The organism is Actinomadura sp. KC216 (genome assembly GCF_004348535.1).
Lineage (GTDB): Bacteria > Actinomycetota > Actinomycetes > Streptosporangiales > Streptosporangiaceae > Spirillospora.
Genome location: NZ_SMJX01000019.1, coordinates 1 through 49,540, shown reverse-complemented (window position 1 = coordinate 49,540; position 49,540 = coordinate 1). Strand labels below are relative to the sequence as shown.

52 protein-coding genes and 2 pseudogenes are annotated in these 49,540 nt (G+C 72.9%); 28 read left to right on the top strand and 26 right to left on the bottom strand.

Annotated features, from left to right (window positions below; all coding sequences use genetic code 11):
* The 3 genes from E1264_RS43145 to E1264_RS05800 all read left to right on the top strand — a co-directional run.
* Positions 1 to 204: hypothetical protein (locus E1264_RS43145; RefSeq protein WP_165964025.1), on the top strand; the 204-nt coding region annotated here is incomplete at its 5' end.
* A gap of 401 nt (positions 205 to 605) precedes the next feature.
* Positions 606 to 905 (top strand): DUF1905 domain-containing protein, encoded by a 300-nt coding sequence (locus tag E1264_RS05805; protein ID WP_132170314.1) that lies wholly within the window; start codon positions 606 to 608, stop codon positions 903 to 905.
* 21 nt (positions 906 to 926) lie between these two features.
* A complete protein-coding gene (locus E1264_RS05800; protein WP_132170312.1) occupies positions 927 to 1,865 on the top strand; it encodes an aminoglycoside phosphotransferase family protein in 939 nt (312 codons plus the stop codon).
* 4 nt (positions 1,866 to 1,869) lie between these two features.
* Here E1264_RS05800 and E1264_RS05795 read toward each other — a convergent pair whose 3' ends face one another.
* Positions 1,870 to 3,216, bottom strand: a complete 1,347-nt coding sequence (locus E1264_RS05795) for a carotenoid oxygenase family protein (RefSeq protein ID WP_132170310.1) — start codon at positions 3,214 to 3,216, stop codon at positions 1,870 to 1,872.
* Positions 3,217 to 3,223: 7 nt separating this feature from the next.
* Positions 3,224 to 3,868 carry a TetR/AcrR family transcriptional regulator gene (locus E1264_RS05790; protein WP_132170308.1) on the bottom strand — a complete coding sequence of 215 codons (645 nt, stop codon included), beginning with the start codon at positions 3,866 to 3,868 and terminating at the stop codon, positions 3,224 to 3,226.
* A 249-nt stretch (positions 3,869 to 4,117) separates the two neighbouring features.
* Between E1264_RS05790 and hpnC the strand changes: the two genes are divergently transcribed.
* Genes hpnC through hpnH form a run of 6 tightly spaced genes read left to right on the top strand, consistent with a single transcriptional unit; the run spans position 4,118 to position 11,185 of the window.
* Positions 4,118 to 5,038, top strand: a complete 921-nt coding sequence (gene hpnC, locus E1264_RS05785) for a squalene synthase HpnC (protein ID WP_243710772.1) — start codon at positions 4,118 to 4,120, stop codon at positions 5,036 to 5,038.
* Positions 5,035 to 5,952, top strand: a complete 918-nt coding sequence (gene hpnD / locus E1264_RS05780) for a presqualene diphosphate synthase HpnD (protein ID WP_132170306.1) — start codon at positions 5,035 to 5,037, stop codon at positions 5,950 to 5,952. Before hpnC ends, hpnD begins: the two co-directional genes overlap by 4 nt.
* Positions 5,949 to 7,295 (top strand): hydroxysqualene dehydroxylase HpnE, encoded by a 1,347-nt coding sequence (hpnE, locus tag E1264_RS05775; RefSeq protein ID WP_243710771.1) that lies wholly within the window; start codon positions 5,949 to 5,951, stop codon positions 7,293 to 7,295. Before hpnD ends, hpnE begins: the two co-directional genes overlap by 4 nt.
* Complete coding sequence (locus E1264_RS05770) at positions 7,292 to 8,302, top strand: polyprenyl synthetase family protein (protein ID WP_132170304.1); 1,011 nt, start codon at positions 7,292 to 7,294, stop codon at positions 8,300 to 8,302. The genes hpnE and E1264_RS05770 overlap by 4 nt, the downstream gene beginning before the upstream one ends.
* Positions 8,302 to 10,176 (top strand): squalene--hopene cyclase, encoded by a 1,875-nt coding sequence (gene shc, locus E1264_RS05765; RefSeq protein ID WP_132170302.1) that lies wholly within the window; start codon positions 8,302 to 8,304, stop codon positions 10,174 to 10,176. Before E1264_RS05770 ends, shc begins: the two co-directional genes overlap by 1 nt.
* Positions 10,177 to 10,180: 4 nt before the next feature.
* On the top strand, positions 10,181 to 11,185 hold the full coding sequence (hpnH, locus tag E1264_RS05760; protein WP_132170300.1) for an adenosyl-hopene transferase HpnH: 1,005 nt from the start codon (positions 10,181 to 10,183) through the stop codon (positions 11,183 to 11,185).
* On the opposite strand, the gene E1264_RS05755 is transcribed toward hpnH, so the two are convergent.
* Complete coding sequence (locus E1264_RS05755; RefSeq protein ID WP_165964024.1) at positions 11,186 to 13,267, bottom strand: phosphatase PAP2 family protein; 2,082 nt, start codon at positions 13,265 to 13,267, stop codon at positions 11,186 to 11,188.
* A 140-nt stretch (positions 13,268 to 13,407) separates the two neighbouring features.
* Between E1264_RS05755 and E1264_RS05750 the strand changes: the two genes are divergently transcribed.
* Positions 13,408 to 14,061 (top strand): PadR family transcriptional regulator, encoded by a 654-nt coding sequence (locus E1264_RS05750; protein WP_132170296.1) that lies wholly within the window; start codon positions 13,408 to 13,410, stop codon positions 14,059 to 14,061.
* Positions 14,062 to 14,063: 2 nt separating this feature from the next.
* A complete protein-coding gene (locus tag E1264_RS05745; RefSeq protein ID WP_132170294.1) occupies positions 14,064 to 14,540 on the top strand; it encodes a DUF1707 domain-containing protein in 477 nt (158 codons plus the stop codon).
* 11 nt (positions 14,541 to 14,551) lie between these two features.
* Here the strand turns inward: E1264_RS05745 and E1264_RS05740 are convergent, their stop codons facing one another.
* Positions 14,552 to 15,196, bottom strand: a complete 645-nt coding sequence (locus E1264_RS05740; protein WP_132170292.1) for a response regulator transcription factor — start codon at positions 15,194 to 15,196, stop codon at positions 14,552 to 14,554.
* A complete protein-coding gene (locus E1264_RS05735; RefSeq protein ID WP_207935734.1) occupies positions 15,193 to 16,482 on the bottom strand; it encodes a sensor histidine kinase in 1,290 nt (429 codons plus the stop codon). The genes E1264_RS05740 and E1264_RS05735 overlap by 4 nt, the downstream gene beginning before the upstream one ends.
* A 130-nt stretch (positions 16,483 to 16,612) precedes the next feature.
* Between E1264_RS05735 and E1264_RS05730 the strand changes: the two genes are divergently transcribed.
* Positions 16,613 to 19,168 (top strand): ABC transporter permease, encoded by a 2,556-nt coding sequence (locus E1264_RS05730; protein WP_132170288.1) that lies wholly within the window; start codon positions 16,613 to 16,615, stop codon positions 19,166 to 19,168.
* A gap of 4 nt (positions 19,169 to 19,172) precedes the next feature.
* On the opposite strand, the gene E1264_RS05725 is transcribed toward E1264_RS05730, so the two are convergent.
* Positions 19,173 to 20,099 carry a LysR family transcriptional regulator gene (locus E1264_RS05725; protein ID WP_243710770.1) on the bottom strand — a complete coding sequence of 309 codons (927 nt, stop codon included), beginning with the start codon at positions 20,097 to 20,099 and terminating at the stop codon, positions 19,173 to 19,175.
* Positions 20,100 to 20,171: 72 nt separating this feature from the next.
* Between E1264_RS05725 and E1264_RS43140 the strand changes: the two genes are divergently transcribed.
* On the top strand, positions 20,172 to 20,345 hold the full coding sequence (locus tag E1264_RS43140) for a hypothetical protein (protein WP_165964023.1): 174 nt from the start codon (positions 20,172 to 20,174) through the stop codon (positions 20,343 to 20,345).
* Here E1264_RS43140 and E1264_RS05720 read toward each other — a convergent pair.
* The 4 genes from E1264_RS05720 to edd are packed head-to-tail and all read right to left on the bottom strand — an operon-like array spanning position 20,326 to position 24,163.
* Positions 20,326 to 20,715 carry a PPOX class F420-dependent oxidoreductase gene (locus tag E1264_RS05720; RefSeq protein WP_132170286.1) on the bottom strand — a complete coding sequence of 130 codons (390 nt, stop codon included), beginning with the start codon at positions 20,713 to 20,715 and terminating at the stop codon, positions 20,326 to 20,328. The genes E1264_RS43140 and E1264_RS05720 overlap by 20 nt on opposite strands.
* 36 nt (positions 20,716 to 20,751) lie before the next feature.
* Positions 20,752 to 21,378 carry a bifunctional 4-hydroxy-2-oxoglutarate aldolase/2-dehydro-3-deoxy-phosphogluconate aldolase gene (gene eda / locus E1264_RS05715; protein WP_132170284.1) on the bottom strand — a complete coding sequence of 209 codons (627 nt, stop codon included), beginning with the start codon at positions 21,376 to 21,378 and terminating at the stop codon, positions 20,752 to 20,754.
* Positions 21,375 to 22,355, bottom strand: a complete 981-nt coding sequence (glk, locus tag E1264_RS05710) for a glucokinase (protein ID WP_132170282.1) — start codon at positions 22,353 to 22,355, stop codon at positions 21,375 to 21,377. The genes eda and glk overlap by 4 nt, the downstream gene beginning before the upstream one ends.
* Positions 22,352 to 24,163, bottom strand: coding sequence for a phosphogluconate dehydratase (gene edd, locus E1264_RS05705; RefSeq protein ID WP_132170280.1), 1,812 nt, complete (start codon positions 24,161 to 24,163; stop codon positions 22,352 to 22,354). The genes glk and edd overlap by 4 nt, the downstream gene beginning before the upstream one ends.
* 161 nt (positions 24,164 to 24,324) lie before the next feature.
* On the opposite strand from edd, the gene E1264_RS05700 reads away from it, so the two are divergent.
* The gene (locus E1264_RS05700; RefSeq protein ID WP_132170322.1) at positions 24,325 to 25,452 is read left to right on the top strand and encodes an ROK family protein; all 1,128 of its coding nucleotides are present in this window, start codon (positions 24,325 to 24,327) and stop codon (positions 25,450 to 25,452) included.
* Here the strand turns inward: E1264_RS05700 and E1264_RS05695 are convergent.
* The gene (locus E1264_RS05695) at positions 25,449 to 25,952 is read right to left on the bottom strand and encodes a hypothetical protein (RefSeq protein WP_132170278.1); all 504 of its coding nucleotides are present in this window, start codon (positions 25,950 to 25,952) and stop codon (positions 25,449 to 25,451) included. The two genes, E1264_RS05700 and E1264_RS05695, sit on opposite strands and share 4 nt — an antisense overlap.
* A gap of 103 nt (positions 25,953 to 26,055) precedes the next feature.
* Positions 26,056 to 26,730 carry a hypothetical protein gene (locus E1264_RS05690; RefSeq protein ID WP_132170276.1) on the bottom strand — a complete coding sequence of 225 codons (675 nt, stop codon included), beginning with the start codon at positions 26,728 to 26,730 and terminating at the stop codon, positions 26,056 to 26,058.
* Positions 26,731 to 26,798: 68 nt separating this feature from the next.
* Here E1264_RS05690 and E1264_RS05685 point away from each other — a divergent pair, with 68 nt between their 5' ends.
* Positions 26,799 to 27,398 carry a TetR/AcrR family transcriptional regulator gene (locus tag E1264_RS05685; protein ID WP_132170274.1) on the top strand — a complete coding sequence of 200 codons (600 nt, stop codon included), beginning with the start codon at positions 26,799 to 26,801 and terminating at the stop codon, positions 27,396 to 27,398.
* A 53-nt stretch (positions 27,399 to 27,451) separates the two neighbouring features.
* On the opposite strand, the gene E1264_RS05680 is transcribed toward E1264_RS05685, so the two are convergent.
* Both E1264_RS05680 and E1264_RS05675 read right to left on the bottom strand, forming a co-directional pair.
* Entirely contained in the window at positions 27,452 to 28,936 is a 1,485-nt protein-coding gene (locus E1264_RS05680) for a hypothetical protein (RefSeq protein ID WP_243710769.1), read from the bottom strand.
* A 183-nt stretch (positions 28,937 to 29,119) separates the two neighbouring features.
* A complete protein-coding gene (locus tag E1264_RS05675) occupies positions 29,120 to 29,761 on the bottom strand; it encodes a hypothetical protein (protein ID WP_132170270.1) in 642 nt (213 codons plus the stop codon).
* Between the two features lie 179 nt (positions 29,762 to 29,940).
* On the opposite strand from E1264_RS05675, the gene E1264_RS05670 reads away from it, so the two are divergent.
* The 5 genes and pseudogenes from E1264_RS05670 to E1264_RS05655 all read left to right on the top strand — a co-directional run bounded on the left by E1264_RS05670 (position 29,941) and on the right by E1264_RS05655 (position 33,365).
* Positions 29,941 to 30,894: a zinc-binding dehydrogenase gene (locus E1264_RS05670; protein WP_132170268.1), complete on the top strand. Its 954-nt coding sequence runs from the start codon at positions 29,941 to 29,943 to the stop codon at positions 30,892 to 30,894.
* Between the two features lie 229 nt (positions 30,895 to 31,123).
* Positions 31,124 to 31,504 (top strand): annotated as a pseudogene (locus tag E1264_RS45150) (DUF6082 family protein); the annotation flags it as partial.
* An 82-nt stretch (positions 31,505 to 31,586) separates the two neighbouring features.
* On the top strand, positions 31,587 to 31,835 hold the full coding sequence (locus tag E1264_RS45145) for a DUF6082 family protein (protein WP_243710773.1): 249 nt from the start codon (positions 31,587 to 31,589) through the stop codon (positions 31,833 to 31,835).
* Between the two features lie 74 nt (positions 31,836 to 31,909).
* Positions 31,910 to 32,629 (top strand): annotated as a pseudogene (locus E1264_RS45140) (phosphatase PAP2 family protein); the annotation flags it as partial.
* A gap of 49 nt (positions 32,630 to 32,678) precedes the next feature.
* Positions 32,679 to 33,365 carry a creatininase family protein gene (locus E1264_RS05655; protein WP_132170265.1) on the top strand — a complete coding sequence of 229 codons (687 nt, stop codon included), beginning with the start codon at positions 32,679 to 32,681 and terminating at the stop codon, positions 33,363 to 33,365.
* On the opposite strand, the gene E1264_RS05650 is transcribed toward E1264_RS05655, so the two are convergent.
* The 9 genes from E1264_RS05650 to E1264_RS05610 form a co-directional block, all read right to left on the bottom strand.
* On the bottom strand, positions 33,279 to 34,202 hold the full coding sequence (locus E1264_RS05650) for a lysylphosphatidylglycerol synthase transmembrane domain-containing protein (RefSeq protein ID WP_243710768.1): 924 nt from the start codon (positions 34,200 to 34,202) through the stop codon (positions 33,279 to 33,281). The genes E1264_RS05655 and E1264_RS05650 overlap by 87 nt on opposite strands.
* Complete coding sequence (locus E1264_RS05645; RefSeq protein WP_132170261.1) at positions 34,199 to 35,047, bottom strand: class I SAM-dependent methyltransferase; 849 nt, start codon at positions 35,045 to 35,047, stop codon at positions 34,199 to 34,201. Before E1264_RS05645 ends, E1264_RS05650 begins: the two co-directional genes overlap by 4 nt.
* Complete coding sequence (locus tag E1264_RS05640) at positions 35,044 to 36,120, bottom strand: glycosyltransferase family 4 protein (protein WP_132170259.1); 1,077 nt, start codon at positions 36,118 to 36,120, stop codon at positions 35,044 to 35,046. Before E1264_RS05640 ends, E1264_RS05645 begins: the two co-directional genes overlap by 4 nt.
* Positions 36,117 to 36,515, bottom strand: a complete 399-nt coding sequence (locus tag E1264_RS05635; protein ID WP_132170257.1) for a 6-carboxytetrahydropterin synthase — start codon at positions 36,513 to 36,515, stop codon at positions 36,117 to 36,119. The genes E1264_RS05640 and E1264_RS05635 overlap by 4 nt, the downstream gene beginning before the upstream one ends.
* Before the next feature lie 88 nt (positions 36,516 to 36,603).
* Entirely contained in the window at positions 36,604 to 37,578 is a 975-nt protein-coding gene (locus E1264_RS05630; RefSeq protein ID WP_132170255.1) for a zinc-binding alcohol dehydrogenase, read from the bottom strand.
* Positions 37,535 to 38,344: a CDP-alcohol phosphatidyltransferase family protein gene (locus tag E1264_RS05625; protein WP_132170253.1), complete on the bottom strand. Its 810-nt coding sequence runs from the start codon at positions 38,342 to 38,344 to the stop codon at positions 37,535 to 37,537. The genes E1264_RS05630 and E1264_RS05625 overlap by 44 nt, the downstream gene beginning before the upstream one ends.
* Before the next feature lie 8 nt (positions 38,345 to 38,352).
* On the bottom strand, positions 38,353 to 39,018 hold the full coding sequence (gene ribA, locus E1264_RS05620; protein WP_132170251.1) for a GTP cyclohydrolase II: 666 nt from the start codon (positions 39,016 to 39,018) through the stop codon (positions 38,353 to 38,355).
* Between the two features lie 113 nt (positions 39,019 to 39,131).
* On the bottom strand, positions 39,132 to 39,884 hold the full coding sequence (locus E1264_RS05615) for a nucleotidyltransferase domain-containing protein (protein ID WP_243710767.1): 753 nt from the start codon (positions 39,882 to 39,884) through the stop codon (positions 39,132 to 39,134).
* A complete protein-coding gene (locus tag E1264_RS05610; RefSeq protein ID WP_243710766.1) occupies positions 39,881 to 40,585 on the bottom strand; it encodes a nucleotidyltransferase domain-containing protein in 705 nt (234 codons plus the stop codon). Before E1264_RS05610 ends, E1264_RS05615 begins: the two co-directional genes overlap by 4 nt.
* Before the next feature lie 159 nt (positions 40,586 to 40,744).
* Between E1264_RS05610 and E1264_RS05605 the strand changes: the two genes are divergently transcribed.
* The 6 genes from E1264_RS05605 to E1264_RS05580 are packed head-to-tail and all read left to right on the top strand — an operon-like array spanning position 40,745 to position 46,910.
* A complete protein-coding gene (locus tag E1264_RS05605) occupies positions 40,745 to 42,040 on the top strand; it encodes an extracellular solute-binding protein (protein ID WP_243710765.1) in 1,296 nt (431 codons plus the stop codon).
* Between the two features lie 2 nt (positions 42,041 to 42,042).
* Entirely contained in the window at positions 42,043 to 43,029 is a 987-nt protein-coding gene (locus E1264_RS05600; RefSeq protein ID WP_132170247.1) for a sugar ABC transporter permease, read from the top strand.
* Positions 43,026 to 43,928 carry a carbohydrate ABC transporter permease gene (locus E1264_RS05595; protein ID WP_132170245.1) on the top strand — a complete coding sequence of 301 codons (903 nt, stop codon included), beginning with the start codon at positions 43,026 to 43,028 and terminating at the stop codon, positions 43,926 to 43,928. The genes E1264_RS05600 and E1264_RS05595 overlap by 4 nt, the downstream gene beginning before the upstream one ends.
* The gene (locus E1264_RS05590; protein WP_207935733.1) at positions 43,925 to 45,361 is read left to right on the top strand and encodes a GH1 family beta-glucosidase; all 1,437 of its coding nucleotides are present in this window, start codon (positions 43,925 to 43,927) and stop codon (positions 45,359 to 45,361) included. The genes E1264_RS05595 and E1264_RS05590 overlap by 4 nt, the downstream gene beginning before the upstream one ends.
* 37 nt (positions 45,362 to 45,398) lie before the next feature.
* Positions 45,399 to 46,409, top strand: coding sequence for a LacI family DNA-binding transcriptional regulator (locus E1264_RS05585; RefSeq protein WP_132170243.1), 1,011 nt, complete (start codon positions 45,399 to 45,401; stop codon positions 46,407 to 46,409).
* A 12-nt stretch (positions 46,410 to 46,421) separates the two neighbouring features.
* Positions 46,422 to 46,910, top strand: a complete 489-nt coding sequence (locus E1264_RS05580) for a nucleoside deaminase (protein WP_132170241.1) — start codon at positions 46,422 to 46,424, stop codon at positions 46,908 to 46,910.
* Between the two features lie 25 nt (positions 46,911 to 46,935).
* On the opposite strand, the gene E1264_RS05575 is transcribed toward E1264_RS05580, so the two are convergent.
* Both E1264_RS05575 and E1264_RS43135 read right to left on the bottom strand, forming a co-directional pair.
* Entirely contained in the window at positions 46,936 to 47,259 is a 324-nt protein-coding gene (locus E1264_RS05575) for a hypothetical protein (RefSeq protein WP_132170239.1), read from the bottom strand.
* Positions 47,260 to 47,293: 34 nt separating this feature from the next.
* Complete coding sequence (locus E1264_RS43135) at positions 47,294 to 47,683, bottom strand: SSI family serine proteinase inhibitor (RefSeq protein ID WP_165964022.1); 390 nt, start codon at positions 47,681 to 47,683, stop codon at positions 47,294 to 47,296.
* Between the two features lie 190 nt (positions 47,684 to 47,873).
* Between E1264_RS43135 and E1264_RS05565 the strand changes: the two genes are divergently transcribed.
* On the top strand, positions 47,874 to 48,512 hold the full coding sequence (locus E1264_RS05565; protein ID WP_165964021.1) for a hypothetical protein: 639 nt from the start codon (positions 47,874 to 47,876) through the stop codon (positions 48,510 to 48,512).
* 1 nt (position 48,513) lies between these two features.
* Positions 48,514 to 49,125: a hypothetical protein gene (locus tag E1264_RS05560; protein ID WP_132170233.1), complete on the top strand. Its 612-nt coding sequence runs from the start codon at positions 48,514 to 48,516 to the stop codon at positions 49,123 to 49,125.
* Positions 49,126 to 49,141: 16 nt separating this feature from the next.
* Here E1264_RS05560 and E1264_RS05555 read toward each other — a convergent pair.
* The coding region (locus tag E1264_RS05555; RefSeq protein WP_207935732.1) for a cellulose-binding domain-containing protein at positions 49,142 to 49,540 on the bottom strand (399 nt) is incomplete at its 5' end.

Genomic DNA, 49,540 nt, shown 5'->3' with positions numbered 1-49,540 from the left:
CCCTACGACACCCGAACCGTCGATGCCGCGCTTTACGTCGACCTGGCGCGCGAGTGGAACCGCCAGGTGCCCCGAAACCAGAAGGTGTACGTACCCGAGCCCCCGCCCTTCGACGAGTTCCTGGAAGACCCCTCACCGGACGAAACCCTCCAATGGATGGAGACGTCCGCCGCCGAGGGCTACGGTCTCCTCCTCGACTGGTGACCCCACCCACGCCAGGTCATCCTGCGGCTTGATGGCCTCTCGCGGTTTCTCGCGCACCCGCCCGAAGGTCCCGGTGCCGCGTGTAGTAGGGATGGGCGCACAGCAGGAGGAGCGTCATCGGCACGAGCACGATGGGGCCCGGCTTGAAGGCGATGACGGCAAAGGAAAGCCAGGCCACTCCGAGGGCCAGGTTGGCGTCACCGGCCCGATGCGGCCGACTCCCAGCGCCACCGGACCGGCGGCGGCCAGTAGAACGTTCATGTGCACTCCCCTCGGACGGCTGAGCACACGCGGCCCGTCGGCCGCCACGCTATGGAGATCATTCCGCGTGCGGGGTTTCGTGGCGGGCGATGAGTTTTGCGGTTCCGGGCGGTCTCCTTACCCGAGAAGGGAGACATCACATGGCGACGAAGGTCAACAGTAAGCAGTACGAGCTCGACAAGCAGTTCACGGCGTCTCTGCAGAAGAGCCCTGCCAAGGGCGGCTGGACCTATGTGATCTGGCCCGAATCCGCCGAGTTCTTCGGGACGCGCGGGCTGGTCAAGGTCAAGGGGACGGTCGACGGGCACCCGTTCCAAGGCTCGTTCATGGCGCTCGGGGACGGCAATCACAAGCTCGCGGTCAAGGCGGAGCTCCGTGAGGCGCTGGGCAAGGACGTCGGCGATGAGGTCACCGTCCACCTGACCGAGCGCCTCGGGTGAGCTGATGGCAGGGTTGGGGCTATGCCCTCCATCGTGCCTCCGCCCGCGCTCGTCCGGAATGCCGTAGAAGTCTGGGGCGCGGCCGGTCGGCGATGGCTGGACACCCTGCCCGCGATCGTCGACGCCGTGGCCCGCGATTGGCGGCTGCGCGTAGGACGGCCGTTCGAGCTGAGCTACCACTGGGTGGCCGAGGCGACGCGGGAGGACGACGGCTCGGCGGCGGTGCTCAAACTCGGACCACCGCAACCGGGCCATCTCGACATCGAGGCGGCGGCTCTCCGCTTCTACGACGGCCGGGGCGCCGTCCGCCTGCTGGCCCACGACCCGGCGCGCGGCGCGCTCCTGCTGGAACGCGCCACGCCCGGAACCATGGCGCGCTCCCTGGTCCCGGCCGAGGACGAGGAGGCCACGGCCGCCATGATCGCGGTCATGGGGCGGCTGCATCGCACGCCGCCCCCGCCCGACTGCCCGCTGCCGGATCTGTCCACGGAGAGCACCTCGTTCAAGGACCACCTGCGCCGCTTCCCCGGAGACGACCCACTGCCACGCCACCTGGTGGAGCGCGCGGGACGCCTCTTCGACGAACTCTGCTCGGACGGCACCGACCGGGTCGTCCTGCATGGCGATCTCCACCACGACAACGTCCTGCGGGCGACTCGCGAACCGTGGCTGGCGATCGACCCGCACGGCTATGTCGGCGACCGCGGCTACGAAGCGGGGGCACTGCTCTACAACCCCGATCCGGACGACCGCGACGACGACCTGCTCAAGCTGGTCCCGGCGCGCGTCGCACAGCTCGCGGACGGCATGTCCCTCCCCGTCGAACGCGTTCGGGCATGGGGCTTCGTGACGGCCGTCCTCTCCGAGGTCTGGACGGCCGAGGCCTGGACGCCACTCGAGCCGACCGAGCCCACCCGAGCTCTGGACGTGGCCATGCACCTGCTCCCCCGCCTGTCATGACCGGTCAAGCGGCATCCGGAGCCCAGGTCCCGTGGAACCCGAGCGGCACGCGCACCGGCAGGTGGACGGTCGCGACGGGCTCGCCGGTGAAGTCCTGCGAGGCGATGATGACCAGGTCGGTGGCCTGCCGGTCGGGGTCGAAGGCCAGGGCCATCAGGTATCCGTCGTCCTCGGCGGAGGCGGGGCCGGACGGCACGAACACCGCCTCCCCCACGCCGGACCCGGCCGGGAAGAGCCGGGCCTCGGACGACCCGTTCGCGTAGTCGTGCTTCATCAGCGCCTCACCGGCCTGGTTCTGGACGATCGCCTCCGCCGTCACCGTGTACCCGTACCGGTGCGGGCGGGTGATGAGCCGCTCGTCCACCCGGGGGAACTCCTGGGCGCGGTCGTCGATCGTCTCCTGGTGGACGCTGCCCCCGGCGGGATCGATCGTCCACCGGTCCAGGGTGGGCGGCGGGTTGCCGTCCAGCCGTCCGTCGTGCATGAAGCTGGGGAAGGACACGAGGTCCACCACGACGCGGTCGCCGTCGTCGTAGGCGTTGAGCGTGTGGAAGACCCAGCAGGGCGGGATGTCGATCCACCGGACGTCGGCGGTGCCGCCGGAGCGCGGCATGATGCCGACCCGGGCGGGGTGCTCGGGGTTCCACGCGTACGGGAGGGACCGGCCTTCCTCGGCCATCCGCATGGAGAACGTGATGGGCAGGTCGTAGATGACGACGTACTTCTGCGTCAGCGCGAAGTCGTGGACCATCGGGGAGCCGGCGACCGGGATCTCCACCGACCGGACGATCCGCCCGTCCGCGCTCAGGACGGTGTACTCCAGGTGCTCCCAGCCGAAGAAGTACCCGATGGCGTGGAGTTCGCCGGTGTCCGGGTCCTTCTTGGTGTGCGCCGTGTAGCCGCCCTTGAGGGTGCCGTCGAAGTCGCAGGGGCCGAGCGTGCGGAGTTCGTGGTCGAGCCGGTACGGCCTGGCCCCGGCCTCGATGAGCGCGTAGGTCTCCCCGGCGTGCTCGATGACGTGGGTGTTGGGCGAGACGTCGAAGCCCTCGACGGCGGGCCCCGCGGCCCACGGTTCGCCGAGCCGCTCCGCGACGTCCCGTGAGCGGACCCAGCGGTTGCGGTACCACTCGGCGCGGCCGTCGCGGAGCCGGATCCCGTGGACCATGCCCTCGCCGGTGAACAGGTGGTAGGAGGCGCCCTCGTCCGGTCCGAGCGGGTTCGGGCCGATGCGCAGGTAGCGGCCGCGCAGGCCGGCCGGGATGCGTCCGGTGACGGGCAGGTCGTGGGCGGTGACCTCTTCGGTGACGGGCGCGAAGAGGTCCTGCAGGTAGGGATTCCTGGTGTTCGTCATGCTGGCCTCACTTCGGGTCTTGGACGGGTGGCGGTGCGTCGACGAAGAAGCCGGAGGCCGCGCCGCGCATGAAGGCGTCGAGGATGGCCTCCGGGTCGTCCAGGTGGCCGCCGAGTTCGAGGCTGACGAAGCCGTGGATCCCGGCCCAGAACGACGCCGCCACGTGGCCCGGGGCGGCGTCGATGAGCAGGCCGGCGGCGGCGCAGGCGGCCACGGCGTCCTCCAGGACCGCGTAGGCGGAGGCCGCCGTGGCCATCGCCTCCTCGCCGGGCTGGAACCCGGGGACGGTCTCGCCGAACATCAGCCCGTAGTAGTTGCGTTCGGCGAGCGCGTTGGCCCGGTAGGCGCGGCCGAGCTCGCGCACGTAGTCGCGCGGGTCGGGGTGGCGCGGGACGGCGGCGAGGCGCTGGCGGAACCGCTCGAAGCCCTCGATGAAGAGCGCCTCGGTGAGCCCGGCCTTGCCGCCGAACATCCGGTACAGGACGGTGGTCGAGCAGCCGACCTCGGCGGCGATGCGGCGCAGCGCGAGTGCCTGGGATCCCTCGGCGGCCAGCAGGCGGCTGGCGGCGTCGAGGATCGTCGTCCGGATCGCCCGGTCGCCTTGCCGCTGGGCCAGCGCGTACGCGCTGGGAGCTGCGGTTTCCTCGTTCATCGGCCCTCGCAGTAACAACGTTTTTGACCAGTAACACTGTTATCGCACACCCCCGGCGGAAGGTCAACCTTCAGCGGGCCGGTGACTGAATGCCTTTCATCCGGCCGACCGCACCGCCGTGGACCTCGCGGGCCGACCGAGGATGAAAAGTATTCACCGTGGAACGGTTGCGGCGGGACGCGCAACGTTTCAAAGACTCAATACCTTGGCCAGAGTTTCTCTAGTGCCGGTCCGGTCGATCTCATCAAGGTGATCATTGAATCGCCCAGGAGCTCCGGCGACAGGGGCTCCGACGACCGGCAGACCGGCCGCGGCGGCTGGAGTTTCGAGGAGCACGATCGCACGCTGGCCCGGCTCGCCGCGCGGGAGAACTTCCCGGTCGCGGCGCGGCTGCTGCCCGCCCGGCACCGCGCCGGGCTGCTCGCCGTCTACGGATTCGCGCGGCTCGTCGACGATGTCGGCGACGAGGCGCCGCCGGAGCAGCGGGCCAAGCTGCTCGGCCTGGTGGACGACGACCTCGACCGCGTGTTCGCCGGGCGGACGCCGCACCTGCCGCAGCTGCGGCGGCTGGCCCCGGCCGTCCACGCGCACCGGCTGCCGGCGGAGCCGTTCCGCGACCTCGTCCGGGCGAACCGGCAGGACCAGGTCGTCCACCGGTACGAGACGTTCGGCGAGCTGACGGAGTACTGCGCGCTGTCGGCCGCGCCGGTGGGACGGATCGTCCTGGGGCTGTTCCGGGCGCACCGGCCCGGCCTGGTCGCGGCGTCCGACGACGTCTGCACGGCGCTGCAGATCATCGAGCACTGCCAGGACGCCGGCGAGGACTACCGCGCCGGGCGGATCTACCTGCCCGGCGAGGACCTGCGCCGGTTCGGCTGCGCGGAGGACGACCTCGCCCGCCCGGTGACGCCGACGCGGCTGCGCGGCGTCCTCGCGCTGGAGGCCGGCCGCGCCCGCGACCTGCTGGACGGCGGCGCCGCGCCGCTGCTGGCGGGGTTGTCGGGCTGGGCGCGGGTCGCCGTCGCGGGCTACGTCGCCGGTGGACGTGCCGCGCTCACCGCGCTGGAGCGCGGCCGCTACGACGTGCTCGCGCGGCGCCTGCGCCCGCGGCGGCCCACGTTGCTGACCGGATGGGCGCGAGCCCTCGGAACGGAAAGGGGGAGGCGATGACGGTTTCGGAAGCGCGGGTGCGTCCCGGCCAGGTCGTCGAGGCGTACCGGCACTGCGAGCGGGTGGTGCGCGAGGAGGCCCGCAACTTCTCCTACGGGATCCGGCTGATGCCGGTCCCGAAGCGGCGGGCGATGAGCGCGATCTACGCGTTCGCGCGCGGCATCGACGACATCGGCGACGGCCCCGACCCGGCGTGCGTGCGGCTCGACCAGCTCGACCGGTCGCGGCGGCGGCTGGCGACGGTGCAGGACGTGCTCCGCGGCCACGCGGGCGTCCAGGAGCTGGAGGGCCATCCGGTGCTGACCGCGCTGGCGGACGCCGCGGGCCGCTTCCCGATCCCCCTGGACGCGTTCGACGAGCTGATCGACGGCTGCGAGGACGACGTCCGCGGCGCCGACTACAAGACGTTCGACGACCTGCTGCGCTACTGCCAGCGGGTGGCGGGGACGGTCGGCCGGCTGTCGCTCGGGGTGTTCGGCGGGCAGGGGCGGCTGCGCGCCGAGGGCCTCGCGGACTCGCTCGGCGTCGCGCTGCAGCTCACGAACATCCTGCGCGACCTGCGCGAGGACCGGATCGCGGGCCGGATCTACCTGCCCACCGAGGACCTGGAGCGCTTCGGCTGCACCCTCGACCTGGACGACTCCGGCCGGTTCGTCGATCCGCCGTGGCGGCTGAACGAGCTGGTCGGGTTCCAGGCGGAGCGGGCGCGGGCCTGGTACGCCGAGGGCCTGCGGCTGCTGTCGCTGCTGGACCGCCGCAGCGCCGCGTGCACGGCGGCGATGGCGGGCATCTACCGGCGGCTGCTGGAGAACATCGCGGCGCGCCCGGCGCAGGCCCTGAACCAGCGCGCGTCGCTGCCGACCTGGCAGAAGGCGGTCGTCGCGGCCCGCGCGCTCTCGGGGGTGGAGCGGTGAGCGTCGTGATCGTGGGCGGCGGGCTCGCGGGCATCAGCGCCGCGATCGCGCTGCAGGAGTCGGGCGTCCCGGTGACGCTCGTGGAGTCCAGGCCGTGGCTCGGCGGCGCGACGCACTCGTTCGGGCGCGGCGAGCTGTGCGTCGACAACGGCCAGCACGTCTTCCTCCGGTGCTGCTCGGCGTACCAGGGCCTGCTGCGCAGGCTGCGCGCCGACCACCTGGTGGACGTGCAGGACCGCTTCGACGTGCCCGTCCTGCGGCCGGGCGCCGCGCGGCCGGCCAGGCTGCGGCGCTCGAAGCTGCCCAGCCCGCTGCATCTGCTGCCCGCGCTCGCCGGATACGCGCCGCTCCCCGTCACGGACCGGCTCCGCGCGATCCGCGCGTCGGCGGCGATCCGGCGGCTCGACCCGGCCGACCCGGCGCTCGACGCCGTGTCGGCCGGGGCGTGGCTGGCCGGGCACGGGCAGCGGCCGTGGGCGCGGCAGGCGCTGTGGGGCCTGTTCCTGACGTCCGCGCTGAACGCCGAGGTCGACGACGCCGCGATGGGCCTGTCGGCGATGGTGTGCCGCCGTGCGCTGTTCGGGCGCGCCGACGCGGCCGACATCGGGCTGCCGCTCGTCCCGCTGGAGGAGCTGCACGGCGGCCCGGCGCTGCGGCGGATCGCCGAGATGGGCGGGACGGTCCGGCTGAAGGCCAAGGTGGAGGCCGTCACCACCGACCCGAAGGTCGTGGTGGACGGCGTCCCGATGGCCGCCGACGCGGTAATCATGGCGGTGCCGCACGAGGCGGCGGCGCGGCTGCTGCCCGCGCAGGCGCTGCCGGACCCGCTGCGCTGGCACGAGCTGGACGCGAGCCCGATCGTGAACGTCCACGTCGTCTACGACCGCAAGGTGATGGACGGCCCGTTCGCCGCGGCGGTCGGCTCGCCCGTCCAGTGGGTGTTCGACCGGACGGCGGTGAGCGGCCTGCGCCGCGGCCAGTACCTGGCGATCTCGCTGTCGGCCGCGGACCGCTGGATCGACATGCCGACCGCCGAGCTGCGCGCCCGGTTCGTGCCCGAGCTGCGGCGGCTGCTGCCCGCCGCACGGGGCGCGGCCGTGCGGGAGGTGTTCGTGACGCGGGAGCGGCGGGCGACGTTCCGGCAGTCTCCCGGGAGCGCGTCCGTCCGGCCCGCGGCGGCGACGCGGGCGCCGGGCCTGTTCCTGGCGGGCGCGTGGACCGACACCGGCTGGCCCGACACGATGGAGGGCGCGGTGCGCAGCGGTCTGACGGCCGCCCGCCTCGTCCGCCGCCACCTGGAACACCCCCAAGACCGCTACCTGGAGGGGGTGAGGGACCGGTGACGACCGTTCCGGTGTCCCTGACCGATGTCCGCGAGCTGGTCGACGGGGCGCTGCGCGCCGCGGTCGGCCGGCTCGATCCGCGCACCTACCGTGTCGCGGCCTACCACCTGGGCTGGACGGACGAGGAGGGCCGTCCGCGCAAGAACCCGGCGGGCAAAGCGCTGCGTCCGGCGCTCGCGCTGCTTTCCGCCCGCGCGGCCCTGGCCCCGCCGGAGAGTGCCCTACCGGGAGCGGTCGCGGTCGAACTGACCCACGCGTTCTCGCTCCTGCACGACGACATCATGGACGGCGACCGGACCCGCAGGCACCGTCCGGCCGCCTGGACGGTCTTCGGCGAGGCGTCCGCGATCCTGGCCGGTGACGCGCTGCTCGCGCTCGCCGTCGAGGTGCTGCTGGAGGCGCCCGGGCAGGGGTCCGCGCGGGCGGCGCGCGCGCTGACCGCGACCACCCGCCGGCTCATCACCGGCCAGGCCCTCGACATGGACTTCGAGACCCGCAGGCAGATCAGCGTGGACGAGTGCCTGGCGATGGCGTCCGACAAGACCGCCGCGCTGCTGGCATGCTCGTGCTCGATCGGGGCCGTCCTGGACGGGGCGCCGGAGCCGCTGTCGGACGCGCTGGACGCGTTCGGCGCCGACCTCGGCATCGCGTTCCAGCTCGTGGACGACCTGCTCGGCATCTGGGGCGACCCGGCGACGACGGGGAAGCCCGCGCTGTCGGACGTCCGGTCCCGCAAGATGTCGCTGCCGGTCGTCGCCGCGCTCAACGCCGACAGGCCGGAGGCCGCGCGCCTGGCCGAGCTGTACGCCCGCCCCGACCTCTCCGAGGACGAGCTGGAGGAGGTCGCCGCGCTGGTGGAGGCGGCGGGCGGGCGCGCGTGGGCCGAGATGGAGGCGGAGAGCCGCATCCAGCGCGCCGCTGAGCACCTGGTCTCCGCGCGGCTGCCCGAGCCCGTCCGCGCCGAGTTCCTGCACGTGGCCGACTTCGTCACCCGCCGGGACCACTGATGACGGCGACAGAGGACATGACCGGGACCCGGACGGCGGCCGACGCGGTCGAGGCCGCGCGCGAGCATCTGCTCCTGCTCCAGTCACCGGAGGGCTGGTGGAAGGGCGAGCTGCAGACGAACGTCACGATGGACGCCGAGGACCTGCTCCTGCGCGAGTTCCTCGGCATCCGCGACGAGGACGACACCCGCGAGGCGGCCCGCTGGATCAGGTCGCAGCAGGCCGCGGACGGCACGTGGGCGAACTTCCACGACGGGCCGCCCGAGCTGTCCACGACCGTCGAGGCGTACGTGGCGCTGCGGCTCGCCGGGGACGCGCCCGCCGCCGACCACATGGCCCGCGCCGCCGCCTACATCCGCGGCGAGGGCGGCATCCCGGCGACGCGCGTGTTCACGCGTTTCTGGCTGGCGATGTTCGGCCGGTGGCCGTGGGACGAGCTGCCGGTGGTGCCGCCCGAGCTGATGTTCCTGCCGCGCTGGTTCCCGCTGAACGTCTACGACTTCGCCTGCTGGGCGCGGCAGACGATCGTCCCGCTGACGGTGGTGGCGGCTGTGCGTCCCGTCCGGCCGCTGCCGTTCGAGCTGGACGAGCTGTACCCGGACTACGACGTCCCGCGCACCGCCGGACGGCCCAGGTCCGGCTGGGACGTGGTGTTCCAGGCGCTCGACAAGGCCCTGCACCTGTACGAGCGCCGCCCGTCGAAGGCCGTGCGGAGGGCGGCGCTCCGCCGGGCCGCCGACTGGATCATCGCGCGGCAGGAGCGGGACGGCTCGTGGGGCGGCATCCAGCCGCCGTGGGTGTACTCGCTGCTCGCGCTGCACCTTCTCGGCTACGGCCTCGACCATCCCGTCATCCGGCGCGGGCTGGACGGGCTCGAACGCTTCACCGTCCGCGACGAGAAGGGGCGGCGGCTCGAAGCGTGCCAGTCGCCCGTCTGGGACACCGTCCTCGCCATGAACGCGCTCGCCGACGCCGGCCTCCCCACCGGGCACCCCGCCCTGGAAAGGGCCGCCGGCTGGGTGATCCGCGAGGAGGTCAAGGGGCCCGGCGACTGGTCGGTGCGGCGCCCCGAGCTCCCGCCGGGAGGCTGGGCGTTCGAGTTCGACAACGACTGCTACCCGGACGTCGACGACACGGCCGAGGTCGTCATCGCGCTGAACCGCGTCCAGCATCCGCTGGCCGAGCCCGCGATCGAGCGGGGCGTGCGGTGGATGGCCGGGATGGTCTCCAGGGACGGCGGGTTCGGCGCGTTCGACGCCGACAACACCCGCGCGCTGTGCCGCAGGCTGCCGTTCTGCGACTTCGGCGAGGTGATCGACCCGCCGTCCGCGGACGTCACCGCGCACGTGGTCGAGGCGATGGCGCACCGCGGCATGGCCGACTCGCTGCTGGTCAAGAAGGCCGTCGTGTGGCTGCTGAAGGCGCAGGAGCCGGACGGCTCGTGGTTCGGCCGCTGGGGCGCCAACCACGTGTACGGGACGGGCAGCGTCGTGCCCGCGCTGATCGCGGCGGGCGTCCGGCCGGAGAAGCCGGTGATCCGCGACGCGGTCGGCTGGCTGGAGCGCCACCAGCGCGACGACGGCGGCTGGGGCGAGGACCTGCGGTCCTACCGCGACCGGTCGTGGGTCGGGCACGGGGCCTCGACCGCGTCGCAGACGGCGTGGGCGCTGATCGCGCTGCTCGCCGCCGGTGAGCGCGGCGAGTCCGTGGAGCGCGGGGTGCGGTGGCTGGTCGAGCGGCAGCGTCCGGACGGCACCTGGGACGAGGACCACTACACCGGCACCGGATTCCCCGGCGACTTCTACATCAACTACCACCTGTACCGCCTGGTGTTCCCCCTCAGCGCGCTGGGCCGCTACCTGAAGGGTTCGTGAAGAGATGGCGATGCCATTGCGCCAGAGCCTGCGCATCGGCGGATACGTCCTGCGCAACAAGCTCCGCGGCCGCACCCGGTTCCCGCTGATCGTCGAGCTGGAGCCGCTGTACGCGTGCAACCTGGCGTGCGCGGGCTGCGGGAAGATCCAGCATCCGGCGGACGTGCTGAAGCAGCGGATGCCGGTCGAGCAGGCCGTCGCGGCGATCCGCGAGTGCGGGGCGCCGATGGTGTCGATCGCGGGCGGCGAGCCGCTGATGCATCCGCAGATCGGGGAGCTGGTCGCCGAGCTGATCAGGATGAAGCGGTACGTGTTCCTGTGCACGAACGCGGCGCTGATCCCGAAGAAGATCGATCAGTTCGAGCCGTCCCGGTACTTCGCGTGGGCGGTGCACATCGACGGGCTGCGGGAGCGGCACGACGCGTCCGTCTGCAAGGAGGGCGTGTTCGACCAGGCGGTGGACGCGATCAGGCTGTGCCAGGAGCGCGGGTTCCGGGTCACGACGAACACGACGGTGTTCAACACCGACACCCCGCAGACGGTGATCGACGTCCTCGACTATCTCAACGACGACCTGCGCGTCGACCAGATGATGATCTCGCCCGCGTACGCGTACGAGAAGGCGCCCGACCAGGAGCACTTCCTCGGCGTGCAGGAGACGCGGGAGCTGTTCCGCAAGGCGTTCGCGGGCGGGCGGCGGCGCCGCTGGCGGTTCAACCACTCGCCGCTGTTCCTGGACTTCCTCGAAGGGAAGGCCGACTTCCCGTGCACGGCGTGGGCGATCCCGTCGTACTCGCTGAAGGGCTGGCAGCGCCCCTGCTACCTGATGGACGACGGCTACACCGCCACCTACCAGGAGCTCCTCGACACGACCGACTGGGACGCCTACGGGCGCGGGCGCGACGACCGCTGCGCGAACTGCATGGCGCACTGCGGCTACGAGCCGACCGCCGTGTTCGCGACGATGGGCTCGCTCAAGGAGTCGCTGCGCGCCGTCCGCAGCATCTGATCATTCCGAGCCGTCGAGCGAAGCTCGTCCGTTGAATGGTGGTGGGTGGGGGCTGGCGGACGGTCCTGCCTGGAGCTCGTCGATGACGTCGCGGACGGCGTCCATCAGCACGTCGGCGTCGTCCACCAGGCCGGGGTCGAGGGAGAGGCCGAAGCACAGCTCGCGGTCGACGCCGAGCCCGGCGATCGCGAACGCCGTGCCGGGCGCGATCGGGACGATCGGGTACACGGCGGTGAGCGGGGCCCCGGCGAGCCGCAGCGTCTTGTCGGGGCCGGGGAGGCTCGACACGGTGCCCTGGAGGAACCGTCCGCTGTAGGCCATCCGCGCGAACCGGGCGTGCAGCGGGACGGGCATGAGCCGTCCGGCCTGCCACATCACGGTCCACGCGGCCTGCGCCCGCGTCCCGGACCGCAGCACCCGGCTGCGCTTGGCGATCAGCGCGAGCCGGTCGGTCTCGGACATCTTCCCGATCGGCAGGTCGACCATGACGGCGGTGGTGTGGTTGCCGACCATCGCGCTGCCCGGCGGCCGCATCATCAGCGGGACGGCGACGCGGCAGGTGCCGGGGCGCCCGTCCTCCTCGCTGACGACGCGGTTCAGCGCGCCCGCGACCGCGCACAGCACGACGTCGGTGACCCGCGAGCCGTGGCGGCGGCCCACGTCCCGGACGGTCGCCAGCGGAAGGTGCATGGTGCTGAACCGGCGTTCGGACGTGCCGGTGGCGGGCAGCCGGTCGATTCCCTTGTGGGGGGACGCCCCCCCACGCCCCCCGGAACGACCTTTGGGCGCGACGTCCACGGCGAGCTGGGCGAGCCCGACCACGGTGGCGAGCGCCTCGCGGAACGGCCTGCGCGGGAGCCGGCCGGTGAACGGTTCGGGCGGCGGGTCCATCAGGTGGACGGCCTGCGCGACGATGCCGACGCCGTCGGCGACGACGTGGTGCATCAGGAACACGACGACGGTCCGGCCGGGTCCGGCGCCCTTCAGCACGACCATGCGCCACGGCGGCCGGTCGAGCGGCAGCGGCCGCGACTGGAGCTCGGCGACGGCGGCGCGCACGCCGGCCATGCCGTCGACGCGCCGCTCGGTGACGTGCCATTCCCAGTCGACCGGCCAGTGGTCGCGCCAGACGGGGCGGCGCCAGCGGCCCCGCCGGACCAGCCGCTGCCGGAACCGGGGCAGCCCGCCGAGCCGCTCGCCGATCACGCGGACGAGGTCCTCGCGGCCGACGTCCTTCCGGGACGTGTCCAGCATGATCACGCCGCCGGGGTGCTGCGGGGCCTCGGGCGTCTCCACCGCGAGGAAGAACGTGTCGGGGCCCTGGGCCTGCGCGTGCGCCGGGCGGGCGATGCGCTCGGCGACGAACACGGCGCCGAAGACGTAGGGGACGGCGATGATCGCGTCCAGGATGAAGTGGTTCGCGGTGGCCAGGATGACGTACAGGGTGACGAGGACGTGGACGGCGTTCAGCACCTGCACCCAGCGCCTGGCGTTCACGCGGGCCAGCTCGACGCCGACCCAGAGCGTCCAGCCCATGTGCAGGGACGGCACGGCGGCGAACTTGTCGGCGTGCTCGACCAGCGGCGACCCCCACGACCCCCAGGTGCGGCCCTGCAGCACGGTGTCGACGAACCCGAGGTCGGGCATGAGCCGCGGCGGCATGACGGGATACAGCGCGAACGTGGCGAGGCCGCCGAGGTTGAGGAGGATGAAGGCGTTGCGGGCCGTCCGGTACCGCTCGGGGTGCCGGACGAACAGCCAGATCAGCAGGGCCAGCGCGCTCGCGATGTAGGTGATCGCGTACTCGTAGTTCGCCAGCACCCGCAGCACGGACTGGTTCGCGAGCCAGCCGTTGAGGCCGAGCTCGACGTCGAGGCGCAGGGCCTTCTCCAGGTTGAAGATCGCCTCGCCGTTCGCGCGGGCCGTGGCCGTCCTGCCCTCGTCGGGGAGCTTGGCGACCAGGGCGTACAGCGCGAAGAGCAGCAGCCCGATCAGCAGCTCGCGGCGGACGCGCAGGCTGGGGCCCCGCGCGTCCGGTGTGAACACCGCGTCTCTCGCGGTCACCGCTTCCTGTGTGCCCATCGTCCCCCTCATACGCCTGTTACCCACGTTTCCGGACGATCAGACGGCTCTGGGAACGATCTGGCGCGATCGGACGTCTTCGATATATCGTTGTCGTATCGCGAGAGGTCAAAGAGGTCTCTCAGAAGGTGGTGGAGAACATGGGTCACATGCACGGCCGGGGCCCCTGGGGCGACTTCCCGTTCGGTGCCCTGTTCGGCGGCGGGCACGGCCACGGCCCCTTCCCGGGTCCGTGGGGCGGGCCCCGCCCGCCATGGGCGCGCGGGCGCGGCGGGCCGTGGGGCCGGGGCGCCAAGGCGCGCAAGGGGAACGTCCGCGCGGCGATCCTCGTGCTGCTCGCCGAGGAGCCCCGCAACGGCTACCAGATCATCCAGGAGATCAACGAGCGCAGCGGCGGCGCCTGGAAGCCGTCGCCCGGCGCGGTCTACCCGGCGCTCCAGCAGCTCGCGGACGAGGGCCTGATCGCGGGCGAGGAGGCCGGCGGGCGGCGCTCGTTCCACCTGACCGACGCGGGCCGCGCCTACGTCGAGGAGCACGCCGACCGGCTGGCCGAGCCGTGGGCCGAGATGACGCCCGAGTACGGCGAGGGCGTTCCGGAGCTGTTCAAGCAGGCCGCGCAGACGGGCGCCGCGGTCATGCAGATCGTCCACTCCGGGTCGCCCGAGCAGGTCGACCGGGCCAGGGACGTCCTGTCGGACGCGCGGCGCGGCCTCTACCGCATCCTCGCCGACGACATCGATGACGACGAGGACGGCGACGACGCCGGGCCGACCGCCGCGAGCACCGGGGAGTGACCATGGCACGCCAGGATGAGATCCGGATCGGCGACGCGGAGCGCGACGCGGTGATGCTCGCCCTGCACGAGCATTTCGCCGCCGGCCGCCTCGACCGCGCTGAGCTGGACGAGCGGCTCGGCACCGTGCTGTCCGCCAAGACGCGCGGCGACCTGCGCGCGCTCGTCCGCGATCTGCCGCCGCCGACCGGGCTGCCCGAGCCGGAGAAGGCGCCCGACGTCTCCTGGCAGCAGGGGGCGGCCGTCATGTTCGGCGGGCCGGGGCACCCCATGCGGCGGCACCATCACCACATGCGGCGGCATCACCACCATCACGGGCCGCATTTCAAGGCGTTCCCGGTGATGCTCGCGGTGTTCCTGGTGCTGGCGTTCACGGTCGGGCCGGGCGCGGGGCTCCTCGCCGTCCTGCAGATCGCGCTGGCCGTGTGGGTGATCCGCGCCATCGTGCTCGCGGTCGGGATGCGCCGCAACCGCGCCTGAGCGGGCGGGGCTCAGCGCAGGCCCGCGTCGCGGGCGATGAGCCCCGCCTGGGTGCGGTTGGCGCAGCCCAGCTTGTCGAGCAGCCGGGACACGTGGCCCTTCACGGTGGCCTCGCTGAGGTGGAGGCGCCCCGCGATCTGCGCGTTGGACAGCCCCTCGCCGAGGCAGGCGAGCACCTGCGTCTCGCGCCCGGTGAGGCCGCCGAGCAGGGCCCGGGTCCGGTCGCGGCCCGCCGCGCGGGCGTCCGCCGTGCCGAGCAGCCGCATGGTCGCGGCGGCCGACATCACGGTGTGCCCGTCGGCGGCGACGCGGACGAGCTTCACCAGGTCCTCCGGCGGCGTCGACTTCAGCAGGAAGCCCGCCGCGCCCGCCCGCAGCGCCCGCAGGACGTACTCGTCGGCGTCGAACGTCGTCAGCGCGACCACGGCGGGCGGGGAGCGCAGCGCGGCGATCCGCTCGATGGCGGCGAGGCCGTCCACGCCCGGCATCTGCAGGTCCATGAGCACCACGTGCGGCCGGTACCGGACGACGGCTGCCACCCCGGCGGCCCCGTCGTGCGCCTCCCCCACCACCTCGACGTCGTCGGCCGCGCCGAGGATGGTGCGCAGGTGCGCGCACACCATCGGCTCGTCGTCCACCAGCAGGACCGTGATCACGGCTCGGCCACCGGGACGTAGGCGGGCAGGGACGCCTCGACCTGGTAGCCGTCCAGGTGCGGACCGGCGGTGAACGTCCCGCCGATCAGCTCGACGCGCTCGCGCAGCCCGGCGAGCCCCATCCCGGACCCGCTGGCCGCCAGCTCCGCGTCCGGTTCGCGCGACGCGGCCACGTTGCGGACGGTCAGCGTCACGCCGTCGGTGCGGTAGCGGACGTCCACCTGGACAGCGGCGCCCGGCGCGTGCTTGCGCGCGTTGGTCAGCGCCTCCTGGACGACCCGGTACGCGGTCCGTCCCACGGCGGGCGAGGCGGGCGGCGGGTCGCCGTGCTCGACCAGCTCGACCGGGACGCCGACCGCCGCCGACTCGGCGACCAGCGCCGACAGGTCGGGCAGCGGCCCGGCGTCGGCCGCCGGAACCGCCGCCGCGGGGTCGCGGCGCAGCAGGCCGATGACGTCGCGGAGCTCTTCGAGGGCCAGGCAGCCGGTGCCGCGCAGCTCCTCGGCGGCGTCGCGGGTCGGCTCGTCCGGCGCCCGGACGCGCAGCGCCCCCGCCTGCAGCACCATCAGCGTCACCCGGTGCGCGACGACGTCGTGCATCTCGGCGGCGAGCCGGGCGCGCTCCTCCGCGCGGGCCCGCTCGGCCAGCAGGTGCCGCTCGCGCTCGGCCCGCTCCGCCCGCTCGGTGAGCGCCTGGACGACGCGGCGGCGGGCGGCGACGTACATGCCGATCAGCGCCGCGACCGCCACGACGAACACGCTGCGGAACACCAGCGCCTCGATGCTGTCGGACTCCTGCGAGGAGAACTGCCGCATGGCCGAGCCGGGCAGCACATCGCCGAGGGCGCCGACGGGGACGAGCAGCGCGGCGACGGGCAGCGCGCGGATCCAGACCGGGCGGGCGCCGTCGCGCGGGAACGCCATCGCCGCGTACGCGGCGAGCGGCGCGGTCGGCGTCCACCACACCGGCGGCCGGAGGGAGTGGTCGGCGTCCACCCGCAGCAGCGTCCCCGGCGCGGCCTGCTCGACGGCCCACACCAGCGCGGCGAGCCCGGCGGTGAGCCACGCGACCGTCATCGGGGCGCGGCGCCGGAACGCCAGCGCCAGCGCGGGAACCAGGAACAGCGCCAGCGTGGCGCCGCCGTGCGGGCGGACGATCGTGCCTCCGTCCCCGCCCAGGCTCAGCGCGACGCCGACCGCGACGACGAGAGCGTCGGCGGCCAGGTCGCGGGACCGTCCGGGCGGGACGAGCCGCGCGAGCGCGGAACGCGGCGAGGGCAGGTGCACAGGAACACGGTACGCACCTGCACGCAGCACGCGACCCCTACGAAAGTCGCGTCCCGGAGACAGTTCGTAGGGCTCGCACACGACGACCGGCGCTGCCGGACAGCGGCCTGTCCGGGCTGGAATCGGCGGCATGATGTCCAAGCTCGTGCTCCGCGGCCTCGTCGCGCACCGTGCCCGCCTGCTGCTGTCGACGGTCGCGGTGGTGGCCGGGGTCGCGTTCGTCGCCGGAACGCTGATCTTCTCCGCCACGCTGGACCGCTCGTTCGACCGCGCCTTCGACGATCTGGGCCGCGGCACGGACGTCGTCGTCCGGACGGACCGGGCGTTCGAGCCCGGCCTCGGCGAGCGGGCGGCGGAGCGTCCCGTCCCGGCGCCGGTGCTGGCGGCCGTCCAGAAGGTGGACGGTGTGGAGAAGGCGCACGGGGTCGTCACCGGGTTCGCCGCCGTCGTCGACCGGCAAGGGAAGATCGTCGGGGCGGAGCCGCAGCAGGGTGTGGCGTGGGACGGCGACCCCGACCTGTCGCTCCCCCGCCTCACGTCCGGGGCGCCGCCCGCCGCGCCGGACGAGATCGCCGTCGACGTCACGACCGCCGCCGAGGCCGGGTACCGCGTCGGCGACCGGGTCACGGTGGCGCTCACGTCGGGCACGCGCGCGTTCCGGCTGACCGGCCTGTTCGAGGTCGGCGACTCGGCGCTGAGCGACCAGCTCTCGATGACGGCGTTCGCGCCGGGCACCGCGCAGCGACTTCTCTCCGACCATCCCGGCACCTATGCGCGGATCGTCGTGCACGGGGACGACGGCGTCCCGCAGGAGCGGCTCCGGGACGCGGTCGCGGCGGCGCTCCCGCCCGGCGTGGAGGCGATCACCGGGCGGGAGGCCATCGACGAGCAGGCCGCCTCGTTCAAGGACGTCCTCACGATCCTGCGGACGTTCCTGCTGGTCTTCGCGGTGATCGCGGTGTTCGTCGGCTCGTTCATCATCTTCAACACGTTCGCGATGCTGGTGAGCGGGCGGGTGCGGGAGCTGGCGCTGCTGCGCGCGGTCGGCGCGTCGCGCGGGCAGGTGACGCGGTCGGTGCTCGGCGAGGCGGCCGGGGTCGGGCTGGCGGGCTCCACGCTGGGCCTGGCGGCGGGCGCGGGCGTCGCGGCCGGGCTGGCGCGGCTGATGACGGCCGTCGCGGGCGGCGAGGAGCTGCCGTTCGGGACGCTCGCCGTCCCGGCCTCGGCGGTGGTCGCGTCCTACGGGGTGGGGATGCTCGTGACGCTGGCCGCCGCGTTCGTCCCGGCGCGGCGCGCGTCGCGGATCCCGCCGATCGCCGCGCTCCGCGAAGGGAAGGCCGAGCCGCGCCCGCTGCGGGGCCGGGCGGTGTACGGCACCGAGGCGCTCGCGGTGGGCGGCGCCCTGATCGCGGCCGGTCTGGCGACGGACGGGTCGACGGCCCTGACCCTCGCCGGGACGGGCGCGATGGCGCTCTTCGTGGGGGTGGTCGTGGTGTCGCCGGTCGCCGGGCGTCCGGTGATCCGGGCGCTGTCCTGGCCGTTCGCCCGGTTCGGCGGGAACCCCGGCCGGATGGGCGGGCGGAACGCGCTGCGCGATCCCCGGCAGACGGCGGCGACCGCGTCCGCGCTGACGATCGGGCTCGCGCTGATCGCGACGGTGTCGGTGGTCGTCCAGTCGATGGCGTCGTCGGTGGACCGGCAGCTCGACGCGGGCCTCACCGCCGACTACCAGGTCACCGGCCGCAGCCAGATCACGCCGGTGGCGGCGGAGGCGGCGGGCGCGGTGGCGGGCGTGGACGGCGTGCGGTCGGCGATCCCGATCCGGACGGCGCGGTTGGAGCTGGACGGCTCCGTCCGGACGGCCGCGGCGGGCGAGCCGGGCGAGCTGCTCGGCCATTTCCGCCTGCCGCTCCAGCAGGGGACGCCGTCCGTGCGCGGGGACACCTTGCTCGTCGGCCGCGGCGTCGCGGCGGCGCAGGGCTGGACGGTCGGCACCACGATCGACGGCCGCTACCAGGACGGGACGCGCCGCACGTTCCGCATCGCGGGGATCTACGCCGACCGGCCGTCCGTGACGCCGTCCGCCCCGTCCATGATCATCGATTGGGCGAGCTACCGGAAGCGCGACCCGGACGCGCCCATCGACCGCATCGAGGTCAACGTCACGCCGGCGGGCGCGGGCGCCGGCAGGGCCGCGCTGGAGGCGGCGCTCGGCCCGTGGCCCAACCTGGAGCTGAAGGACCGCGCCCAGGTGAAGGACGAGGCCGCCGGGGACATCGGCATGTTCCTCAACCTCATCCTCGGCCTGCTGGTGCTGTCGGTCCTGGTGGCGGCGCTCGGCATCGTCAACACGCTCGCGCTCGCCGTCACCGAGCGGACGCGGGAGATCGGCCTGCTCCGCGCGGTCGGCATGCAGCGCCGCCAGGTCCGCCGGATGATCCGGTACGAGGCGGTCGTGGTGTCGCTGTTCGGCGCGGCGGCCGGGGTCGGGACGGGCGTCGTCCTCGGGATCGTCCTGCAGCGCGTGATGGCGGACGGGGACGGCGGCATGGAGGTCCTCGCGATCCCGTACGGGCGGCTGGCGGTGTGCGTCGCCGCGGCGGCCGTGATCGGCGTCGTCGCCGCCGTGTGGCCCGCGCGCCGCGCCGCCCGCATGAACGTCCTGGAGGCGATCGCCACGGAGTAGGGGCTCAGGCGGCCATCCGGGTGCAGCGGTCGGGGACGGCGTCGTGCAGCGCGCCCAGGGCCCGGACGATCAGCGGATGGCCGCGGCTCCCCCGCCGCACGCACGTCAGCACCCGCCGCTTCGGGACGCCGTCGCCCGTCAGCGGGACCCGCACGACCGGCTGGTCGGACGGCCCGCCCGCCAGCCTCGGGACGAGCGACACCCCGAGCCCGTTGGCGACCAGCGCCCAGATCACCGACCAGGTGGTGGCGTGGTGGGAGATGCGGGGCGTGAACCCGGCGGCGGCGCAGTACGCCATGACCTGCTGGTGGTGGGCGCAGGCTTCGGGATGGACGCTGATCCACGCCTCGCCGGCCGCGTCCTCCAGGGAGACCCCGGGCCGGAGCGCGAGCGGGTGCCCGCCGGGGACGATCAGGTCGAGCGCCTCCTCCAGCAGCGGCTCCCGGTCGAAGCGCGGGTCGCCGGGCGGCGGCGCGTCCGGGGTGGGCTCGATGACGGCGATGTCGGTCTCGCCGGCGGCGAGCAGACCCATCGCCTCGTCGGTGTCGCACTCGCGGATCTCGACGGCGAGGCCGGGATCCTCGCGCAGCAGCGCGCCCGCGGCCGGGGCGATCAGCCCGCCGACCGCCGTCGTGAACCCGCACATGCGCAGCGGACCCGCGACCCCGGCGCGGTGCGACTCCAGGTCGGCGAGCGTCTCCTCCCACCTGGCGAGCAGCCCGTCGGCGTGCTCGATCAGCAGGTGCGCGGCCGGGGTCAGCCTCACCTTGCGGCCCTGCGGCTCCAGCAGCGGCACCTTCAGCTCCCGCGCCAGCTCGCGCAGGTGGTGCGAGACCGCCGAGGGGGTGAGGTGCATCGCCTCCGCCGCCGAGGTGACCGTCCCGAACTGGTGGACGAGCCGGAGCATGTGCAGCCGCCGCAGATCAATCATGAAACCATGTTGCACGATCCAGTGCGGAAATCTGAAATGGACGGCAACGTTCGGCCGTTGCAGACTGGTGGCATGGATCAGCGGAACACCACCCTCTCCCGGCATCTGACCAGCGACGGCATCGTCGTCTGGACCCGCTGCGCGTGCGGCCGGCTCCGGATGGACCTCGTCCCGACCGGCGGCGGGCGGGGCCTCGTCGCCGGTCCCTGCCCGCACTGCGCACGCGTCAGCGACCCTCCAGGGTGACCTCGTAGTGGAGGGTCCGGTAGCGCTTCACCTTGTGGAACAGCGGCACCGCGATCCCTTGCAGGAAGGGGTACTTGCGGGCCAGCAGCTTGCGGATCGGCCGCGCGTCCTCCACCGTCAGCAGCCGGGCGCGCCCGCGCACCGCCGGGCCGGTGACCGTCCCCTTGGCGGTGCTCGGCGCGATCTCGATCTCGGGGTTGCGGGCCAGCCGCTTCGCCTTGAACGCCTTGTCGTAGGTGCGGAAGTAGGCGTGGTCGCCGCGCACGACGACGCTGACGGGCGTGCCGACCGGCGTGCCGTCCTTGCGGTAGGACGTCAGCCGGACGGTCCGCTGCTTCTTCAGGCTCTCAAGAGTCGGTGCATCGTTCATACCCAGGAGACGGGACGGCGGCGTCCGGACGTGACATCAGCCGGAGCGCAGCGCCGCGGCTTCGGCGGCGAGCTTGCGGATGCGGTCCCAGTCGCCGCCGCGGACGGCGTCCGGGGGCGTGAGCCAGGACCCGCCGACGCAGCCGACATTCTTTAGCGCCAGATAGTCGGCGGCGTTCCCCGGCCCGACACCGCCGGTCGGGCAGAACCGGAGCTGCGGCAACGGCCCGTGCAGCGCCTTGAGGTACGGGATCCCGCCCGCGGCCTCGGCGGGGAAGAACTTCATCGCCGTGATCCCGTCCTCCAGCAGCGCGATCGCCTCGGACGCGGTCGCGACACCCGGCAGGAACGGCAGCCCCTGCGCGGCCATCGCCGCCTGGAGCCGGGGCGTGCAGCCGGGGCTGACCAGGAACCGGGCCCCGGCCGCCGCGGACCGCTCGGCGTCCTGCGGCCGGACGACCGTCCCCGCGCCGACGACCGCGTCCGGGACCTCCGCCGCGATCCGCGTGATCGCCGCGAGCGCCGCCTCCGTGCGGAGCGTCACCTCGATCACCGGGAGCCCGCCGTCGACCAGCGCGCGGGCCAGCGGGACGGCCGCGTCCGCGTCGTCCAGCACCACGACGGGGATGACGGGCGCGAGGTCGAACAGGTCAGCGGCGATCATGCGGTCTCCCTTGTGGGCAGGCTCTGCGCGAGCCGCATCGTGGCACCGGCGAGCGCCGGGCCGGGGTGGACGATCAGCGCGGTCGGGATGCCGCGCAGGTAGTCCTCGACGGGAGGCTTCCCCTCGAAGCGGGCCCGGAACGCGCTGCCGCGGAGCACGTCCGCGATGCGCGGCAGGATCCCGCCGCCCAGGTAGACGCCGCCGCGGGCGCCGAGCGTCAGCGCGACGTTCCCGGCGAGCGATCCGAGCAGCGCGCAGAACATCAGCAGCGTCTCGTGGCAGCGCGGGTCGTCGCGGCGCTCGGTGATCTCCCTGGCGGTGAGGTCCCCGGCGGGCTCGCCGTCGATCTCGGCCAGGTACCGGTGGATGCGGGTCAGGCCGCCGCCGGACAGCAGGTACTCGGCGTTCGCCACGCCGCGCTCGGCGCGCAGCAACCGCGCGACCTCCAGCTCGCGGCCGGTCGCGGCGGGGAGGTCGACCTGGCCGCCCTCCCCGGGCAGCGGCACCCACCCGGACGGCGTGGGGACGAGCCCCGCGACGCCGAGCCCCGTGCCCGGGCCGACGACGGCGAGGGGCGCGACCTCAGCCGTGGTGACGTCGCCGATGGATATGAGGTCGTCCGCGCCGAGGCGCGGGAGGGCGAGGGCGAGCGCCTCGAAGTCGTTGATGATCTCCAGGTGGGGCAGGCCGAGGTGCACGCGCACCGCCTCGGGGGTGCCCTTCGGCCAGCCCGCGTTCGTCAGGTGGTACGTCCCGCCCGCGACCGGCCCCGCCACCGCCAGGCACGCGGCGGACGGACGCACGTCCGGCGCGAACTCGGCGAGATAGGCCGCGGCCGCCTCGGCGAGGCCGGCATGGTCGCGGGTCGGGAGGGACTCCACGCGGGACGGGGCGCCGTCCGGCCCGTCCACCAGGGCGAACCGCGCGTTGGTGCCGCCGATGTCCCCGACGAGCCACGGCCCGGCGCCGCCGCTCACGCGAAGACTCCCGCGCCGCGCTCGGCCGGGCCGACGGCGGCGCGGAACGCCCCGAACAGCTCGCGTCCCGTCCCCCAGGTCTCGTCGGGCGGCCCGGCGGCGGGTTCGCGGCCCTGGAACTCGTCATCGGGGACGAGGACCTCCAGCACCCCGGCGTCCGCGTCGAGCCGGACGACGTCGCCGTCGCGGACGCGGGCGAGCGGCCCGCCCGCCGCCGCCTCGGGCGACACGTGGATCGCGGCGGGCACCGCCCCGGACGCGCCCGACATGCGCCCGTCCGTGACGAGTGCCACGCGGTGCCCCCGGTCCTGGAGGACGGACAGCGGCGGGGTCAGCCCGTGCAGCTCGGGCATCCCGTTGGCGCGCGGCCCCTGGTTGCGGACGACCGCGACCACGTCCCGGTCGAGCTCCCCGGCGGCGAACGCGTCCTGGAACCCTTCCTGCGAGTCGAACACGCGGGCGGGGGCCTCGATCGTCCGGTGCCCGGGACGCACCGCCGACACCTTGATCACCGCCCGGCCCAGGTTGCCGCGCACGGTGCGCAGGCCGCCGTGCGCGTCGAACGGCTCGGCCACGGGACGCAGCACGCCCGTGTCGCCCGACACGGGAACGGTCTCCCGCCATTCGACCCGGCCGCCCTCGACCTCCGGAACCTTCCGGTACTCGGCCAGGGAGCCGCCGCCGACCGTCCTCGCATCCTCGTGGAGGAGACCCGCGTCGATCAGCTCGCCGATGAGGAACGCGGTGCCGCCCGCCGCGTGGAAGTGGTTCACGTCGGCGGTCCCGTTCGGGTAGAGGCGGGTGAGCAGCGGCGTGACCTCGGACAGCTCGTCGAAGTCGCCCCAGGTCAGCTCGATTCCGGCCACCGCCGCCATCGCGACCAGGTGCAGCGTGTGGTTCGTGGACCCGCCGGTGGCCAGCAGCGCGACGACCCCGTTGACGAACGCGCGCTCGTCCAGCAGCTCGCCGACGGGGAGGTAGCCATCGGTCAGGCCGGTGAGCTCCAGGACGCGCCGTCCCGCCGCCTCGGTCAGGGCGTCGCGCAGCTTCGTGCCCGGCGGGACGAAGCTCGCCCCCGGCAGGTGCAGGCCCATGACCTCCATCAGGAGCTGGTTGGAGTTGGCCGTCCCGTAGAAGGTGCAGGTGCCGGGCGAGTGGTAGGACGCGGCCTCGGCGGCGAGGAGCTGCTCGCGCCCGATCTCCCCGGCCGCGAACCGCTTGCGGACCTTCGCCTTCTCCCCGTTCGGCAGCCCCGACGCCATCGGCCCGGCGGGGACCAGGACCACCGGCAGGTGCCCGAACGACAGCGCCCCGATCACCAGCCCCGGGACGATCTTGTCGCACACGCCGAGCAGCAGCGCGCCGTCGAACATGTCGTGCGACAGCGCGACCGCCGTGGCCATCGCCACCACGTCCCGGCTGAACAGCGACAGCTCCATCCCGGCGCGGCCCTGCGTGATCCCGTCGCACATCGCGGGCACGCCGCCCGCGAACTGCGCCGTCCCGCCCGCCGCGCGGATCGCGGACTTCAGCAGGCCGGGGTAGTCCTTCAGCGGCTGGTGCGCGGAGAGCATGTCGTTGTACGCCGACACGATCGCGATGTTGGGGGTGACGTCGCCCCTGAGCCACAGCTTGTCCTGGACGCCGCAGGCCGCGAAGCCGTGGGCGAGGTTCGCGCAGCCCATCCCGCCGCGTACCGGCCCCTCCGTCCGGGCGTCGCGGATACGGCTCAGGTAGGCGCCGCGCGGTCCGGCGCTCCGCTCGGCGACGCGCCGGGTCACTTCCGCCAGCGCGGGATGTAGGGCCATAGGACGCTCCAGGACCAGGGGGATCTCGATCTCCAGATCGTCAAGCTACCGAGACATACGTAACCGGCACAACCCGACTTATAAAGCTGATCTTACGAAAGAGTGCATCTTGCAATAACTGGACGTACCGAAGGGCCGCGTGCTTGACTGGCCGGATGCCGATGCCGCGCCCCGGGACCCGCCCGTCCACCAGCGGGGACGTGCTCCGCCTGATCCGGGAGGACGGCGTCGCCACCCGCGCCGAGCTGGGCCGCGTCACCGGGCTGTCCCGTCCCGCCGTGGCGGCCCGCGTCGCCGCGCTGGTCTCCCGCGGCCTCGTGGTCGAGCGCGCCGACGGGCCCTCCACCGGCGGGCGCCCGCCCGCCCGGCTGGAGTTCAACGCGGCGGGCGGCACCGTCCTCGTCGCGAACCTCGGCCAGTCCCGCGGCCAGCTCGCCGTGTGCGACCTCGCGGGCACGATCCTCGCCCGCGCCGACGGCCCCCCGGCCGAGGCCTCCCCCGGCAAGACGCTCCCGCGCCTCCTCGACGAGTGGACGTCGCTGCTCGCCTCCTCCGGGCTGGACGCGTCCACCGTCCGCGGCGTCGGCCTCGGCGTCCCCGACACGGTCGAGCACGCCGCCGGACGCTGGGACGGCATCGACGTCGGCCCCCCGATCCGCGCCCGCTTCGGTGTCCCCGCCTACCTGGACAACGAGGTCAACGCCGCCGCGCTGGGCGAGCACCAGGCCCACCCGGACGTCGACGACCTGCTCTTCGTGAAGGTGTCCACCGGCATCGGCGCGGGCCTCATCAGCGGCGGCCGCATCCAGCGGGGCGCGCTCGGCGCCGCGGGCGAGATCGGGCACGTGCCCGTCCCCGCCGCCGTCGAGGCGCCGTGCCGCTGCGGCAACGTCAACTGCGTCGAAACCATCGCGGGCGGCACCGCGCTCCTCGCCCGCTCGCCCGCCACCGATCTCGCCGGCCTCGCCGCCCTCGCCCGCTCCGGCGACCCGGCCACCGTCGCGCTCCTCCGCGAGGCCGGACGCCGCATCGGCGAGGTCGTCGCCACCGCCGTCAACCTCCTCAACCCCGCAGTCGTCGTCCTCGGCGGCGACCTCGCCGGCGCGGACGCGCCCCTCATCGCGGGCCTGCGCGAGGCCGTCTACCAGCGCTCCACCGCGTTCGCCACCCGGAGCCTGCGCATCGAGCCGAGCCGCCTGGGCGAGCAGGCGGGCCTCAAGGGCTGCGCCGCCATGGTCCTGGACCGCATCCTCGCCCCCGAGGTGATCGACGCGCCCCGGACGCTCTAGCGGCTGTCGCGTCTCGCCTGCCGCCTGGCGCCCTTCGCCCGGGTCGCGGCGTGCCTCCGGTTCAGCGCCGGGTCGGCGCTGGTCGGCCTGCGGCGGCGCGTCGTCTGGGACGACTTCGTCGTCGCCTCCGGAACCCCGCCCCTCGGCGGGGCGGGCGTATCGGGCCGGGCCGCCGCGATCCGCTCCGCCTTGAGCGCGGACGCGCTGCGCCGCGCCGCCCGCGCCAGGTACCAGCTCACGCGGGCGAGCGCGTCCTCGAACACCTCCGCCTTCTGCGCGTTCCGGACGTTCTTCGGACGCGCCTTCCCCCGTCCCCCGTACTTCTCGACCCGCGCGCTCGCGGTGCGCCGGTACAGCTTGCTGTACTTGTCGCGGGCGCGCCTGATCCTCGTGTGCAGATCGACGAGCCCGTCCTCCTCCATGCCGGCGAGTTCCCCGCTCCCGGTCTCCCGGACGAGGGCCTTCTCGTCCTCGTTCAGCGAGTTGAGCAGCCCCTTCATCAGCCCCTCCAGGCGTCCGTGACCTCCATCGAGCGTCGCACGCGCACCCCCAAAAGAGGGCACGAGAACACCCCAAGAAACCACAATCCGGACAGGCTCCCGATCAGGCCGCCTCGTGAGGCGCACCGGCCCGGCGGTGGCGGCGGCGCGCGGCCAGCGCCCGGCCGATCGGGACGGTCCCGGCGGCCAGCGCGACGATCGCGCCCGGCAGCAGGAAGCCGAAGCGCAGCCCGATCGAGGCGTGCGCGTCCACGCCGGACCGGCCGTCCATCCGCATCACGACCACGGACCAGGCGCCGCCGGTCTTGTCCCACGTGACGGTGCGCGTCCCGGCCCCCGCCGAGCTGGCGACCCAGAACCGCTGCCGCGACGGCGGCGCGGCGGCCCGGTCCGCGCCCGGCAGCCGGCGGAACACCGGCTTGAACGGGCTGAGCTCGGCGGACACGAACTCGTCCCGCGACACCCCGCGCAGGTAGCGCTCGACCTCCGCCTTGGGCCCGATCCCCATGAACAGCGGGACGCGGGGGTCCCCCGGCCGCACGACGATCTTCACCTCGGCGAGCTCCCCCAGGTCGGGCATGGGGTCCCCGGCGCGCGCCGTCTCGGACCCGACCTCGATCTCGTCGGTCTTGAGCGCGACGGCCGTGGTCCCGAAGCGCTGTTCCGGCGTCGCGAAGGCGCCGCCCGAGGACGCCTGCAGGGCCGCCCCGGCGGCGAGCCCGCCCCCGGTGAGCAGCAGCGGACCCGAGGTGAGGGTGACGGCGAGCGCACGTCTCATGATCGCTCCTTTTTAGTACGGCTGTGTTATCAAGGCGAATGTAACACAGCTGTGCTATAAAAGTCGCCATGCCGAAGGTGGTGGATCCGGCCAGGCGCCGGCAGGACGTGGTCGCGGCGGTGTGGCGGGTGGTCCGGCGGGACGGCCTGGACCGCGCGTCGGTCCGCAACGTCGCGAAGGAGGCGGGCCTGTCGGCCGGCTCGCTCCGGCACTACTTCGCGACCCAGCCCGAGCTGCTCGCCTTCACGCTCCGGACGATCATCGAGCGGATCGAGCGGCGGATCGCCGCCGTCCCGTCCACGGACGGCGATCCCCGCGAGCGCGCCGCCCGCGTCCTGGACGAGCTCCTCCCCATGGACGCCGAGCGCGCCGCCGAGAACCACGTCTGGCTGGCCTTCACCGCCCGCGCGCTGGTCGATCCCGACCTGCGCGCCCTCTGCGAGGAGGCTCACGCCACCCTGCGCTCCGGCTGCCTGGCACTGGCCCGCTCCCTGGCCCCGGAATCGGACACCGAACTAGAAGCCGACCGCCTCCACGCCCTGGTCGACGGCCTGGCCGTCCACGCGGCCCTGCACCACGAGACCACGACCCCGGAACGAATGCGCGCCGCGATACAGGCCCACCTCGACGACCTGTACCACCGGAACGGCTCCTCACAGAACGGCTGATGCGCCTTCGATGGGCCGCTCGGCCATGTCAGGGCGTCCGGATCACCGGCCGGTCAATCGCCGCCGCGGCAGAAGCACGAGGCGTTGATCTCGGTGTCGGCGTGGGACGCGGCCACGTCCAGGCGGGCCTGGACGGACTCGGCCTCCGCACACCTGCCCAGCCGGTGAAGGCACTCCGCGTAACCGTGGAGGCTCCAGATGTTGTCCGGGTGCCGGGCCGCCCGGTGCGCCGTGTCGGCCAGCCCCAGATCGGCGCGGTACACCTCCGCCGCCTCCTCGACGTGGCCCTGTTCCAGCAGCAGCGCACCCAAGGCGTGCCGGGGCGGCTGCATCCAGCCCCAGGGCTCGTCGTAGGGAAGCCCGTCATAGCGGGACACCGCCGTCCGGAGGTGGGCGAAGGCCCTGGCGTGCTCGCCCCTGCGGTACTCGATCTCGCCCCTCAGCATCTCGTCCGCGATGCCGAGGATGTCGACGTACCGATTGTTGAAGAACCGGCGGGACTCGGGGACCCGCGAGAACGCCGCCTCGAACAAACCACGTTCGGCGTCGGCCTCGGGCAGGTTCCCGAGGACGGCGTGCGCCACCCCCTTCGCATAATGGGAGGTCGCGGTCGTCACCAGGTAGAGATCGGGGTCGTCCGGGAGGGGCTCGTCGAGGATCTCCCGCCACCTGCCGAACCTCACGAGCACGTGCGCCTTCATGAGGACGAACCCCTCCAGCCAGTCGGCCATCGGCGGCTCGGCCTCGCGGAGCAGCGGTTCGGGAATGGCGTCGGCCATCTCGTCCGCGGCCTCCAGGGCCGGACGGTACCGGCCGAGGAACATCGCCGCATAAATCTTGAAATGGAAATCGTGGCAGCGCGAAAGTGTATAGAAGTTGAACGCCCCTGCCCGCTCCACGTATTTGCGGTCGGCCTCGATGGCCCGTTCATTGGCGGCGAGCGCGGCCTGGTAGCGGCCGAGCTGGACGTCGATGTGCGAAGCCATGTGCAAGAAGTGACCCGCGTCGGTCTCCGCCGCACGCAACGCATCCGCCGACGGCAGGGCGCGTCCGGGCTCCGGTGACATTTCCAGGGCATGGACGTGCAGATGCAGAATGCCCTGATGCGGTGACTCCCCGCGGCCCTCCGCCCGCCGCAACGCGCGTTCGAGCACCTCGATCACCTCGGTGGTGTCGGCGCCCGGCGCGGGTTCGCCGCTCTCCAGATCCCAGAGCCGCCACGGCGTCCGGTTCATCATCGCTTCGGCGAAGAGGGCCGCGACATCGGCGTCGTCCGGGAACCGCGCGTAGACCTTCCGCATGGACGCGGCGTACGCGTCCTCCCAGTCCTGCTCCGGTAGCCGGGCCTCGGGGTAGCGGCTCCGCAGCGCCTCGATCAGGGCACTTTCAAGGGGCGTGACAGAGGCCCTCAACTCAAGCGCGGACGCGATCGCCCGGCGCGCGTCCGCCAGGCTCTCCCCGGCCTCCTCCGGGGTGAAATCGTCCCACGGCTTGTTGTAGTAGGGGCCCGACGCGTAGGCGATTCCCCAGTGCGCCATGGCACAACCCGGATCGTGCTCCACGGCCTTCTCAAAACACAGAAGGGCCTCTTCATGGTTGAACGCATAGCGCCAGATCAAACCCCGGTCGAACCATATCTGCGCGTCCGGCGAGACGGTCGTCACCGGAAACGTATGCGACCCGAGCTCGTAATAACCGTCCATTCCCCAAGTATAGGCCGGTCAGCCCTCGATGTTCTTGAAGGTCCTCTGCTTCGTGGACCCGCCCGGGAAGACGACGATGAGATGATGCTCCGCCGGCATTTCCGGCGCGACCGTCTCGGCGGCACCGCGCCCACGGACATGGACACGAACCCTGTAGGACCCCGGACCCTCGACGGTGATCGGCGGCGGTTCGTCGGCCACCAGGACCGGACCGATGTCCGGTTTCCCGTCCTTGCTGACGAAGCCGACTTCGGCGACACGATCCCATCCCTTCAGCGCGAGCGGTGGAGCCTTCCGGTACGACCGGATGGTCAGGCACACGTCCCCTTCCGTTCCCGTGAGCACCGTGACCAGCCCGTCCACCGCCGCGACCAGCCCGTCGTCCTGCGCCCTGTCGAACGCGACGCCGCCGTCTCCGGACCCGATGGAGTAGCCGCGCGTCTCGTCGCCGGAAATGACGTCCGTGAACCGCCTGACCGGGCGCGGCCCCCGCGGGACGCTCCGCGCGCAATACTCCGCCGCCTTGATGCGATGGCGACGATAATCCCACCCGGCTTCCAAAGCGGAACGCCTCAGCTCGCTCAGCAGCACGGCAGCCCTATCCGGGCACAAATATGCAAATTGCTCGCCCGTTACATAGACCTCGAGTTCCGCTTCCAAGCCGACACCCTGGATAACGGCCGCGCAGTCCACCTGACCTTCACTCAGGGAGCCTTGGAGGCCATAGCCCTGACGTCCATTGGCCGATGAGCCAGCGATCGAACACGGATCAAGGCATCGCTTGACCTCAAGCAAAGTTGAGGTTAGAGGCTGGACCCCTGACGACGAGGGGACTGGACATGCGAGTGATCGAAGTGAAGGAGTTCGGCGGGCCCGTGGTCCTGGAGGTGCGCGAGGCGGCCGACCCTGTTCCCGGTCCCGGCGAGGTCGTGATCGCTGTGGCCGCCGCGGACACCCTGTTCGTGGAGACCCGTATCCGCGCAGGTGAGGCCAAGGCGTTCTTCGACACGAGGCCGCCGTACATACCCGGTGGCGGCGGAGCTGGAGAGGTGATCGCCGCCGGTACGGACGTCGACCCGGCCTGGGTCGGCCGCCACGCGATCGCGTCCGTCGCCAACGGCGGCTACGCCGATCAGGTGGCGGCGCCCCTGGAGAACGTCCTCCCCTTGCCGGACGGCCTCGGCCCCAAGGACGCCGCGGCGCTCCTGCACGACGGCGTGACCGCGCTCCGCATTTTCGAGGGCACCGAGGTCAAGGCCGGGGACACGGTTCTGGTGGTGGGCGCGACCGGCGGGATGGGCGTCCTGCTCGTCCAGCTCGCGCACGCGCAAGGCGCCCGGGTAGTGGCGGCGGCACGCGGCGCCCGAAAGCTGGAGCTGGCCCGTGAGCTTGGCGCGGACGTCGTCCTCAACTACTCAGAGCCCGATTGGACGGCCGAGATTCTCGGAAAGGCCGACGTCGTCTTCGACGGCGTCGGCGACAGGATCGGCCTCGCGGCCTTCGCCGCCACCCGCGACGGCGGCACGTTCTCCGCCCACGGCTCCACCTTGGGCGGCTTCACTGCCGTCGACCCACCGGAAGCCGAACGCAGAGGCATCACTTTGCGCGGCATCCAAGACGTACAGATCAGCAAGCCCGAACGCCTCCGCCTCCTAGCCGACGCCCTGGAGAAGGCCGCCGAAGGAGTATTCAAGCCCGTCATAGGCCAGACATTCCCATTGGAACGCGCCGCCGACGCCCATAAAGCCATCGAAGACCGAACCGTCTTCGCCAAAACCCTCCTTCTCCCCTAGGGAATTGTTCGCGCTTCGTCGCATGACTGAGCAGCAGAGAGCTGGTGTGCATATTTTCGGACACACCATATGAGACAGATCATTTCACCCTTTACACCTTCAGTCGCAGCATATGTGGATGATCCGGTCAAACCTTGTCTCCTTGACGGCGAGGTGAACCCTTGCTCGAGTTCTTCGAGCGAGAAGTGGCTCCACGCCCTGCCCCGGCGGTTTGATCTATCGTTCGTAAATGCCATCCGTCCGTCCAGGCCGAGGGAGGCTGAGAACCCTCACGCTCAGCCTCGTCATCATCGTGGCCGTCAGCCTCGTCGGCGCTTCCCCATGGGCCCTGCGTGCGTTCGGCGGATCTACCACCCGATGGGAGCGGTTGAGCTTCATCGGCCAGACCTACGGTGCCGCATCAGCGCTTCTGGCGGCCTTCGCCCTGGTCGGCATCGCCGCCACCTTGATCTTCCAGGCGCGAGACACGAAGGTCGCGCGCGAGGAGGCCCGGCGCATCGCGATAGCCGAGCTGCTCAAGATGGCCATGGACGACCCAGACCTCGATGAGGCGTGGGGTCCGGTGCCGGAGGGGGAGAGCCGCAGGTCACGGCGTCAGCTCATGTACATCAACATGATCGTCTCCGAATGGCAGATGTCCTTCGAGACGAAGGCGCTTCCCGAAGCCCCGCCTGCGCGCCATTTCACGCGAGATGTTCAGCGGGCACCCCGGACGTGCTTACTGGCGGGAGGCTCGGCAGGTGCGCATGAGCACCTCGGTGGCCAGGCGGGCTCGCCGGTTCCACGAGATTCTGGACGAGGAGTACAGCAGGGCGCCCGCTCCCCCGCCCGAGCGCTCGCGCACGCGCCGGCCCTGGGTTCTCTTCGCCGGTGCCGCGGCGGGCGCGGTGGCTCTGAGTCCTCTCGTCCGTCGTGCCCTTGCCCGGGGCATCCGGCGGTGAGGTGGGGTTAGCTCCACCCTCTGGTGGGGGCTTTCCCTTCTCGGGGTGGGTGGCTGGGGCCAGTGTTTCCCGGAATGTCGGACGCAAAGGTTGTCATTGGACGACGACGACCGGCACGGGGAGGACACATGGCGAGCGTGGCGATGCGGCGCGGGGTGGTGCGGCCGCTGGTCACCGAGGTCGGGCTGCTGGCGGTGCTGTTCGCCTTCTACAAGTGGGGGCGGATGCTCGTCGAGCACGGGCCCGGGCAGGCGATGGCGAACGCCGCGTGGCTGTGGGACTTCGAGCGGTCGTGGTTGCCCAACGAGGTGGACTTCCAGCAGTGGGCGCTGGGGTGGGATCACACCGCCTTCCTCGCGAACGTGTACTACGTGGGCGTGCACTTTCCGGGGACGGCGCTCCTGCTGGTCTGGCTGTATGTGCGGCACCGGTCGTCCTATGCGAGAGTGCGGAACGAGCTGGTCGCGCTGACGGCGGCGGGGCTGCTCGTGCACATGCTGTTTCCGCTGGCGCCGCCGCGGCTTGCCGGTATCGGAGCCGTGGACACGATGCTGACGGTGGGGCCGTCGGCGTATCCGGCGGGGGCGGCCGAGGGGATCGCGAACCAGTACGCGGCGATGCCGTCGCTGCACATCGGGTGGGCGATCCTCGTGGCCGTCGCGGTGGTGCGGGTGTCGCGGAGCCGGTGGCGGTGGGTCATCGCGATGCACGCGCCGGTCACGGTGTTCGTGGTGGTGGTGACCGCCAACCACTACTGGACGGACGGCATCGTCGCCGCCGCGCTGCTGGCCGGGGCGATGGCGCTGGTTTCGCTGGTGGAGCGGGTGCGGCAGGGTGGGGTGCATGCTGCCGACGCACACGAGTTCCGAGGTACCGGACGTCCCAGTAGCGGTCTTGCCGATCGGGAGCCACGAGCAGCACGGCCCGTACCTGCCGCTGGCGACGGACACGGTGATCGCCTGCACGATCGCGGCGGAGATCGCGAATGCGTACCCGGTGCGGACGCTCCCGCCCGTGACGATCTCGTGCTCGCATGAGCACGCGGCCTGGCCCGGGACGGTGAGCATCTCGGCGGCGACCCTGCACGCGGTGGTGCGGGACGTCGCCGAGTCGCTCGCGAGGGGCGGGGTGCCGAAGCTCGTGCTGGTCAACGGGCATGGGGGCAACTACGTGCTGGGGAACGTCGTCCAGGAGGCGCACGGGGACATGGCGCTCTTCCCGGGGCCGGAGGATTGGGAGGACGCGAGGCGCGCGGCGGGCATCGAGACCTCTGGTGACGGTGACATGCACGCCGGGGAGCTGGAGACCTCGATCCTGCTGCACGCCCATCCGGAGCTGGTGCGGGACGGGTACGAGACCGCCGATCATCTGGCCGATGACCGGCGGCACCTGCTGACCTCGGGGATGACCGCCTACACCGCGTCGGGCGTCATCGGGCGGCCGTCACTGGCCCGCGCCGGCAAGGGCCGGGACGTGCTGGCGAGCCTCGTCGCGGCGTTCGGGGACCGGCTCGCGGCGCTTCAGCAGTAGGGTCGCGGCGCCCGGCAGGCACGCGACGAAGGTGAGCACGCCGTAGACGACGGAGACGGTCAGTCCCTGCGCCGAGCCGAGCCCGGCCGCGCCGAACGCTAGGGCGAGGACGGCCTCGCGCGGGCCCCAGCCGCCGACGTTCACCGGCAGCACCATCACGAGGAGCGCCAGAAGGAGCAGGGGCAGGAGGTCTAGGAGGGGGGCCGTGGAGCCTGCCAGGCGGGCGGCTACTACGAAGAGCGTTAGGTGGCCTGCTAGTGCGGTGACGGATAGTGCCGTTATGGCGGGCCAGGCGTTCAGGACGGTGCGGGCGTCCGCGAACGTCGCCGCCAGCGCGCGGTGGCGCGAGCGGGCCAAGAACAGTAGGGCGCTCAGGGCTACCGCGAGCGTGATCAGCGCGGGTGTCATGGCCGACAGGACGGCGGGCTGGGTGAACAGGACGATCACGCCCACCATCACCGGGACGAGCTGGCCGGTGATTCGTTCCAGCAACACGGCACGGAGCGCGCGGGTGCCCGAGCGGTGCGCGTGGCTCACGGCTCGGTGGACGTCCCCCAGAATTCCGGCGGGCAGGACGGCGTTCAGGAACTGGGCCTTGTAGTAGTCGGTGATGGCGCTGGTCAGGGGCAGGTCCAGGCCGAGGCGGCGGGCCACCAGGCGCCAGCGGGCCGCGCTGAGGACGGTCGTCAGGAGGCCGATGGCGAGGGCGAGGACGATGGAGCGGGCGTCGATGGCGTGGAGCGCGTCCACGAACGCGTCCGTGCTGTGCCACCAGAGGAGCGTGGCGAGAATGCCCAGCCCGATGAGCAGGCGCAGCCAGGGCCAGAGTCTTGTCACGACGTCCTCCCTGGGATGGCGAGCAGGTCGAGGTGGTGGACTTCGACGATGAGCGAGCCGATGGCGCATTCGTCCAGGCGGCGGCGCAGGTAGGACTCGGCGGCGGGGGCCAGGTCGGGGCGCTGTTCGGTCGCGGCCGAGACCCAGCCGCGCAGCCACGCCGAGGTCAGCGCCGACTGGCCGGGCCCTAGCCGCCACGGGCTCGACCGGGTCCGGACGGTGGCGCCGCGCCGTCCGAACGCCTCGGTCGCGGCGGTGACGGCGTCCGGCCCGAGGAGGCCGTCGCGGCGCTGGTGCGCGTCGAAGGCGGCGGCGAGTTCGGCGTCGAGCGGGTCGGGTGGGGACAGGCGGACGCGTCCGACGACCGACAGCGTCAGCAGCGCCGGGCAGGCCGCGGCGGCGGCGATCGTCTCGATGTCGGCGGCGCTCAGCACGTCCAGCAGCGCGGACGCGGTGACCAGCGACGCGCCGACCAGGTCGGACGCCTGGAGCGAGCCGACATCGCCCTTCCGGGTCTCGATCGTCGCGCGGAGCCCGTCGGCGGTGGTGTAGATGTTCGCGGCGGCCCGTTCGAGCAGCTCGGGGTCGTTGTCGTGCAGGATCCAGTGCTGCGGGCCGCGCAAACGGCCGGACAGCCAGCGTCCCAGGGAACCGGTGCCGCAGCCGAGGTCCCAGATGACCAGCGGCCCGTCCGGCGGGAGGGCGGCGCGGAGCGGGACGAGCAGCTCGGTGGCGCGGGCGGCGGCGTCGGCGCTCTCGCGGAGCGCCAGCCATGACGGATCGAAACCCGGTGTCTCTCTCTGAGGGGACGACCCCCCAGACCCCCCGGCGCTACGCGCGTTCATCGGTTCTCCCTCCGAAGCCTGGACAAGACGGTGGCCATGCGGCGGGCGGTGTCGTCCCAGCCGGAGAGGGTGTCACGGCGCCGGCGGGCGGCGGCGCGCAGGCGGCTCCGCAGGTCGGGTTCGACGAGCCAGCGGCGCAGCGCGGCGGCCAGCGCGGCGGGGTCGTCGGGCGGGACGAGGAGCCCGGGGACGGCGCCGGACGGGTCCCAGCCGAGGGTGTCCGGCACGCCGTCGACCGAGGTCGCGACGACGGGGACGCCGCGCGCGAGAGCCTCCGTCACGACCATCCCGTACGTCTCGGCGCGGGACGCGAGGACGAGGAGGTCGGCGGACGCGTAGGCGTCGTCGAGGCGCTTGCCGGTCAGCGGGCCTTCGAGGCGGACGCGGTCGCCCAAGCGGTGCCGGGCGATCAGCCGTTGCAGGCGCGTCACGTGCTCGGGGTCGCGGCGCAGCGGGCCCACGCACTCGCACAGCCACGGGAGGTGGGCGAGGGTGGCCAGGGCTTCGACCAGGATGTCGTGGCCTTTGCGGGGCGTCACGGACGCGACGCACAGGAGGCGGGTCGCGCCGTCCGTGCCGGTCGCGAGCGGTGCGGGTTCGGTTCCGGGGGTGACGGCGTGGACGCGGGACGCTTCGAGGCCGTGGTGCGCGACGAGGTGGTCTCGCGCCCATGGGCTGGTCGTCACTACGGCGCCGACCGCCTCCAGTGTTCTGCGTTCGAGAGCGTTCAGGTCGGCTTGTCCGGGTTCGTCCGCCAGCGGGAGGTGGACGAGGACGGCGAGCCGCAGCCGGTCCGCCTCCGGGACGACGATCTCGGGCACACCGCACGCCACCAGGCCGTCCAGCAGGACGACGGAGCCATCGGGCAGCCCGGCGAGCGCGCGGGCGAGCCCGGCGCGGGCAGCGGAGTCGGGCCGCGGCCACGCCCCCGGCACCGCCAGCTCCCGGACCGGGCGTCCCGACGCCGCCAGCTCCTCGCACAGCATGCGGTCGTAGTGGTTCCCGCCGCTCGGGACGCCCGCGTCGTCGATGTCGCCGGGGACGACGAAGCAGATCTCGTGCGCCCCGGTCATAGCTCGCGCTCGTAACTCGCCCAGGCGACGTGCGACTCGTGCAGCGTCACCGTGATCCCGGCGAGGCCGCGCGCGTGCTCGCCGAGCGCGCCCGCGTGGACCCGGCCGGCGAGGCGGTCGGCGATGACCTTGGCGAGGAACTCCGTCGAGGTGTTGACCCCGGCGAAGTCGGGCTCGTCGTCCAGGTTGCGGTAGTTCAGCGCGGCCAGGACCTCGCCGAGCTCGCGGGTGGCGAGGCCGATGTCGACGACGATGCCGTCGGGGTCCAGGTCGGGGCGGCGGAACGTCGCGTCCACCAGGTACGTGGCGCCGTGCAGCCGCTGCGCCGGTCCGAAGACCTCGCCGCGGAAGCTGTGCGCGATCATGACATGGTCGCGGACGGTGATCGCGAACACGTGCTCTCCAGTTGGTCGGGGTTTGAATCTTCTTCATCCGGCGTTCTTCAGCGGCCTGCACATCCGCTCCTCCGAGGATGAAATGGATTCACTGGTAGGTGATTCGGTGGCAGAGCGCGGGAAGTTCACCGCTCGCGAGAAGCGGCATGATCGTCGGCAGGTCGGCGAAGGGGCTCTCGCCGGTGACCAGCACGTCGAACGCGGGGTCGGCGAGGAGGCGCAGCGCCAGCGCGAGCCGGTCGGCGAAGCCGCGCCGCGACCGGCGGGCGGGCGTGACCGCGCCGACCTGGCTGCTCCGGACGGTCAGCCGCCGCGAGTGGAAGAACTCCCCGAGCGGCACGGCGACCCGCCGGTCCCCGTACCAGCTCAGCTCCACGACCTCGCCGTCCGGCGCGAGCAGCTCCAGCGACCGCGCGAGGCCCGCCTCGGTGGCGCTGGCGTGGACCACCAGGTCGCAGCCGCCGTCCGCCTGCTCCGGCAGGACGAACTCGACGCCGAACGCCCGCGCGACGCCCTCGCGGGACGGGTCGGTGTCGACGAGCTGGACGCGGCACCCCGGGAACCCGGCGAGGACCCCGGCGACCGAGGAGCCCACCATCCCGGCGCCGACCACGGCGATCCGGTCGCCGATCAGCGGGGCCGCGTCCCACAGCGCGTTCACGGCGGTCTCGACGGTCCCGGCGAGGACGGCGCGCTCCGGCGGCACGTCGTCCGGGACGGGGCACACCGCGCTCGCCGGGACGACGTACCGCGTCTGGTGCGGATACAGGCAGTACACCGGCCGGCCGAGCAGGCCGGACGGGCCCTCCTCGACCACGCCGACGTTCAGGTAGCCGTACTTGACGGGGGCGGGGAACGTCCCGTCCTGGAACGGGGCCCGCATGACCGCGTGCTGGTTCGGCGGGACGCCGCCGCGGAACACGATCGCCTCCGTGCCCCGGCTCACGCCGGAGAAGAGCGTCCGGACCACCACGTCGCCCGGCCCCGGCTCCGGCAACGGCTCGTCGCGGATCTCCCCGCTACCGGGCGACCGGATCCAGAACGCGCGGGCTTCCCGCTCCATCCGTGCTCCTCCCCCGGCTCACCCGGCTCCCCCGCCGCTCACGCTGCAGGAACAGCCACACCACGTCGCGTCCGAACGACCACAGCAGCAGGGCGAGCGCCGCGCCGACCAGCGCGCCCGCGTACGGGACGACGCCCGACGCCGCAGCGACCAGCGTCACGCCCTGCACCACCGCGACCGCCTTCCGCGCGATGCTCGGCCGCAGGTCCGCGCGCAGCCACGGCGCCACCCAGGCCGCCGCGCCGAACGCGTACCGCATCGCGCCGATCGCCAGCACCCACGCCCCGGCGGTCCACGCGACGTGCACGCTCAGCACCAGCACGAGGAAGGCGTCGACCTCCATGTCGAACCGGGCGCCGAGCCGCGACGCCGTCCCGGTGCGGCGGGCGACCTGGCCGTCCACCCCGTCCAGGACGAGCGCCGCCGTCGCGACCGCGACGAGCGTCCACGCGTGCCCGCCACCGAGGAGATGCCCCGTGACCAGCGCGGAAACCCCGCCGGTGAGGACGACCCGCGTCAAGGTCACGTGATCGGCCGGGCCGAGCGCCCGCCGCCCGCGGAACGCCGCGCTGAGGATCGCCCACGCGGACAGCGCGTACACGACGCCCACCGCCATGCCCGCGATCCCGGGACGCAGCGCCGCCACCAGCGCGACCTGCACGCCCGCCGCGCCCGCCAGCTCGGTGCCGCGCGTCAGCCGCAGCCCCCTCCGCCGCGGCGGTGCGGCGGCGCGCCAGACGACCCCCACCGGCCGGGGTGCGGTCATCGGGCGCGTCATCGGCGGGCCTCGCCGACCGGCGTGCCGCCGAGCACCGCGGCGGGGGCGTCGAGCTGCGGGAGGTCGTGGCCGAGGCGGTCGCGCTTCGCGGTCAGGTACCGGACGTTGTCGTCGCTGACCGGGACGAGCAGCGGCACCCGCTCCGCGACCTCGACGCCGTACGACTCCAGCGCGTCGACCTTGGCCGGGTTGTTCGACATCAGCCGCACCGACCGGACCCCGAGGTGCCGCAGGACGCGGGCGGCCGGGCCGTAGTCGCGGACGTCGACCGGCAGGCCGATCGCGGTCGCGGAGTCGACGGTGTCGAGGCCCTGGTCGTCCTGGAGGATGCAGGTGCGGATCTTCGCGACCAGCCCGATCCCGCGCCCCTCGTGCCCGCGCAGGTAGACCAGGACACCGGCGCCCTCGCGGACGATCGCGTCCACCGCCGCGCCGAGCTGATCCCCGCACTCGCAGCGCGTGGCGGCGAAGATGTCGCCGGTCAGGCACTCCGAGTGCGTCCGGACGAGCACGTCCTCCCGGCCCCGGACGTCGCCGCGGACGAGCGCCATGTGCTCGTGCCCGTCGACCGGGTCTCGGAACGCGACGGCGCGGAACACGCCCCGCCGTGTCCGCAGCTCCGCCTCCGCGATGTCGTTCTGCTCGATGCCCTGGTCGTGCATCGCTCCCCTTCCTCGGCTCCGCAATCACCCGTGGTACGTGGCGGACGCACGCGGCGGTTGCGTTGTGAATCGGTCCGTACGATCCGTGGCACGGAGGGGAGGCACCTCAGGGTTCAGCGTATGCGGGTCCGGACCACCAAGTCGTGCACGGCACGGTGGTTCGCGGGGACTTCCGGCAGGTCGCTGCGGTCGCGCTCGGTTTCGAGGAGGGCGGTGAGCGCGGCGACGTCGTCCCGGAGGCGGGGCACGTCGGGCGCGTCCGCCGGTAGCGCGCCGTGCTCGGCGGCCCGCTTCGCCTCGATCAGGGCGGGCAGGTACGGCGGGCCTTGGGCGGTGAGGCGGGTCAGGTCGGCCTCGACCTCGCCCGTCCGCATCAGGTGGATTCCGGTCAGCAGCACCCGGAACGTGTAGAGGAGCGGTTTCAGCTCGTTCGTCCGCTCGAACAGGCTCCACTGCGTCCGCGCGAAGCCGAGGTAGTGGTGCGCGTGGTTGGACGTGACCAGCCCAGGGACGAGCGCCTTCAGCTCCTCGTGCACCGGCGACGTGGCGACGACCAGCGGCGACATGACCTGCTCCAGGACGTACCCGTTGCGCCGCAGCAGCAGCGTGCAGAACTTGGCGAGGTCGTGGGTGACGGCGTCGGCCTCCACGCCCGCGTGGTCCCACATCAGCGTGACGGTCTCCCGCCCCTTCTCCAGCCCGACGATCTCTTCGAGCGGCAGCAGGTGGACGCCGCGCAGGTCGATGTCGGAGTCCCGGGACGGGAACCCGTACAGGTGCGCGCCGCTGACCGTGAGGAACGCGCGCGGGTACGGGTGGTCGGCGGCGAACCGGTCGAGCATGCCGCCGGGCAGGTTCAGGGTCACCGGTCCACGCTCCCTCGGCGGATGGAGATCAGCAGGTCCTCGACCGCGGCGCGGTCGGGTTCGGGGGGCAGCGAGCTGCGGGCGGCGGCGTCGTCCAGGTCGGCGGCGAGGGCGCTGCGCCATGCCTCGATCTCGTCCCAGCCGACCTCGCCGCGGCGGACGGCGAGGAGCCGTTCGCGCAGGTCGCCGACGTCCACGCGCGGTTCGCCGTGCCGGACGAGATGCGCCCCGCTCGCCAGCAGCCGCAGCATGTGCATGACGTGCTTCCAGCGCGGCGCGCCGCCGTTGCGCAGGTCGCCCTCCAGCTTGCGGAACTGGGCCTCGGCGTACCGGAGGAACGTGCGATGGACCGCCCGGGACAGGAACGCCCGCCGGATGGCCAGCAGTTCCTCACCTTCCGGTGTGACCTTCTCGACGAGCGGCGACCACAGGCACTCCAGGACGGTCGGGTTCGCGGCCAGGGCCAGCTCGCAGAACCGCTCCAGCTCCCACGAGAACTGCTCGGGGAGCGGGCCGTCCAGGTGGGTCGGCGGTTTGGTGAAACCCCAGAACAGCGGGGCCGGCGCCGCGTACACGCCGCGCCGGTCGACGTCGCTGCCGTCCGTCGCCAGGCCGTAGGCCCGCGACCCGGTCACGACCGACAGGATCATGTGGTCGCGGACGAGGTCGAGCGCCTCGGCGGGGTGGTCTGAGGTCGTCACGGACGCAGCCTGGCGCAACGCGCCGCCGGGTGTCGACTTGTAACGGTTGTGTTTCGGCGCATTGACACTGAGTCGGGTTCGGTCTTTCCTTCGTGGGAGCGCTCCCACACGGAAACCGGAAGCACACGACCTGGAGAGGGGTCCGCGATGAGGGCCATCATGCGGCGCGGACTGGGCACGGCGATGGCGGCCGTGCTCGCCGGCGGCCTCGCCGTCGGCTGCGGCGGCGACAACGACGGAGGGGGCGGCTCCGACGGCGGGCCCGTCGAGCTCACCGTCGACGTCTTCGGCGAGCCGGGCTACGACGCGCTCTACAAGCAGTACGAGCAGTCGCACCCGAACGTCACGATCAAGCAGCGCAAGGTGTCCAGCCTGGACGAGTACAAGCCCCGCATCCAGCAGTGGATGGCCACCGGCAGCGGCGCCGGGGACGTCGTGATGCTGGAGGAGGGCATCCTGCCGCTCTACATGCAGCAGCGGACCAAGTTCGTGAACCTCTTCGACCACGGCGGCAAGGCCCTGGAGCAGAACTTCCTGCCGTGGAAGTGGCAGATGGGCGTCAGCCCGGACGGCGGGCAGCTCGTCGGGCTCGGCACCGACGTCGGCCCGCTCGCCATGTGCTACCGCAAGGACCTGTTCGAGAAGGCGGGCCTGCCGACCGAGCGCGACGAGGTCGGCGAGCTGTGGCCGACGTGGGACGCGTTCCTGTCCACCGGCCAGAAGTTCCAGGAGAAGGTGCCCGGCAGCAAGTGGCTGGACGGCCCCACCGCCGTGTTCCGCGCGACCGTCCTGCAGAACGCGGGCAGCGGCCCGGGCCACAGCTTCTTCGACAAGGAGGACAGGCTCGTCTTCGACTCCAACCCGGCCGTGAAGCAGGCGTTCGACACGACGCTGAGGTTCGAGCAGGCCAAGCTCACCGCCGACATGTCGATCTTCACGCCGCCGTGGCAGACCGCGCTGAAGCGGGACACGTTCGCGACCGTGCCGTGCCCGTCCTGGATGCTCGGGGGCATCGAGGAGTTCTCCGGCGACGCGGGCAAGGGCAAGTGGGACGTCGCGACGACCCCGGGCGGCTCCGGCTACTGGGGCGGGTCGTGGCTGGCGGTGCCGAAGCAGACCAAGCACGCGAAGGCCGCCGCCGAGCTGGCGAAGTTCCTCACCTCGCCGCAGGGGCAGGTCGGGGCTTTCAAGGAGGCGAAGGTCTTCCCGTCCTCGCCGCAGGCCGCGCGGGACCCGGCGGTCTCCGGCACGAAGAGCGCCTACTTCGGTGACGCCCCGATCGGCCAGATCTTCGGGCAGCTCGTCGCGGCGGTGAAGCCGGTGCATCTCGGACCGAAGAACGAGGACGTGCGGGCCGCGGTCGAGAACGTCCTGATCTCGGTGGGGCAGGGCGAGCAGAAGCCCGAGGACGCCTGGTCGAAGTCCGTCGAAGAGGCCGAGAAGGCCGCCAGGTAGCGATGACGACCGATCTGCGCCAGAGCCGGAACGGGCCGCCGCCCGCGCCGGCGGCGGACCGCCCGGGACCGCGCCGCACGTGGCGGTCCCGGGTGGCCCGGCTCGACCTGAAGGGCGCGCCCTACGCCTTCATCTCGCCGTTCTACCTGGTCTTCCTGGTGTTCGGCGCGTTCCCGCTCGGCTTCACGCTCTGGGTGTCGCTGCACGAGTGGGAGCTGGGCTCGGGGACGCGCGAGTTCATCGGGCTCGACAACTACGACTACCTGCTGACGGACGCCGACTTCTGGCACGCGACGGTCAACACCCTCGGGATCTTCGTGGTGGCGACCGTCCCGCAGCTGCTCATCGCGCTGCTGATCGCGAACGCGCTGAACCGGCGGATGCGGATGCCGACCCTGTTCCGGATCGGGATGGTCGCGCCGCTGGTCACCTCGACCGCCGCCGTCGCGATCGTGTTCACCCAGATGTTCGACAAGGACTGGGGCATGGTCAACTGGGCGCTCGGGCTGGTCGGGATCGACCCGATCGCCTGGGCGAGCAGCCGCGGCTGGTCCTGGCTCGCCATCGCGGTGATGGTCGACTGGCGCTGGACGGGCTACAACGCGCTGATCTACCTGGCCTCCATGCAGGCGATCCCGAAGGACCTGTACGAGGCGGCGGCGATCGACGGCGCGTCCAGGATGCGGCAGTTCTGGCAGATCACGGTGCCGATGCTGCGTCCCACGATCATCTTCACGGTGATCATCTCGACGATCGGCGGGCTGCAGCTGTTCACCGAGCCCGTCCTGTTCAGCGTCGGCACGCCCAACAAGATGGACGGCGGCCCGGCGCACCAGTTCCAGACGATCACGATGTACATGTACGACAACGCGTTCGGCCACGACCGGTACGGCTACGGCGCCACCGTCGCCTGGGCGCTGTTCGTGATGATCATCGTGTTCTCCCTGATCAACTTTCTGGTGGTCCGCCGGACGGGAGGCACGAAATGACCACGCTCCTGGCCGGAACCGGAAGGGGGCCCCGGCGCTCCGGGCGGCAGGACCGGCATCCCGGACGGTTCCGCGGGCTCTGGAACGCGAGCCCGCTCACCTACCTCACGCTGATCGCCGCGCTGGCGCTGTCGGTGTTCCCGATCTACTGGATGATCATCGTGGCGACCCGGACGAACAGCGTGGTCGCCGACGTCCCGCCGCCGCTGCTGCCCGGCGGGCAGGGCGCCGGCAACGTCGGCCGGCTGTTCGACAACCCGGAGGCGTACTTCGCGAAGGGGCTGCTGAACTCGGCCATCGCGTCCGGCGCGGTGACGATCTCGACGGTGTTCTTCGCCTCGCTGGCCGGGTTCGCGTTCGCGAAGCTGCGCTTCCGCGGCAAGAACGCGCTGCTGCTCGTCATCGTCGCGACGATGATGATCCCGGTGCAGATGGGCATCATCCCGCTCTACATGATCATGGTGGAGCTGGGGTGGCAGAACCGGCTGCAGGCGGTGATCGTCCCGTTCCTGGTCACCGGGTTCGGCGTGTTCATGATGCGGCAGTACGCCGAGCAGGCCGTCCCGGACGAGCTGATCGAGGCGGCCCGCGTCGACGGGTGCACCACGTTCGGCATCTACTGGCGCGTCGTGCTGCCCGCGCTGCGTCCCGCCGCGGGCGTCCTCGGCCTGTTCACGTTCATGCAGACCTGGAACGAGTTCATGTGGCCGCTCGCGGTACTGAGCCCCGACAACCCGACGGTGCAGCTGTCCATCAACAACCTGGCGAACGCGTACTTCAAGGACTACACGCTCATGTTCGCCGGGACCAGCGTGGCGATCCTGCCGCTCCTCGTCGTGTTCATCGTTTTCGGCCGCCAGATCATCGGCGGAATCATGGAAGGTGCAGTGAAGGCGTGACCTCCCTCAAGGACGACGCACAGGACGACACCGGGGCCGCGCCCGCCGCGCTGTTCCCGACCGGGTTCCGCTGGGGAGCCGCGACCGCCGCCTACCAGATCGAGGGCGCCGCCGACGAGGGCGGGCGCGGGCCGTCCATCTGGGACACCTTCGCCCGTACCCCCGGCAAGGTCCTCGGCGGCGACACCGGCGACGTCGCCGTCGACCACTACCACCGGTTCCGCGACGACGTCGCGCTGATGGCCGACCTGGGGCTGACCTCGTACCGGTTCTCGATCTCCTGGCCGCGGGTTCAGCCCGCTGGGTCCGGCGCGTTCAACCCGGAGGGCCTCGACTTCTACGCGCGGCTGGTGGACGCGCTGCTGGACGCCGGGATCGAGCCCTGGCCGACCCTCTACCACTGGGACCTGCCTCAACCGCTGGAGGACAAGGGCGGCTGGCCCGAGCGGGACACGGCGCACCGGTTCGCCGAGTACGCCGCCCGCGTGCACGCCGCGCTGGGCGACCGCGTCCGGCACTGGACCACCGTGAACGAGCCGTGGTGCGCGGCGTTCCTCGGGTACGCGTCCGGGGAGCACGCTCCGGGACGCCGCGACCCGTCCGCGTCGCTGCACGCCGCGCACCATCTGATGCTCGGCCACGGCCTGGCCGTCGAGGCGATGCGGGCGCACGCCCCCGGCAACCGGTTCGGCGCGGCCGTGAACCTGTACGCGGTGTCGCCCGCGACGGACGACCCCGCCGACGCGGACGCCGCGCGCCGCGTCGACGGGCTGCAGAACCGGCTGTTCCTCGACCCGCTGCTGCTCGGCCACTACCCGTGGGACGTCCTCGCCGACACCTCCGGCCACGGGTTCGACCCGCCGGGCGAGGACCTCGCGGTGATCCGCCGGCCGCTCGACCAGCTCGGGATCAACTACTACTCGCGGCACACCGTCGCGGGGACGCCCGGCGAGACGTCGCAGACCGCGTCGTCGCCGTTCGCGACGCACTCGCCGTGGGTCGGGAGCGGGCATGTCCGGTTCGTCCCATCCGGGCGGCCGGTGACCGGGATGGGCTGGGACATCGACGCGGGCGGCCTGCACGAGGTGCTGACCCGGCTGCACCGCGACTACCCGTCCGTCCCGCTGTACATCACGGAGAACGGCGCGGGCTACGACGAGGAACCGGACGGGGACGGCGCGGTACGGGACGCGGCCCGCATCGCCTACCTCGACGCGCACCTCCGGGCATGCCACGACGCCATCTCCGACGGTGTACCGCTTCACGGATACTTCACGTGGTCGCTGCTGGATAATTTCGAGTGGGCTTGGGGCTATGCCAAGCGCTTCGGGCTCGTCCACGTCGACTACGCCACGCAGCGCCGCACGCCCAAGGACAGCGCGCGGTGGTACGCCGGGGTGATCGAGCGCGGCGGGCTCCCCGGGCGGGACTGACCGGGCGCGAGGGCGGCACGGACGAGAAGGGGGCCAGATGGCGGGCAGGAGCACGCGCCCGACCCTGGAGGAGGTCGCGACGCGGGCCGGGGTCGGCCGCGGCACGGTGTCGCGGGTGATCAACGGCTCGCCGCGGGTCAGCCCGCAGGCCCGCGAGGCGGTGCTGAAGGCGATCGACGAGCTCGGGTACGTGCCGAACCGCGCGGCCCGGACGCTCGTCACCCGCCGCACCGACACCGTCGCGCTCGTCGTCGCCGAGTCCGACCAGCGGCTGTTCGACGAGCCGTACTTCGCCGGGATCATCCGCGGCATCGGCAACGGGCTCGCCGACACGGGGCTGCAGCTCCTGCTCGCCCTCGCCCGCTCCCCCGCCGAGTACGGGCGCCTTGAGGACTACCTCACCACCCAGCACGTGGACGGCGTGCTCCTCACGTCCCTGCACGCCGAGGACCCGCTGCCCGCGAAGCTGGAGGCCAACGGCGTCCCGACCGTGCTCGGCGGGCGCCCGCCCGGGCTGTCGCCGGTCAGCTACGTCGACGTCGACAACCGCAGCGGCGCCCGCGAGGCCGTCGCGCACCTGGTCGCGGCGGGACGGCGGCGGATCGCGACCATCGCCGGCCCGCAGGACATGGGCGTCGGCATCGACCGGCTCGCCGGGTACCGGGACGCGCTCGCCGCGGCGGGGCTACCCGAGCTCGTCGAGTACGGCGACTTCGGCGAGGCCAGCGGCATCGCCGCGGCGGAGCGGCTGCTGGCCGCCGACCCGTCGGTGGACGCGGTGTTCGCCGCCGACGACCCGATGGCGCTCGGCGCGCTGCGCGTGCTGCACCGGCACGGCCGCCGCGTCCCCGGCGACGTCGCCGTGATCGGGTTCGACGACTCCGCCGCGGCGCCGCTGGCCGACCCGCCGCTGACGACCGTCCACCAGTCGCCGGAGGAGATGGGCCGGGAGATGGCGCGGCTGCTGGTGTCGCGGATCCGCGGCGAGACGGTGGCGGACCCGGTGGTCATACTGCGGCCCCACCTGGTCCTGCGCGAGTCCGCCTGACATGATCGTCGTATGGCCTACGAACCGACCGCCGCGGAACTCGCCCATCTGAGCCGCTGCGTGACACTCGCCGCCGAGGCCCTGGACGCGGGCGACGAGCCGTTCGGGACGGTGCTCGCGGCGGCGTCCGGCGAGCCGCTGTTCGAGGACCGCAACCGCACCGCGGACGGCGACCAGACCCGCCACCCCGAGTTCGAGGCCGCCCGGTGGGCGGCCGCCCACCTGACGCCGGAGGAGCGGGCGGCGGCGACGGTGTTCACCTCCGGGGAGCACTGCCCGATGTGCTCGGCCGCGCACGGATGGGTGGGCCTCGGCCGGATCGTCTACATCCACTCGTCGGCGCAGCTCGCCGCGTGGCGGGCCGAGCTCGGCATCGAGCCGGGACCGGTGGCCGCGATCCCGGTCCAGGAGGTCGTGCCGGGCCTGCCGGTGGACGGCCCGGTCGCGTCCCTGGAAGCCGCGATGCGCGACCTCCACACCCGCGCCGTCACCGGCGGGTAAGCCCGTCGCGGCCGGGTGGGCGCGGTCACCGGCGGGTGAGCGCCTCCAGCCGCTCGACGGCCGCCCGCCAGTCGGACGGCAGCCAGCAGCGCGTCGCCCTGTGGCCGCGGTAGTCGAGCGTGTAGGTGAAGTGGTCGGCGACGTCGCAGCCCGCCGTCGACGACCAGGTGGTGACGATGCCGTCCAGCGCGGCGCGCAGGCCGCGCATTTCCGCGTCCTTGAGCGTGATCGTCCTGCCGTTGACGAGGGCCGTCCCGGAAACGTCGACGGTCACCCGTTCCTCAATACCGGCGAATCCCCCAGATCGCTCGTAGGCGACCAGAACGTCCGGCCCGGTGAAAGCGAACATCGCGTAACGCCTCCGCTAATCCGCCATCGCGGCGCTACCGGAACAGGATTCCGCCCGTTTGGCGCATGGCGGCACAGCGGTTCGGATATGTCCGGGCGAAATGGCGGGCCTTGCCGCGCCATCTGCCGTCGGCGCTCACCCGGACGGGCGAGTACTCCATCGTGCAGGCGCCCTCCTGGAGGCCGATCCGCCGCACGTCGCCATTGACGGATTCGAGCTGGTCGCAGGCCCGGGACGGGGCGTGGTGCGTGCCGCCGTCCGGGCGGCACCACAGGTTGACCGCGGTGACGGAGCCGTGCTCGGGCGCCACCATCAGCAGGTAGGCGCCGACCGGCCCCGCCGCCTGGGCGGGCGCGGCGGGCACGACGACCGCCATTCCCGCCAGCACGGCGGCCCAGCGGAAACGGGCACGCGGCATTTGCATGATTTCCTCCCAGAATTGCCCACCGGAATCCCCGGCACCGACCGGCCGGACACCGAAGGCCGCCCGTTCATTACTTAGACCAAGCCCGCCCGTGTGCGCAATCACCCCGGGCGCAATTCGGCGCACGCCTGTGTTATCACGCTTCGCAGGCCCTACATACCGGGACGTTCCGCCGCTAGGCTGACCTCTCATGACCGACTTGTTGAATTCGCCCTTCCTCAAGATCGAGCAGCAATCGTCACAACTGGAGTACCGGATCGAGGGCCGGGACGACCGGCCCCTCGGCCACGCCACCCAGGTCGCGGGCCCGAAACCGCGCAAGGGGCTCATGGGAATGTTCGGCTCGGGCCTGAAGGACGCGCGGGTCGTCGTCCAGGTCGCCGGGCTCGACGGCGCGCCCCTCTTCTACGTCGACCATCAGGACGGCGCGCCCGTCGCGGTCGTCGCCCCCGACGGGACCGTCATCGGCCGGTTCCAGTACGACCTGGCCGGCGTGGCGCGGCAGATGGCCGGCGGCGGCGCCGGGCGGGGCATGCTGGGCGCCCTCGCCGGGGCCGCGGCCATGCGGCACCGCCTCCTCGACGCCTCCGACCGTCCGCTGTGCGAGCTGGCGTGGGAGATGCGGCGCACGGGCGCGGGCGAGAACCTCCGCTGGGTCCCGGTCGCCTGCGACTACACCGACATGAACAGGCAGCGCATCGCGCACGCCGACGTCAAGGAGGCGACGTTCAAGGACCGGTACGCCCTCCAGCTCATGTACCAGCTCCCCGAACCGCTGCGCACGCTCGTCATCGCCTCCCCGCTCGCGTTCGACCTGACCCGGAGCTGACGTGCCGACCCTCTACGAGGCCCTCACCTGGACGATCGACGAGCCGCGGCGCCCGCGCGAGTACGTCTTCCACGACGGCGGCGAGCTGCTCGCCAACGTCACCCGCGTCCCGCTCAGGCGCCCGGACGAGGCCGCCATGCCCTACGCCAACCCGCACGCCCAGTACGACGAGAGCCGCGTCGTCCTCTGCGTCGCGGGCCCCGACCAGACGCCCTGCTTCTACGTGGACCGCACCAACGACCCCATGCGCCCGCAACCCGCCTACGTGGTGGCGCCGAACGGCGGCCTCATCGGCTCCATCGCCGTCTCCACCGGCGGAGTCAAGGGCGTCTTCAAGCTCATGTCCGGGCAGCAGGGCGGCCGCTACGCCCTCCTCGACGCGCACGGGAACCAGACCGCTCTCCTGACCACCCCCGGCCTGCGGAACCCGCACGAGGAGGGCACGATCACCGACCCCGGCGGCACGCAGATCGCCGCCTACCGGACGGGCCACTCCGCGTACGGCGAGCGGCGCCGCAGCCACACCGTCCGCCTCTTCCACCCGCTCCCGGAGCCGCAGCGGACCCTCGTCCTCGCGTCGCTGCTCGGCGTGGAGCTGATGATCCCGGCCTGACCGCGACCACGGGTGGTCAGGAGCCGCAGGGGGCGCCGTTCAGGGTGAAGCGGGACGGGGCGGAGTTCGCGCCGCCGTCCTGGCGTCCGAGGAAGCCGAACTCGGCGGACCCGGCGGGCGGGATCGCGCGGTTCCAGTCCGCCGACGTCACGGTGACGGAAGGGCCGCTCTGCACCTGGCTGCCGTTCCACAGCTGGACGATCGCCTGCCCGTCCGGGAACTCGAAGCCCAGCGTCCAGCCGTCGATGGCGCCGTCGCCGAGGTTCGTGATCCGCACCGTCGCCTGGAAGCCCTGCTCCCACGTCCCGACGACCCGGTAGGACACCGAGCAGGTGGCGGCCGGGCGGGTCGGCGCCGGGCTCGCCGTGGGCGGCGGGGCGGCGGCGGTCGGCTCGGACGAGTCCGGGGACAGCAC

Bases quoted from the DNA above. Each gene is read 5' to 3' on its own strand.
- E1264_RS05685 (WP_132170274.1), top strand. From the start codon at position 26,799: ATGCCGAAGGTGGTGGATCCGGCCAGGCGCCGGCAGGACGTGGTCGCG.
- E1264_RS05730 (WP_132170288.1), top strand. From the start codon at position 16,613: ATGATGTCCAAGCTCGTGCTCCGCGGCCTCGTCGCGCACCGTGCCCGC.
- eda (WP_132170284.1), bottom strand. From the start codon at position 21,378: ATGATCGCCGCTGACCTGTTCGACCTCGCGCCCGTCATCCCCGTCGTG.
- edd (WP_132170280.1), bottom strand. From the start codon at position 24,163: ATGGCCCTACATCCCGCGCTGGCGGAAGTGACCCGGCGCGTCGCCGAG.
- E1264_RS05680 (WP_243710769.1), bottom strand. From the start codon at position 28,936: ATGGCGCACTGGGGAATCGCCTACGCGTCGGGCCCCTACTACAACAAG.
- shc (WP_132170302.1), top strand. From the start codon at position 8,302: ATGACGGCGACAGAGGACATGACCGGGACCCGGACGGCGGCCGACGCG.
- E1264_RS05595 (WP_132170245.1), top strand. From the start codon at position 43,026: ATGACCACGCTCCTGGCCGGAACCGGAAGGGGGCCCCGGCGCTCCGGG.
- E1264_RS05750 (WP_132170296.1), top strand. From the start codon at position 13,408: ATGGGTCACATGCACGGCCGGGGCCCCTGGGGCGACTTCCCGTTCGGT.
- E1264_RS05625 (WP_132170253.1), bottom strand. From the start codon at position 38,344: ATGACCGCACCCCGGCCGGTGGGGGTCGTCTGGCGCGCCGCCGCACCG.
- E1264_RS05695 (WP_132170278.1), bottom strand. From the start codon at position 25,952: ATGAAGGGGCTGCTCAACTCGCTGAACGAGGACGAGAAGGCCCTCGTC.
- hpnH (WP_132170300.1), top strand. From the start codon at position 10,181: ATGGCGATGCCATTGCGCCAGAGCCTGCGCATCGGCGGATACGTCCTG.
- E1264_RS05720 (WP_132170286.1), bottom strand. From the start codon at position 20,715: ATGAACGATGCACCGACTCTTGAGAGCCTGAAGAAGCAGCGGACCGTC.
- E1264_RS05755 (WP_165964024.1), bottom strand. From the start codon at position 13,267: ATGGGCACACAGGAAGCGGTGACCGCGAGAGACGCGGTGTTCACACCG.
- E1264_RS05630 (WP_132170255.1), bottom strand. From the start codon at position 37,578: ATGGAGCGGGAAGCCCGCGCGTTCTGGATCCGGTCGCCCGGTAGCGGG.
- E1264_RS45145 (WP_243710773.1), top strand. From the start codon at position 31,587: ATGTTCAGCGGGCACCCCGGACGTGCTTACTGGCGGGAGGCTCGGCAG.
- E1264_RS05800 (WP_132170312.1), top strand. From the start codon at position 927: ATGCCCTCCATCGTGCCTCCGCCCGCGCTCGTCCGGAATGCCGTAGAA.
- E1264_RS05795 (WP_132170310.1), bottom strand. From the start codon at position 3,216: ATGACGAACACCAGGAATCCCTACCTGCAGGACCTCTTCGCGCCCGTC.
- E1264_RS05575 (WP_132170239.1), bottom strand. From the start codon at position 47,259: ATGTTCGCTTTCACCGGGCCGGACGTTCTGGTCGCCTACGAGCGATCT.
- hpnD (WP_132170306.1), top strand. From the start codon at position 5,035: ATGACGGTTTCGGAAGCGCGGGTGCGTCCCGGCCAGGTCGTCGAGGCG.
- E1264_RS05690 (WP_132170276.1), bottom strand. From the start codon at position 26,730: ATGAGACGTGCGCTCGCCGTCACCCTCACCTCGGGTCCGCTGCTGCTC.
- E1264_RS05790 (WP_132170308.1), bottom strand. From the start codon at position 3,868: ATGAACGAGGAAACCGCAGCTCCCAGCGCGTACGCGCTGGCCCAGCGG.
- E1264_RS05805 (WP_132170314.1), top strand. From the start codon at position 606: ATGGCGACGAAGGTCAACAGTAAGCAGTACGAGCTCGACAAGCAGTTC.
- E1264_RS05725 (WP_243710770.1), bottom strand. From the start codon at position 20,099: ATGATTGATCTGCGGCGGCTGCACATGCTCCGGCTCGTCCACCAGTTC.
- E1264_RS05580 (WP_132170241.1), top strand. From the start codon at position 46,422: ATGGCCTACGAACCGACCGCCGCGGAACTCGCCCATCTGAGCCGCTGC.
- E1264_RS05585 (WP_132170243.1), top strand. From the start codon at position 45,399: ATGGCGGGCAGGAGCACGCGCCCGACCCTGGAGGAGGTCGCGACGCGG.
- E1264_RS05645 (WP_132170261.1), bottom strand. From the start codon at position 35,047: ATGAACGCGCGTAGCGCCGGGGGGTCTGGGGGGTCGTCCCCTCAGAGA.
- E1264_RS05605 (WP_243710765.1), top strand. From the start codon at position 40,745: ATGCGGCGCGGACTGGGCACGGCGATGGCGGCCGTGCTCGCCGGCGGC.
- E1264_RS43140 (WP_165964023.1), top strand. From the start codon at position 20,172: ATGGATCAGCGGAACACCACCCTCTCCCGGCATCTGACCAGCGACGGC.
- ribA (WP_132170251.1), bottom strand. From the start codon at position 39,018: ATGCACGACCAGGGCATCGAGCAGAACGACATCGCGGAGGCGGAGCTG.
- E1264_RS05640 (WP_132170259.1), bottom strand. From the start codon at position 36,120: ATGACCGGGGCGCACGAGATCTGCTTCGTCGTCCCCGGCGACATCGAC.
- E1264_RS05655 (WP_132170265.1), top strand. From the start codon at position 32,679: ATGCTGCCGACGCACACGAGTTCCGAGGTACCGGACGTCCCAGTAGCG.
- E1264_RS05700 (WP_132170322.1), top strand. From the start codon at position 24,325: ATGCCGCGCCCCGGGACCCGCCCGTCCACCAGCGGGGACGTGCTCCGC.
- E1264_RS05745 (WP_132170294.1), top strand. From the start codon at position 14,064: ATGGCACGCCAGGATGAGATCCGGATCGGCGACGCGGAGCGCGACGCG.
- E1264_RS05670 (WP_132170268.1), top strand. From the start codon at position 29,941: ATGCGAGTGATCGAAGTGAAGGAGTTCGGCGGGCCCGTGGTCCTGGAG.
- E1264_RS05565 (WP_165964021.1), top strand. From the start codon at position 47,874: ATGACCGACTTGTTGAATTCGCCCTTCCTCAAGATCGAGCAGCAATCG.
- E1264_RS05600 (WP_132170247.1), top strand. From the start codon at position 42,043: ATGACGACCGATCTGCGCCAGAGCCGGAACGGGCCGCCGCCCGCGCCG.
- E1264_RS43135 (WP_165964022.1), bottom strand. From the start codon at position 47,683: ATGCAAATGCCGCGTGCCCGTTTCCGCTGGGCCGCCGTGCTGGCGGGA.